Raw genomic sequence first — 55,151 nt, forward strand, 5'->3', positions numbered from 1 at the left:
CTCGCGCGAAAGGGGGGACCTATCTCTCGCGCTTCACAGGGTGACCGTGAAAGTGTTCCAGACACTGTCTCTGAGGTGTCTCACCAGCGTCTCTGAAACCGTCTCAGAGACAGTCACACGTGGGCATGTGCGCCCGCGCGTGTAGAGAGGGACAGTCGGTCAGGCGGCCCGGGGAGAGGCGTCGCGTACGTCACCGAGAGCAACCGCCGACGATCGTTCCAGGGAATCGTTCCAACCCCTCTCAGGAGCCGCATATACGGGCCCGGGGAGGGGCTGTGAAACGAATCCCCAGAAGGGGCTGCGAAACGAATACGCCCTCGCTCAGCGTGACGAGATCGGCTCAGCCGTCAGGCCGCGGACGGCCCGTTCTGCCGGCGGCCCTTCACGAAGCTCGCGGCCACGAACCCCACCAGTCCAACCCCAACAAGCGCGTAGGCGGGAAGGCGAAGCAGGCCGCGAGCGTCGTCGCAGGAGGAGGCCACGCGAGTCCCTTCGGTCAGATCCGACACCAACGCGTCGCCGCTCGCAGCGAAGGCTGAGCCGCAATTGACGCCCTGGTAGGAGACAGGCATGAAGCCGACGACAAGGCCGACAGCCAGCAGCACCAGGGCGATGATGCCGAAAGTCCTCGCGGACATGGGAGATCCCTTCGTCTAGTGACCCCCGAGCCGCTCGCATGATGGCACGTTCCGACGCTCTCCATCCCGGAGACGACAAAAGGGGCGTCGCAGAACGCGACGCCCCTTTCAAACCTTGGTCAGACCTTGGACAGCGTGCCCAGGAACGCGCGCACCTGCTGCGCCCGCTGCTGCCCAATGCCGAGCTCTGCCTTGATCCTGCGCACTCCTGGCAGGTCGCCGGACATCAGCTCGCCGAGGAACTTGCCCGCCGCCGCGGCCCGCAACTCCTCGGGCAGCAGGTCAGGGGCGTACTCGTCGTCGTCGCTGGGCTCGTCGCCTTTGGGTACGTGTACCTGGCCCGTCTCGGGTACGCCCGGGGTACGCGCTGACCGCGTACCCGGCGCCGGGAAGACGCCCTCGGCTTCCCAGTCGTACAAGGGGGTGACGTTGCGGGACACGCCCAGGCGCCGGCCGAACGCGACCCGGTCCCGCTCGACCAGCGAGGCCGCCGCGGCGAACACCTCCGGCGCCATGCCCGCGATGTACGTCGCCAGCATCCGACCCTCATCAGCAGTGAGGGTTTCGATGAAGTCCGCCCTACTCATCGCGCGTCGCCTTCACTTTCTTGATCGCCTTCTGCAGCTTGTTCCGGGTGTCGTCGTCAAGCAGGTAGACCAGGACGGCGAAGTCGTCGTCCGTGAAGCCCATGAGGTCGAACAGCACGTCGTACTGCTCGCCGCTGAGCTCGACCAGCTCGACCTCTTCGGCGTGCGCGGTCACGCAGCCTCCCGGGCAGGCCGGGCGAGCGTGGAATCCACGCGAGATAGAGCAGCCACACCAGCGGCCACGGCAGCAGATCGGCCTTCGCCTGATTGCAGCCAGAGCAGGCCAGAACGAGATTGGCCGGGTGGCTGCAGGGCCAGAGCGCCACGGGCACGTAGTGGTCAAAGGTGGCTTCCCAGCCGGGATCCCCGAACGGCGTCCGGCAGTAGAAGCAGCAGGCTCCGTCTCGTACAGCGAGGTATCGGCGGAGGGCCCGCCCCTCCCGACCTCGTAGCCAGGAAGGGCGGTGCCGCCGGGGCTTCGCGTCGCTCACGCGATCCGCGCCCGCGTGCGGAGGTCGATTACAGGGCAGGGCTCCCGCTCCGGCAGCGGCGCGTACTGGTGGGAGCGGCGCAGCAGCCGATCGACCTGCCGCCGCAGACTGTCGACGGACTCCATCAGGACTGTGACGGAGTCGTTCTTCTCGTTCAAGACCTTCAGCAGCTCGACCATGAGCTGCGCTTCGCGGTCCGTCATCGCCCACCGCCGAGCATGTTCGCGCCGCGGGTGAGCAGGACACCGAGGTAAGGCAGGTCCCGGAACTCGAGCCCCGCGAGGATCTGCCCGAACGCCGCGGCCGCGGCCGGCGTCATGTCGACGTACCGGGACGGGTCGTTGTTCTCCGTGACGAACACGCGGATACGCGGCTCGCCGCCGTTGGGCTGCTGCACGTTGACCTCAACCGTGAGGCCGCTGGAGGAGACCGTGTCGAGGTTCAGGGAGTGGGTGTGCTCGGCAGGGTTCCCGCCGTTCGTGCACCAGAACGGGCACGGCTTGTAAATCGGGGGGGTAAGGTCGCCCATTGAGGGCCTCCAACCGGGTTAGTCGGTTCGGGGGTCTAGGGCCTGCCGAGGTGCTCGCAACACCTGGCAGGCCCGCTGTGTTGTTGGGGTGGGTCAGCCGATGACCTGGGCCGTCCACCTGTTGAAGTCGGCGCGCTCCTGGTCGGTCATGAGGTCGAGGACCTCGCCGAGGATGCCCTTCTCCGCGAGCCGCTGGACGATCGTTGCGGCGAGGGCGGACCAGGTCGCCTCGCTGACGGTGTCGGCGGCGGTCACATTCGCTCCCGTGTTGCGGTTGTCTGTTGCGGTAGACACTAGCGGTCGCTACTAGTCAGCGCAAGAGGGTTGCGGTACTGTCTTGCGCATGACGGAAGCGATGAAGCCGCTAGATGCCCTCGACCAGAGCACGCGTCGATATCGGGAGACGGAAGCCGAGCATGAGAAGTCGCGCCAAGCCGTAATCGCTGATGTGCTGGCGGCGCTACGGGCCGGCGAACGTCCAACCGACGTCGTCGCGCACTCGCCTTTCACAGACGCGTACGTGCGGAAGATCGCGCGAGACAATGGCATCGAGGCCAGGCCGCGCGGCAAGGGGTGAGCGGCGGGACGGCCCGGGCCGTCCCTGGGCCGTCAGAGGGCCGAATGCGGCCAACATCAACCAACGCTGACCAACGCCAAAACGGCAGGTAGGAATGGGGTCAGATAGATCGCCGCAGGTCAGCGGCGGCGTCTCATGAGAACCAGCACTTCTCCGTCAACGGCCGGTAGAACCGGAGCTGCGGCCCGATCACGAGCAGCCGGAAGCCGGGCCCCTCACCCTTCCGGCGACGCGGAGGCGGGGGCTGCCGGAGACCGCCTACCGGCCCGAAGTGGCCGAGCGGGAATCGCAGCGGACCAGAGACGACCGCCGACGGGCAGGTGGCGGAAGAGCAGGGACAAGAGGGAGGACAACGCCCGCTCCTCCGGCCGCAGGAAGCGGGCGTCTCTCCAGATATGACATCTCCTGATTCTCCAGACAAAGGGGGAATCACGAGTGAGGGCTCAAACGCTAACGGGCTACGGACTCCGGGTCGGAAAGGATCGCTTACCGGTTAATAACGATCGGCCTACGACCCCGTCACGCACTGGCGATCAATCAGGTTCCACAGGTCAACTGCTTTGAAGACGGCATGACGGGAGAGACATGTCCGGTTGGCAGCACTCCGTTCCCCTTCCCCCGGTATGGCCGCCGGACCGGTTCGAGGTCCGCTCGACCCGGCCCATCCCGGACGGCGGCGCGGCCGATCGCTACCACTTCCCGCGAACCGCCCACGAGGCCGCCACGCGTCTTCGGGACGTACGCTTCGCGACACAGATCCAGGTCGTCCGCATCGAGGACGGAGTGACCCTCTTCGACCTGGTCGCCGGGGTGGAGGTCCCCCTCGAACGCTGGTGACCATTAGAGCGCGCCGGCAGGCTGCGGCAAGATGGGTGCATGACGGCGAAGGACGGCGACGGCTGGGCCCTGTGCGCGCTGGGTCACCAGCACTGGGGACTGTACGGCGCCGCCGGCCTGCTCACCGTGCACCACACGCTCGACGGCATGCCGTACGTGCTGATGCAGAAGCGTGCCTGGTGGAGCCATCACGGCGGGACCTGGGGGTTGCCGGGCGGCGCGTGCGACAGCCATGAGGACGCCATCACCGGCGCGCTGCGCGAGGCCCGGGAGGAGGCGGCGCTGGACTCCGACCTCGTCCGGGTGCGCGGGCTCTACGTCGACGACCACGGCGGCTGGTCGTTCCAGACGGTGATCGCGGAGGCCGAAGGGCTGCTCGACGCCGTGCCCGCCAACGGCGAGAGCGCGGACATGCGCTGGGTGGCGGCCGACGAGGTCGTGTCGAAGGAACTGCACCCCGGCTTCGCCGGCTCGTGGCCGAGGATCCGGCCCGCGCTGAGCCCGGTGGTCGTCGTCCTCGACATGGCCAACATCATCGGCGCGCGGGCCGAGCACGGCTGGTGGAAGGACCGCGCGGGCGCCGCGAACCGCCTGCTCAACGAGCTGATCCCGCTCTGCGGGCAGGGCCTTGGCGAGATGCCGGAAGGAGTGCCCGCCCTGACCCGATGGTTCCCGCGCATGGTCGTGGTGCTCGAAGGGGCGGCGGCCGGGGCGGCCGACCCGGGGCCGGTGACCGGGGACCTGACGGTCGTGGTGGCCGCAGGCAGCGGGGACGACGCGATCGTGGAAGCGGTGCGCGACGTGCGGCCCTGGGAGACCGCCCTCGTCGTCACCGCCGACCGAGGGCTGCGTGAGCGGGTGACGGCCCTCGGCGCCCTGGTCACCGGCCCCCGCTGGTTGCTCAAGCAGCTCTGAATACTTTTTCTACCATTCGTCCTATTTGGGCAGGATGAAGCACATGATCCTGCTCTACCGCCGACTGGCCACCACCTGGACCGTGACCGTGCCGATCCTCGCCGTGGCAGTGCTCGCGCTGGCGTGGGGGCGGACCATTCCTCCCGTCGTCGTGCTGATCGCGGCGGTCTTCCTCGCGGCCTCCGTGCTGGCGGCCGTGCACCACGCCGAGGTCATCGCCCATCGCGTGGGCGAGCCGTTCGGATCGCTCGTGCTCGCCGTGGCGGTCACGGTGATCGAGGTGGCGTTGATCATCAGCCTCACCGCGTCAGGCGGACCGGCCGCGTCGTCGCTCGCCCGCGACACGGTGTTCGCCGCCGTGATGATCACCTGCAACGGGATCGTCGGCCTGTCGCTGCTGGTCGCGGCGCTGCGGCGGCGGGTGGCGGTGTTCAACGCGGAGGGGACGGGAGGCGCGCTGGCCACCGTCGCCACGCTGTCCACGTTGAGCCTCGTCCTGCCGACGTTCACCACGAGCAGGCCGGGGCCCGCCTTCGCCCCAGCCCAGCTCGCGTTCGCCGCGGTCGCCTCGATCGCGTTGTACGGCCTGTTCGTGCTCACCCAGGCCGTGCGGCACCGCGACTACTTCCTCCCGGTGGAGTCCGGCGGCCAGGGCGGGGACGCCGCCGAGCACGCCGACCCGCCGACCACGGGCGCCGCCGCGGCCAGCCTGGCGCTGCTGCTGAGCGCGCTCGTCGCGGTGGTCGGCCTGGCGAAGGTCGAGTCTCCCGCCATCGAGTCGGCCGTACGCGCGGCGAGCCTTCCCCAGTCCGCGGTGGGCGTCGTGATCGCGCTGCTGGTGCTGCTGCCGGAGACCCTCGCCGCCGTACGCGCGGCCCGGCGGGCCCGGGTCCAGGTCAGCCTGAACCTCGCCTTCGGCTCGGCCATGGCCAGCATCGGGCTCACCATCCCGACGATCGCCGGGGCGTCGCTGTGGCTGGAGGGGCCGCTGCTGCTCGGGCTCGGCCCGACGCACATCGTGCTGCTCGCCCTGACGGTCGTCGTGGCGACGCTGACCGTGGTGCCCGGCCGGGCCACCGTCCTGCAGGCGGGCGTCCATCTCACGCTGTGCGCCGCCTTCCTGCTCCTGGCGGTCAGTCCATGAGCGAGGGTGATGCGTGAGAGGCACCGGCCGGACGGCGCCGAGCCTCTCACGCCGGTCACGCGGTCAGCCGCGGGTCCACTTCTGGTTGGCACCGCCGGTGCAGTCCCACAGCTGGAGGCGCGCCCCGTTGTTGGGGTTCACGTCCACGATGTCCACACATCGGTTGGCGGCGGTGTTGACAAGGTCGCCTGCCGGGGTGAGCGTGAAGCGCTGGGCGCCGGTGCCGTTGCACGTGTAGAGCTGGATCGGCGTGCCGTTGGCGGTGCCGGCCGACGCGGCGTCCATGCACTTGCCCATCGCACGGACCGTGCCGTCACCGTTGATCGTCCACTGCTGGGCGGCGGTGCCGTTGCAGTCGTACATCTGCAGCCGGGCGCCGTCGACGGGGTTCGCACCCGGGATGTCGATGCAGCGGCCGTTCAGGTTGGACTTCAGCGCGCCGCCGGTCCCGCCTCCCCCGTCGTTGGTCCACGCGGAGACGCGGACCCAGTCGATCAGCATCGTCTGCGGGAACGACGTGGTGGAGTCGGGGTTGCCCGGCCAGTAACCGCCGACCGCCACGTTCAGGATCAGGAAGAACGGGTGGTCGAAGACCCACTGGTTGCCGCGGATGTCGGCCGGCGTGACGCGGAAGTACTCCGAGCCGTCCAGGTACCAGACGATGAGGTTGGGCGACCAGTCGACGCGGTAGGTGTGGAAGGCGTCGCCGAGCGGCGCGCCGATCGTGCGGCTGCCGCCGACGCCGCTGCCGCCGGAGTAGCCGGGGCCGTGCACGGTACCGTAGACGGTGTTGGGCGTGTTGCCGACGTTCTCCATGATGTCGATCTCGCCGGTGTTCGGCCAGTTGCCGCCGCCGAGCATCCAGAACGCCGGCCAGATGCCCTGGCCCTTCGGAATCTTGATGCTCGCCTCGAAGCGGCCGTACGCCTGACTGAACTTGTCGGCGGTCAGGATGCGGCCGGAGGTGTACTGGCAGGTGCCGTAGTGGCACTGGTAGTTGGACGGGTTCTCCTTGCGGGCGGTGATCGCGAGGTGTCCCTGTCCGTCGTGGTACACGTTGCGGGTCGAGTTGGTGTAGTACTCCAACTCGTTGTTGCCCCAGCCGCCGCCGCCGATGTCGAACTTCCACTTGGAGCCGTCGACGGGCGTTCCCGCCGCGGCGTTGAACTCGTCGGACCAGGTGACGGGGCCGATGGCGGCGTCGGCCCGGTCGGCGCCCGGGCCGGCGACCAGGCCGCCGCCGAGGGTGACGACCATGGCCGCGGCCATGATGAGGAGCCGGGGTTTGCGCATGGAGATCTCCGGTTGGTGGGGGGATGCCAGCAGGATCTCCGGCCCGCGCCGTCGCGGTGTGCGGGGGGCGCGCGCCGGCGTGTCCAGCGCTTCAGGCAAGCTTTAGAGCTTGAATTAAGATGCAACACCCTCATCGCGCGGGCTGTCAATAGGCCCTGACTTGTCCTTGTCAGCCGGGCCCGATGACCGGGCGGTGCGGGCGTACGCCGGCCTGCCGTACGGGAAGGCGGTAGGTCTCCCCGCGCATGATGTAGTGGACCAGGTGGGACAGCCCCGCGCGCCGGACGTGCTGCTGGAAGTCCTTGAGCGGGGAGGCGAACGCCTCGTAGTCGTCGTAGTGGACGGGCAGGGCCGACTCCGGCTGCATCAGCCTGAGCCACTCCACCCCCTGAGCGCCGTCCATCGTCACCGTGACGCCGAGGATCCGCGTGCCGCCGAGGTGCACGATGCCGACGTCGATGTCGGGGAAGCGGCGCGGGATCTCCGACAGGCATTCGTCCATGATCGTGTCGCCACTGATGTGCAGGCGCAGGTCCACCTCGCCGGCGTGGGCGAAGTCGAGCACGCTCCCCACCACCGGCGGCATCAGCGCGTTGGCCGGGCCCGGTGCGTGCCGGGCGGGCGTGGTCGTCACCGTCAGCGTGCCGTCGCCGTGTCGCTCGTGGTGGTACTCCCAGGGCTCCAGGCCGATGGCGTGGCCGAATCCCTGACGGCGCAGCCGGGCCGCCGCGTGCCGGGTGGTGACGATCGGCAGATCCTTGTCGAGTCCGTTCCTGGCGATCCTGTCCCAGTGGTCGCCGTGCATGTGCGACAGCACGACGAGGTCCAGCGGCGGAAGCTGCCCGATCTCCATCGCCGGCTCGGTGCGGCGACGGGTGCTCACCCCCCAGCCGAGATGGGCTCGCTGCCCCTGGTGCAGGAAGTTCGGATCCGTCAGCACGGTGAATCCGTGAGAACGGATGATCATGGTGGCGTTTCCCACGAAGAACACGGTCGCGTCCGCTGGATCGGGCATGACGCCTCCCCTCTCCCAGACTTTCAGGCTACGTAAACCGCCACAAATCACCCGAAAGTGGGGGGTAGTTACCTAGTCAGGGACGAGGGAGAACCCGATCTGGGAGTACAGCTCCAGCAGGTCGAAATAGTCCCGGTGGGCGACCACGAGGCCGTTCTTCGCGTGACACGCCCCGCAGCCGCGCACGGTGATCCGCCGGCCGGTCGCGCCCGCGACACCGTCGTCCGGCAGCGCGAAGGACCCGGTGTGCGTGCCCGTCATCGTCCACTCGCTGAAGCCGGGGTTGGCGCACTCCACCCTGTTCCAGACCGTCATGGCGATGTCGGCGAAGCCCTTGAACAGGCTCTCCCAGTATCGGGCGATCTGCTCGCGCCCCTCGCACACGCCAAACGGGGTGGCCAGGACGGCGTGCCGGTCGTAGCACGCCGACAGCCGGTCCAGGTCGTGAGCGTTCACCGCGTCCAGCACGCGGTCCGCGAGCTGTCGGCCGTCAGGCATGGCGGATCACTCCCCAGGGCGTACACCCACGGTAACGCCGCCATGGCAAAGGCCGTCCGCAGGAGACGCAACACCGCCGGATGCAACGTGCGAAGCGCCTGCGACGTCCGGACCTCCCGGCCACGTGGGACCCCGGTGGGCCCGGGGTCCGCTTGGCGTGGCACGTCGAGGGTCACACGGGCCGGGGCCGTGCGGCGCGGGCCAGGGCGACCGCGCCCGCCGCGCCGGCGCCGCGGCCAGCGCCAGCCACCACGCGGTCGTGCTCATGGCCTCCGGCCGCGGCGGGTCGGCCAGGGCGAGGAACACCGCACCGAACACCGCCACCCCGCTGAGCTGGCCGAACTGCATGGTCGTCGTGAGCAGGCCGCTCGCGTCGGCGGCGCGGGCGGGCGGCACGTGCACCAGGGCGTGGGTGAGCAGGCTGGTCGAGACGCCCAGTCCCGCGCCGTACACGACCAGCGCGGCCCACAGCAATGGGCCGCCGGTCACCGATACGGCCAGGCCCGCCGTGCCGAGGACGCTGAGCGCCAGCCCTGCCGGTGGCAGCAGGTGGTGGATACGCCCCGGCAGCCTGCGCCAGTAGAAGCTGCCCAGCCCGAACGCGGCCGCCATGGGCAGGAACGTGAGCCCGGCCCGCAGCGGGCTCTCCCCGAGGACGCCCTGCAGGTGCACCGCGAAGGTGAACAGGAACCCGCCGTAGGCGACCATCAGCGCGAGCAGCGTCGTCAGGCCCGACGGCATGCCGGTCGCGCGCAGCACGTCCAGGTTCAGCAGCGGGTCGCCGCCCCGGGCCGCCGTACGGCGCTGCGTCACGGCGAACACGGCGGCGAGCGCGACCCCCGCGGCGATCGACGCGTACGTCCAGGCGGGCCAGCCGGCCTCCCGGCCCAGCACGAGCGGCAGCACGACCAGCAGCGTGGCGGGCAGCGCGAGCGCGAGGCCCCGCAGGTCGAGCCGGCGCGTGCCGCGCGGCCGGTCCGACGGCGCGTCCGGCGGCACCAGCCGGGGCACCGCGAGTGTCAGCAGGACGCCCACGGGGACGTTCACGAGGAACACCGGCCGCCAGCCGGTGCCGGCCAGGTCGGCGCCGACCAGCACCCCGCCCAGCGCCAGCCCGACGACCGAACCGGCCGAGAGCACCGCGGTGTACGCGCTGAGCGCCGTCGCCCTGGCCCTGCCGGTGAACCTGGTCTGGATCACGCTCATGATCTGCGGGACCATCACCGCCGCCGCGGCCCCCTGGACGAACCTGAAGGCGATCAGTGTCCCGGCGTCCGGCGCGAGCCCGCACAGCAGCGAGCCCGCGGTGAAGCCGGCGACCCCGATCATGTACATGCGCCGCCTGCCGTACAGCTCGCCGAGCCGGGCGCCGGTGACCAGCAGGGTCGCGTACGCGATGATGTAGCCGCCGACGACCAGTTGCAGGGCGGCCCCGGACGCCCCCAGGTCGGCGCCGATCCTGGGGATCGCCACGTTGACGATGTAGAGGTCGAGCAGCCCCATGAACTGGCCGGCGAGCAGCACCGCCAGCATCGGCCAGGGCCGTACGGCACGGGCCGGGGCAGGGCGGACGGTATGGCTGATTGTCACTCTTTGTCCTTCCGCAGTGGGTCCGCCGGTACCTACCGGCGCCGGGCGGAGAACTCATCGATGAGTTCCGCCGAGCGCGGCGGTAGATACCGGTGACGGCGACGCGACGCGGGAGAGCACATGTGGAGTGACGAGGAGTTCGAGCGGTTCACCGGGCCCTACCGGCGTGAGCTGATGACGCACTGCTACCGGATGCTGGGCTCGGTGCACGACGCCGAGGACCTGCTGCAGGAGGTCATGCTGCGGGCGTGGCGGGCGTCCGGCGACTACGACGAGCGGCGGGCCTCGCCGCGCACCTGGCTCTACCGCATCGCGACGAACGCCTGCCTCACGGCGCTCGAACAGCGCGGGCGCAGGGCCCTGCCGTCCGGCCTCACCGGCCCCGGCGACGACCCCGAGGCGGGACCGCAACGGCGGCTGCCGGAGGTGACCTGGCTGGAGCCCATCCCCGACGCACTGGTGGACCCCGCCGCGGTCGTCGCGTCGCGGGGCGGGATCCGGCTGGCGTTCGTCGCGGCCCTGCAGCATCTGCCGCCGCGGCAGCGGGCGGTGCTCATCCTGCGCGAGGTGCTGGCCTGGCGGGCGAGCGAGGTCGCCGACCTGCTGGACACCTCGGTCGCCGCGGTCAACAGCGCCCTGCAGCGCGCCCGCGCCCAGCTCGCCCGGGTGGCCCCCGCCGAGGACGACCTGGCCGAGCCGGACGACCCGGCCTGCCGCGACCTGCTCGACCGGTACGTCGCGGCGTTCGAGAAGGCCGACGTCGAGGCCCTGGAGCGGCTGCTGCGTGAGGACGCCGTCCTGGAGATGCCGCCGTTCCTGTCGTGGTTCGCCGGGCGGGAGGCGTTCGGCCGCTTCATCCACTGGGTCTGCGCCACGCGGGGCCCATGGCGGATGGTCCCCACGCGCGCCAACGGGCAGCCGGCGCTCGCCGCCTACCTGGACGGCGGCGACGGCGTCTTCCGGGCCCACTCGCTTCAGGTGCTCGCGATCGCCGCGGACGGCATCGCGCGGAACGTCGTGTTCGGCGATCCCGCCCTGTTCGCCGTTTTCTCGCTGCCGCCCGAGCTCTAGCCGTGCTCTAGGAAAGGAAGGCCGCGACCTCGCGGACGAAGGCGTCGGGCGCGTTCTCGTGCACCAGGTGCCCGGCCGGGATCGTGACGTGCGCGGCGCCGGGAATGCGGCGGGCCATCTCGGCGACCCGGTCCTGGGGAATGTGGCTGTCCGGTCCACCGCCGATCACGAGCGTGCGTGCGGTGATCCGGCCGAGCCGCCCCAGCCAGGCCGGGTCGGGGTGGTCGATCTGCGGCCTGATCGCCTCCACCATGGCCCAGTCGAACGACAGGGGCTCCTCCGGCCGTACGAGCGGGGGCGGCTCGCGCGGCACCGGGAGCGGCACGTCCTCCAGGACCAGCGTCCGCACCCGGCCCGGCCGCTCGGCGGCGAGCAGGTAGGCCACGACGCCGCCCATCGAGTGCCCGATCACGTCCACCGTGCCGAGCGACAGCGCGTCGAGGAAGGCGAGGACGTCGTCGCGCATGAGTTCCAGGCCGTAGTCTCCCGGCCAGTCGCTGGCTCCGTGGCCGCGCAGGTCCGGCGCGTACACGTGCCGGCCGGCGGCCAGCGCGCCGGCCACGCCGTCCCAGTCGGCCATGCCCTCGCCCAGGCCGTGCAGCAGGATCAGCGGCGGGGCGTCGTCCTGGCCGTACGTCCGGTACGCGATCCCGATGCCGTTGGCCCGAACCTTCGCATGATCCGTCACATGGCGACGATAACCCCGATCAACCCCTATTGGAGCAATAGGCACACCAAGTACCATGACGCCGAAAAACGGGATCACCGTTGATCACGGATACGGCCGATCCCGCATGCCGGGTGGCCAGAGGCTGCTCGTACCGCGGGAGGTCAGGTGTCCGCACTGCGGCGTGGACTGTGGGCGCCGGTCGCCCTCTCCTACGTCACGTTCATCCTCGTCGGCCTGAGCGCCGGTGTGGGCGGGGTGCTGCTGCCGGCGCAGATCGACGACTACGGCCTCGACAAGGCCACGGTCGGCACGCAGTTCTTCACCTTCTCCGCCGGGTTCATGCTGGCCGGGTCGACCGCCGGCCTGCTGATCCACCGCTTCGGGATCCGGGCCTCGCTCATCCTCGGCGGCGGCACGTTCGTGCTGGCCGGCCTCTACTCGTCCGTACGCCCGCCGTTCCTGGCCTTCGTGGCGGTCCAGATCCTGGCGGGGTATGGCACCGGCATCCTCGAATCGGTGCTGAACGCCTACCTCACGGACCTGCCCGGGGCGACGACGCTGCTCAACCGCCTGCACGCGTTCTTCGGCGTCGGCGCGCTGCTCGGGCCGCTGCTGGCCACCTGGATCCTGACCTTCCTGCCATGGACGGCCGTGTGGCTGGTCCTGGCCCTGGTGTGCCTGCCGCTGCTGGTCGGCTTCCACCTGACCCTGCCCGCACGCGAGGCCCCGCCGCCCGCGTCGGCCGAGGAGCAGGCGGAGCGTCCGGGCCTGCTGGCCACCGCGTCGCGGCAGCCCGCCGTCCTGCTGGGCGCGGTGTTCCTGGCCGTGTACGTCGGCTTGGAGATCAGCGTGGGGAACTGGGGGTTCACCTTCCTGGTCGACGAGCACGGGCAGGGGAGCCTGCTGGCCGGATACACCGTGTCCGGCTACTGGCTCGGGCTCGCCCTCGGGCGCTTCCTGATCAGCCCGGCGGCCACCAGACTCGGCATGACCGCGACCGGGATGACCTTCGTCTGCCTGGCCGGCATCACCGTCAGCTCGGTTCTGGCGTGGATCGCGCCGGGCGGCGTGGTGGCCAGCGTGAGCTTCGTGCTGCTCGGCTTCTGGCTCGGGCCGATCTTCCCCACGACGATGGCCGTCGCGCCGCGGCTCACCGTGACCCGGCTGGTGCCCACGGCGATCGGGCTGCTGAACGGGGTGTCGGTGGTCGGCGGCGCGGTGTTCCCGTGGCTGGCCGGGGCGATCGCCCAGGGCGTCGGGGTCTGGACGCTGCCGCCCTTCGCCGTGGCGCTCGCCCTGCTGCAACTGCTCTTCTGGTGGCTGGTGGTGGGCCGCATGAACCCGGTCCCCCGCGCCGCCTCTTAACGGCGGCGGGACGACCTGGTCAGTTCGAACGCGGCGACCGTGGCGAGGCCGTACCCGAGGTGGGGGACCAGGTCGGCCATCCAGCCGCTGACGCCCCACTCACGCGGGTCGGTCAGCCCGAGCGCGGTCATCGGCGCGCTGCCCGCGACCGCCGCGGCCATGCCCACCCCGGTCACCGCGGCCGGGAGGCTGACCCTCCGCCGTACGGCGTGGCGGAACAGGCCGTAGGCCAGGCCCACGCCGACGCCGGTGAGGATGCCGAGCATCGGCCCGAGCCCCTGCTCCCGGTTGCGGGCGTCCTCCTCCTCGCCGAGGTCGACGTGGAGCCGCTCGCTGACGGCGCCGGCCGCCTGCTCCGGCAGTGAGCTCGCCGGCCGCGCGCGCACCGCCATGTCCAGATAGGTGATCGCGTTGAGCACGGTCGTGCCGGCCGCTCCCGCGACCACTCCCGCCGCCATGTCCCGATAAATCCCCATAGCGGTCGCCTAACCGGGCCGGGCCGCCTCAAACGACGCACGCCCGCGCGAGGATCAACGGGCGATATAGGGTCGTCCGGGTGACGGTAAACGACACCCCGGGGGACGGAATGGACCGAGAGCTCACCCTGATGGCCGTGCACGCGCACCCCGACGACGAGGTGATCGGCACCGGCGGCATCCTCGCGAAGTACACCGCAGAAGGGATCCGTACGGTCCTGGTGACGTGCACCAACGGCGAGCAGGGGGACGGCCCCGGCGGGGTGAAGCCGGGCGAGCCCGGCCACGACGACGCCGCGGTCGCGGAACGGCGGCTGGCCGAGTTGCGCGAGTCGGTCGCCCACCTCGGCATCGATCACCTGGAACTGCTCGGCTACCGCGACTCCGGCATGGACGGCTGGGACGGCAACGGCCACCCCGACGCGTTCGCGAACGTCCCGGTCGAGACGGCCGCCGCCCGGCTCGCCGCGCTGATGGAGCGCTACCGCCCGCAGGTGATCGTCACGTACGACGAGAACGGCAACTACGGGCACCCCGACCACATCCAGGCCCACCGCATCGCGGTCGCGGCGGCCGAGATGACCGGCATTCCGGACAAGTTCTATTACACGGCCGTGCCTCGTGAGGGCATCCGGCAGATGTTCGAGTTCATGCGGGCGAACGGCATGGCCCCGGACGACTTCGAGCTCCCCGACGACTTCGGCACGCCCGACGAGCTCATCACCAGCGTCGTGGACGTCTCCCCGTACGTGGAGAACAAGCTGAAGGCCCTGGAGGCCCACGCGAGCCAGGGCGAGAACATCCCCTTCCTGAGGATGCCGCCGGAGGCCCAGCACCAGGCATTCTCACGCGAGTACTTCATCCGGACGACGTCCCGGGTGGCCGCCCCCGACAAGGAAGACGACCTGTTCGCCGGCCTCCGCTGAGCTCGCGCTCATTCGGCCGGTTCCAATCGGTCTCTAGGAGAGGCGCTGGAGGGAGAGGGCCTGCCGCCAGTGCTCGGCGGCCTGCGCCATGTCGCGGCTGAGGAGCTCGAAGAACCGGCTGGTCGTGTGCAGCCGCATGCCCACCGGCGTGCCGGTGCCGAAGACGCCCGCCCCACGCCGTGCGGTGTCCGCCCACAGTGCCATCGACCTGGCACTCTCCGACCAGGTGCGATACCACACGTCGACGTCTACGGCGTAACGCTCGCGCCGAACCTCACGTTCGCGGCCGACCAGGCCGCGCTGCTCGAGCCATCGGATGGCCTTGGAGATCGACGCCGGGCTCACGTGGAGGCGTTGGACCAGCTCCGCGGCGGTCAGGCTGGCTCCGTCGCTGACGAACAGCGCGGCGAACACCCTGGCCGTCAGCGGTGACATCCCCGTCTGGATCATCATTGCGGTGAAGTCCTCGGTGAACTCCTGGACCGTGCGGGCGTCCCGGTCGCCGTACGTGTCCGGGGGTTCGGGCTGCGAGACCGGCCGGCGACGGCGAGCCCGCCAGTTCGTCGCCTGCTGGGCGTGGTGGGCCCGATAGCCGTGCGGGCCGCCGTTGCGAGAGATCTCGCGGCTGACGGTGGACCTGGGCCGCCCCAACCGCCGGGCGATCTCCGCGTAGGTCAGCCCGTCCCCCAGCCCTTCGGCGATGCGGCGGCGGTCCTCGAAGCTCAGGCGGCTTCGTGCGGGCATCCGATCCCTCCTCGTCGTTCGTCAGATCGTCCTGGTCTGCGGCGGCCGAATGCAACAGGAGAGAACGTCCGGTGCATTCTGCGACAGCTCTTTGCACCAATAAAACGCCGTCCACCTGCGCATATACGAAGAGCTTGTTGCCGCGGAGCAAAAGGCGTCCGTAGCCTCCCCAGTCGTGAACGGCGTGACGCCCGTGCCGGCACGCCGCCCCACGGAGTCCCCGTCCGGGAGGTTTCATCATGAAGGTCGTACTCGTCACCGGAGCCTCGTCCGGCATCGGCAAGGCCACCGCGCTGGAACTCCTGCGGGCGGGTCACATCGTGTACGGTGCGGCCAGGCGGGTGCGGAACATGGACGTCGTCGCCGACGCCGGTGGGCACGTGCACTCGATGGACGCGCGCGAGCCCGCCGACCTGGAACGGGTCGTCCGCACCGTCATCGAGGAGCAGGGCCGGATCGACGTCCTGGTCAACAACGCCGGCACCGTGGTGCACGGCGCGGCCGAAGACGTCCCCCTGGAACTGGCGCGCGACCAGTTCGAGGTGAACCTCTTCGCACCGGCCAGGCTGGTCCAGCTCGTCCTGCCGCACATGCGCGAGCGGAGGTCGGGCACGATCGTCAACGTGTCGTCGATCGGCGGCGAGATCGCGTTGCCGCTCGGCTGCTGGTACTACGCCGCGAAACACGCTCTGGAGGCGTACTCCGACTCGTTGCGCATGGAGGTCGAGCAGTTCGGCGTCGAGGTCGTCATCATTCAGCCCGGGATCATCAAGACCGGGTTCGAGGATCACACCGCGCAGGACCTGCGGGAGATCTCCGGCGCGACCGCCTATGGGGCGATGGCCGAGGCCATGGCCAGGCGGAGCGAGACCCAACTCGGCGTGGACAGCCAGGCCTCCGATCCCGGCGTCGTGGCCGCGGCCATCCGCGAGGCCGTCGAAGCCGGTAAGCCCAAGACCCGCTACGCCGTCGGCTGGATGGCCGACAAACTCCTCGAACTCAACAGGACGCTGCCGGACCGCGAGTTCGACAAGCTCGTCACCGGGTCCATCGGGTAGCCGGACCCGGTGTGACGGCCTGAAAGGGAATCACACCGCGTCTCGCGCCGGGGACGACAGCTGTGCCGCGAGCCAGCCGGTGACGAGCTCCCTGACCTGCGCGTCGATCGGCTCGCGCGCCTCACGCCGGTACGCGCGCAGCAACGGCGGTCCGGGCTGCCTGCGCAGGATGTGGCTGAGATCGGGGATCACGTGGGTCTCGATCGGTCCCGGCACCAGCTCCGCCATGCGGGCCAGGTCCTCCGGGTTCACCTGGAGGTCCTTGTCCCCCGTGACGGCCAGCACCGGCGCCTGGATCCGGGCGAGATCTTCCGCGGGATCGTAGTCGAGGAACTCGCGGGTCCACCGGGCGTTCACCCGGACCCCGCCGATACGGGCGACATCGGTCGTCGTACGGCGGATGCGCTCGTGGTTCTTCGTCACCTTGGCGACCAGGTCGGTGCGGGTGAGGCGCAACACGGCACGGACGAAGGCCGGCATGCTCGGCGCGAGGCGCGCGGCCTGCCAGCGCAGCGTCTCCGCGCCGCTCCTGGCGGTGCCGGCCAGCAACACGACCGCCGCCACCGCGGGGTCGTGGGCGGCGAGGTACGTCGCGATGAGGGCGCCCTCGCTGTGCCCGGTCAGCGCCACGCGGCCGGGGTCGATCTCCGGACGTTCGCGCAGCGCGGCCAGCGCGGCTCCGGCGTCGTCCATGTTGTCGCGGAACCCTGCCGCCAGGAAACCGCCGGTGCTGGCCCCCACTCCCCGCTTGTCGTATCGGAGGGACGCGATCCCGGCGGCCGCGAACGCCTCCGCCAGCTGACGGGTCACCCCGAGGGGGAGGCGCCGATGGTCGGAGTCACGGTCGACCGGTCCCGAGCCGGGGACCAGCAGCACCGCGGGGAAGGGCCCGTCGCCGCCGGGCAGGGTCAGCGTGCCGGCGAGCCGTTCGCCGCCCGAGGCGAAGACGAGGTCGATGTCGCGCATCGTGTCGATCCGTTTCAGGCGCCGGCGAGGGCGCGACCACGGTGTGCGGGTCGTCCACGCCCAGCAGCAGAGAGGAGTAGCCGTGCCCGTCGAGGTGGATCCGCACCGCCGGCTGGCCGGCGCGCACGTCGACGAACTCCCTCCCGGACCGGCTGTGCCAGGTGCCGAGCTTGCGCCGGCCGGGCACGCCGAGGCCGTGCGCACGCCCCTGGCCGCGCCGAGCGCGTCGTCCACGATCTCGGCGGATCGGACCGCCGAGCGCGGGACGCGCAGGTCGGCACGCAGGGCGGCGGCCTTCTCCACGGCGGTGAGGCGGACTTCGACGGCGTCGGCGGTGACGGTCACGGTGCTCATGGCACTCCTCGCAGATTGTCGCTTCGGTGAGGCCGATTGTTCTCGATTATGAGAATGATGTCAAATGTGAGAACGTTTAGCCATGACGACGGCCGAGTTGCTGCTGCACCCGATCCGGCTGCGCATCGTCCAGGCGCTCCTGGGCGAGCGGATGCTGACGACGGCCGACCTGCGCGCCGAGCTCCCCGACGTACCGCCCGCGACCCTCTACCGGCAGGTCGCGGCGCTGGTCGAGGGCGAGGTTCTGGAGGTCGCGGCGGAGCGCAAGGTGCGGGGCACCTTCGAGCGGACCTACCGGCTGCGTACGGCCAACGCGAACGTCAGCGCCGAGGAGGCGGCCGGGCTGGGGACGGAGGAGCACCGTCAGGCGTTCATGACGTTCGTCGCGTCGCTGCTGGCCGACTTCGACCGCTACCTCACGCGGGAGGACATCGACCTCGGCCGCGACGGCGTGGGCTTCCGGCAGGCGGCCATGTACCTCGACGACGAGGAGTTCCAGGACTTCCTGCGGGACCTGAGAGCGGTGCTCGTCCCGAGGCTCGCCAACCAGCCCGCGCCGGGCCGCACCCGGCGCATCCTGTCCACCATCGTCATGCCGTCCTGAAACGCCCGCGTCAAGCGCCCGCCTGAAGGAGACGGCGTCCGAGGGCTTCGGCGGCCTCCCGCAGTTCGCGTGACCCGACGATGCGGAAGGGCGCCCGGATCGCCGTGAGCTGCCGGACGTACCAATCCGGTTCGTCGGTGCTGCCCACCAGTCGCGTGCTGGTCGCGTCGATCGGCTCAAGGCGGCCCAGACTGCGCGGAATCCACTCGGCCGCGGCCTCGGCAGGCGCGTCGACGACGACCTCCACCTCGTGCCGCCACCCTGCCGACAAGTGGTCCTCCAGCATCTCCGCGGGGTCGAGATCGGCCGGAGGGACGGCCGGGACGTCGAGGACCTCGACGTCCGCCACCTTGTCCACCCGCAGCACCCGGCGGGCGTTCTTCGTGTGCGACCAGCACAGCAGATACCACCGGCCGCGGCGTACGACGACGGCCCACGGGTCGACCTCCATGACCCGCTCGTCACCGGGGCGGATGCGATATCCGAGCCGCAGCCGGCGGTTCGCGGCGCAGGCCTGGGCGAGGACGGCGGTGGTCTCCGGGTCGGGAGTCCTTGCCCCGGGCTCGGGGTGTCTCGTGCTCAGGCTCCGCACCGCCGCGGCCGGCCCGGCGACCGCCTCGGGAAGCACTCGCATGATCTTGCCGAGTGCGCCGCCCACGGGATCGGCCGGGTCCCCCGTGTTGTGGTGGCCGTCCAGCACGGCCATCACCAGCCCGAGCGCCTCGGCCGGCGTGAACATCAGGGGAGGCAGCCGTAGCCCCCGGCCCATGCGGTATCCCCCGTAGGGGCCGCGTTCGGACTCGATCGGGATACCGGCCTCGCGCAGGATGCCGACGTAACGCCGGGCCGCCCGCTCGGAGACGCCGAGCCGGCCGGCCAGCCGTTGCGCCGTGATGCCGGGGCTGCTTTGGACCATTTCCAGGAGCAGGAGCGCCCGGGCGGTCGGGCTCTCGTCGTGCGTCACGCGGCAACCCCGTCACATTCCGGAAGCAGATCGTCCGGAATGCACCGTAGCCTGTCCGCCATGACCGAAAACGTCCTTTATGAGCCGCCGGTGGCGGGCGACGAGATCGACACCTTGCTGGGCTCCCTGGACCGTCAGCGCCGGATATTCGCGTGGAAGTGCGGCGGGCTCGACGCGGCAGGCCTGCGGGCGACCACCGCCGCGTCGTCCATGACCCTGGGAGGGCTGCTCAAGCACCTGGCCCTGGTGGAGGACGACATGTTCTCCCAGAAGCTGTTCGGGCGGCCGCCGTCGCCGCCGTGGGACACGGTGGACTTCGACGCCGACCCCGACTGGGAGTGGCGCACGGCCGCCGACGACACTCCCGAGCAGTTGACGGCCTTGTGGCAGGAGGCGGTGGCCCGCTCCCGCACCAACGTACGGCAGGCGCTGGCCGAGGGCGGCCTCGGACGGCTCGCGGCATACACCGGCTCACGCGGACAGTCGCCCAGCCTCCGCCGCCTGCTGATCGACATGATCGAGGAGTACTCCCGCCACGTCGGGCACGCCGACCTCATCCGCGAGTCCGTCGACGGCCTGGTCGGAGAGGACCAACCGGCGGAATGAGGCAGGACATCACTGAGCCGATTCCCCCCGATCGGCTCGTCATCGTCCCCGCCAACCGGGCGTCGTGGGACGACCTGCAGGCGATCTTCGGTACGACCGACTGCCATTGCCAGCGCTACAAGATCTTCACCTACCAGTGGGGCTCGGTCTCGGACGCCGAGCGTGCCGCGCGCCTGCGCGAGCAGACCGGCTGCGGAACCCCCGGAGCCCGGTCGACCAGCGGTCTCGTGGCCTATCTGGACGGCGAGCCGGTCGGGTGGTGCGCGGTCGAGCCCCGGACGGCCTACCCTCAGCTGACCCGCACCCGCGTCCCCTGGACCGGGCGGCAGGAGGACGAAACCGACGACAGCGTCTGGGCCGTGACCTGCTTCGTCACCCGCAGGGGCTTCCGCCGGCGCGGGGTGACGTACGCGCTCGCACGCGCCACGATCGACTTCGCCCGGAGGCGGGGAGCCCGGGCCCTGGAGGCATACCCGATGATCACCCGTCCGGGCGTCGAGATCACCTGGGGCGAACTGCACGTCGGCAGCCGCGACGTCTTCCTCGACGCGGGGTTCACCGAGGTGAGCAGGCCGACCCTCAGGCGAGCCGTCGTGCGGATCGACTTCTGACCGTCCCGCGGCGTACGGCGTGGTCGGGCCGTCAGTCGGAGATCGCGATGCGGAGGCGGCGGAAGCCGCGACCCTTGCTCTCGATCTTGGCGACCTTGATCCTGCCGATCTGCTTGGTCGAGGCGACGTGCGTGCCCCCGTCGGCCTGGGTGTCGAGGCCCACGATGTCGATGATCCGCACCTCGGGGATGTCCTCCGGCACGAGGTTCGTCGCGGTGCGGATGATGTCGGGGATCGCGAAGGCCTCCGCGCGCGGCAGCACGCGTACGTCGATCCGCCGGTCGGCGGCGATCTCGGCGTTGCACGCGTCCTCGACCGCCTCCTTGAAGCCGGGCGGCACCTCGGGGAGGTTGAAGTCCATCCGCGCGGTCATCGGCTCCATGTTCCCGCCGGTGACCAGGGCCCCGTAGTCGCGGAACACGACGCCGCACAGCACGTGCAGGCCCGAGTGGGTGCGCATGAGCGCGGAGCGCCGCTCGTCGGCGACCGCCGCCCGTACGATCGTGCCGGCGGGCGGGATCGGATCGTCCGCCGCCGGGATGAGGTAGAGGTCGTCCCCCTTGCGCACGCCCTCGATGCGGGTCTCGACGCCCTGCCACAGCAGCACGCCGTGGTCCGGCGGCTGGCCTCCGCCGCCCGGGTAGAAGGCCGATCGGTCCAGGACGATCCCGTCCGGCGTGGCCTCCAGCACGACGGCCTCGAAGGACCGCAGATCCTGGTCGGTCAGCTCCAGCCGCCTCGTCCGCCCGTGAAGATCGAACGTCACCTCACCGAGTCTATCCACGGCCCACGGGCCGGGGCCCGTCCGGCGCGGGCCGTGCGGTCCGCGCCCGGGTGGTGTCATCGATCAGGACCGGAATCGCCAGCCGGGCAGGCCGGGGATGGGTCCGGACGGCACGGGCCACGGGGCCCGGCGCAGCGTGGCCTCAGCGGGCGGCACCGCCGGGCAGCGGGTGCCCCGGGCCGGGAGCGTACGCGAGACCAGGTAGCGGTCGAACGCCCCCGTCGTGCAGTCCCCGCGCCCGTAGATGCCGTGTCCCCAGCCCTCGTAGGTGAGCAACACGCCCGCGCGGCCGATCTGCCCGGCGGTGCTCGCCGCCCAGGAGTAGGGAGTTGCCGGGTCGTGGACCGCGTTGCCCAGCAGCACCTGCGCGTTCGGGGCGACCCGAAGCCGATGCTGGGGATTGGGAATCGGCGTGGGCTGGCCGAGGCAGGCGGCGATCATCGAGATCGCCAGCGGGCTGATCCGCATGTCCGGCGCGATCCTCGCCGCCCGGCTCAGGTGGGCGGCGTAGTCACGGAAGTCGCGCACCGGCAGGGAGTAGTCCTCGCAGAACACCTGCGCCGGATTCTCGATGACCTCGTTCTCCTGGCCGCGCGGCTCGACAGGCGGCGACACGGAGGGCCGGACGCCGGTGTCCAGGGCGACCAGCAACTCCGCGAGCTGCGACCAGGACGGTCCGTAGAAGGCGCCGAAGACCAGGGACAGCAGGGAGGCCCGGTTCAGGGAGATCGACGGGTCCCCGGGGAACGGCAGCTCACCCCGGTCGGCGCGGGCGATCAGGCCGGCCCACAGCGCCCGTACGTCCTTCCCGTGCAGCGCGCACGACTCGGTCCGGTCGCACCAGGAGACGAACTCGTCGAACGAGTCCTGCACCGTCGCGGTCTCGGTGTCGAGGAACGCCCCGGTGCCCAGGCTGTGGTCCATGTTGCTGTCGAGCGCCAGGGCCCGTACGCGGCCGGGGAAGCGCTCCGCGTAGAGCTGCCCGATGAGCGTGCCGTACGAGACCCCGTAGTAGGTCAGCTTCTCGTCACCGAGGGCGGCGCGGACGGCGTCGAGGTCGCGTACGACGCTGAGCGTGTCCACGTGGTCGAACAGCGGCCCGGTGCGTGCCCGGCAGTCCTCGCGCAACCGCTGGTTGTAGGCGACGAGAGCGGTGAAGTCGGCCTGGCTGCGCAGCGAGAGCGGGTCGGGCGCCTGGTAGGCGAGAGCGGTCGAGCAGATGACGGGGTGGCTGCGCGCGACGCCGCGCGGGTCGAAGCCGACGAGGTCGAAACGGCGGGTGATTTCCGCGCTGAAGGGAAGCCGGTTTCCGAGGACCGCGTCCACGCCCGATCCGCCGGGTCCGCCCGGATTGATGACCAGCGAACCCACCCTGGCCGCCGGGTCGGTCGCCTTGCGCTGGACGAGCGCGAGGTCGATGGTCGCGCCGCGGGGCCGGGCCCAGTCGATCGGCACGGCCAGCGTGCCGCAGTCCGCGGTGGGGTCGTCCGCGCAGGGTGTCCAGGTGACGGATGGGGTGGGCCCGCCTCTGCCCTGCTCGGCGGTGCCCGCGGCGACCGGCGAGAGGGGAAGCAGGGCGGCGATGAGGGAAGAGACGACGACGGTTAATCGCGCTCGTGCTCGCACACGGCCCTCCATTCGGGGGATGACGAAATGGAGCACCAATTGTGAGCAATTTATGTCAAACGGGAATCCGACCAGAGACGGAAAAACGTTTCATCAGTTCGGCGTATTCACGACCGATTCACCCGTTGTACGGCGAGCGTGATTCCTGGTCAGGCGACAGGACGGGAACGCACCGCGGCGAAGTTCCTGTTCCTCCGGTTGTCCCGCAGATCGGTGAGCGCGGCGAAGTCGGGCTCGAAGGCGGCCAGGCGTCTGTTGCCGAGCCCGCGGAACAGCCCTCGGGAGGTCGCAGGGTTGGGATCGGCGAAGCCCGCCACCCCGCACCCCGTCCGCCCCCGGTACGCCGAGGGGTGCGCCCAATCGCTGATCGCCACGAACGCGGTCACCTCGTACGCCCGCGACACGGCCATGTGCCGCCAGAGGGAGCGCGCGATGGCGGGCGACGGCCGCTGGGTGACCGAGAACGCAGGGACGATCACGAGGTCGGGCCCGGACTCGGCGGCGAGCGAGTCGAAATACCAGAAGTCTGCGCACAACAGGACGAGCAACCGATGGCCGCCGACCTCGACGGCACGCGGACGGCTGCCGCCGAGGACTCCGGCGGCCCGCTCGTCGCCGTACGGATTGAGCTTCTCGTAGTCCGCGACCACCGATCCGCCGGGGTCGGCGACGGCTCCGCGGTTGACCGTGCCGGAGCCGGACGCGCAGTGGTGCGATCCGCCGACGACCCAGCTGCCCAGCGACCGGGCGAGCCCTTCGACCCGCCGCCGATACCGCCGGTCGCCGAGCTCCGCGCCGGCCAGTTCGGGCAGCACCACCACGTCATCCGGACCGAACCGGATGCGCGACCGCTCGGCGTCGCGCAGCACCGCGTCGAAGTTCCGGTCGCCGTCAGAGTGCCATTCCGCAGGCTGTGTCACCACGACTCGCACGAACACCTCCACGTCGGCCCGTAGATCTCGAAACTACGCCGAAACGGCAGGCGCGGCCCTCTTCAGGTAGTGGACCCGGGAGCGATGCCGGCCCTCAGCCGGCTGGTGTTCCGTACCGTGCTGCGAAACCGCGCTGCGAAACCGCGCTGCGAAACCGCGCTGCGAAACCGTGCTGCGAACCCACACCGGCCCAGGCCGAGGCGACGGCAGCGTGAACGCCCAGGCTGTGACCGGGACGGAGACGGGCAGCCGTCGCGCCGCTTCACCGGGCGGGTTCCTCGACCTCGGCGGTGCTGTCCGCGCGGGCCGGGAGGATCACGGCGGTGACGACCACGGCCAAAGACAGCACCGCGCCGATGATGAAGGCCAGTCGCATGCCCTCGAGGTTGGCGAGCACCTCCGCGGTTCCCGCGGATTTCAGTGCCTCGGCTCGCGCGCTCATCACGGTGATCACGAGCGCGGTGCCGAAGGCCGCGGCGACCTGCTGCAGCGTGCTCAGGATCGAGCTGCCGTGGGAGTAGAGCCGTGGAGGAACCGCTCCGAGCCCGAGGGTGAACACCGGGGTGAAGGCCGCGGCCAGACTCACCATCAGCAACGCGTGCAGACCCAGGAGCTGCCAGTAGGGCATGGTCATCGTGACCTGTGTGAAGCCGGCGAGCGCGAGGGTGATCCCGACCGCGCCGGGAATGACCAGGACCCGGCCGCCGAAACGGTCGAACAGGCGGCCGACGGCCGGGCCGAGCAGCCCCATCGCGAGGCCGCCCGGCATCACGAGGAGTCCGGTCTCCAGGGGGCTGAGCTCACGGACGTTCTGCAGGTACAGCGGCAGCAGGATCATCGAACCGAGCATCGCCATGAAGGCAACCGACATCAGGATCAGCGCGACCGTGTAGGTGCGGTGGCGCAGGGTGCGCAGGTCCATCAGCGGCACGCCGCGCTTCTGCAACGACAACTGGCGGACGACGAAGACGACGATGGCGACCAGGCCCGCTGCGACGACTGCGGCGGCAACGCGGACGTCACCGCCCTCGAACCGGCTGAGCCCGTAGACCAGGCCGCCGAAGCCGCCGGCAGCGGTCACCACGCTCAACCAGTCGATGGTGCTGACCTGCGGCTCTCCCACATTCTTGAGCTGCTTCAGGCCACGCCAGGTGATCAGCGCGGCGATGGGGAGCACCACGGCGAACAGCAGCCGCCAGGACCCGAGCTGGAGGATCAACCCCGAGACCGCCGGGCCCATCGCGGGCGCGACCGAGATGGCCAGGCTGACGTTGCCCATCACGCGGCCCCGATCCGCCTCGGGCACTACCTGCATCAATGTGGTCATCAGCAGCGGCATCATCACGGCGGTCCCGGACGCCTGGATGATCCGGGCGCCGAGCAACACCTCGAACGACGGCGCGACGGCGGCCAACGCCGTGCCGAGCAGGAACAGACCCATCGCGGTGGCGTACGCGCGACGGGTGGACACCCGCTGCAGGAACCATCCGGTGATCGGGATGACGGCGGCCATGGTCAGCATGAAGGCGGTCGAGAGCCACTGCGCGGTCTGCTCGGTGATGTGCAGAGCGCCCATCAGCCGGGGGATCGCATTGATCATGATCGTCTCGTTGAGGACGACCACGAACGTGGCGAGCACCAGCAGCCGGATCACGGGCGGGGTGCCGGGGGTGCTCTTCGAAACGGCCGTCACGGCTTTGACAGGGGAATCGGATTGGGTGATGGTCACGGCACCTCGATCAGCGTTGTCGGGACATGACGAGGCCCTTTGCCGGCCCCAGCCTTGGGTCTCCCAAGAAGTTGTGGTCGTAGAAAGCCTGACAGGCGCCACCGACAAAACTCGTCGTCCTCAGCCAGCATTCCGGCAAGCGACCCGAAATGTCACTTGGTTTTCACCGGCGGAGGATTCGCCGCATACGGCCACACATGGCGGTGAGCCCGAGGCTCAGCCGCAGGTGGAGGCGTGGCACAAGAGGATCACCGTCCCGCACCCTCACCGGCGCCCCCTCTACAAGATCTCCGCCTCCCGAGGCTCTTCCACGTACTCGGCCAAGACGCTGCAGTGGTCCCGCCGACAACGCCACCTCGCACGACCGACCTCCCTACACGGAGCCGCCGAAAAGTTTCGGAACACGCATCCCTTGCTTCACAGCATGATGGAGGCCGAGTCTCGCCTCTCGCCCCATGAAACCCGCGCCGCCCGCGAACTCGCTGGTGGTTGTGACTCTTGACGTACAACAGACAGGTTCCTATGGTCGGCATTGCTTTCGCAACACTGCCGAAACTTTCGGGCAGTCTTGTCGTCCGAAGAGGAGTCGTCGTGGTCAATCGAAGCCGACGCCCACGCCGGCCACGTCTTCTCTCAGTCCCACTGGCCGCCATAGGGCTGGTGCTGGGTATGGCGCATCCAGTCCTGGCGGACAACCCGATCCCCACGGTCGTCGACTCGACCCGCAGCGGCGGGCTGTCGGTCGGCTTCACCTTCGACGACGGCCCGAACCCGCCCGACACGCTGCGCCTGCTCGACGTGCTGCGCGAGCACCACGTGAAAGCGGTCTTCTGCCTCTGGGGCGATCACGTACGGCGGCACCCGGAGATCGTCCGGCAGATCGTCGCCGACGGGCACACGTTGTGCAACCACAGCATGCACCACGACGACATGGCGACCTGGTCGGCGGAGCAGATCCGCGCCGATCTCCTGGAGACGAGCGCCGCCATCCGCGCAGCGGTGCCGGGGGCGCACATCCCGTACTTCCGAGCCCCGTACGGCAGTTGGGGGCTGACGCCGACCGTCGCGGCCGATCTCGGCATGCAGGCGCTGGGCTGGCGCCTGGCGATCGGCGACTGGGATCCGCCGGGCACCGCCGAGCTGATCCGCCGCCTGCGAGAAGGAATCACGCCGGGCGCGGTGGTCCTGATGCACGACGGCGGCGGGGACCGGAGCCAGACCGTCGACGCCGTCGACGCCGTCATCCCAGCGCTGCGGTCGGAGGGATGGCACCTGTCGCTGCCCGCCCGCCGGGGCTGACCTGAACGCACCACCCATCACCTGAACGCACCACCCATCACCCCCGTTTCCCCCCAACCCGAGGAGTTCCTTTGCTTCGTCCCGCACTGTCCATCGGCCTCGTGAGCGCCACGGTCCTGCTGGGCGGGATGGCTCTCACCGGCTCGGCCTCGGCCGAACCCGGCGCCGCCCCTGCACAGTCCCAGGCCACCAGGTACCCCGCGGACTCGCTGCGTGCCCTCGGCGACCGGGTCGGTCTGCGTATCGGCACCGCCGTGAACACGGACGAACTCGGCAGCAACGCCGACTACACCCGGATCACGGCCGAGCAGTTCTCCAGCGTCACTCCCGAGAACGTGATGAAGTGGCAACTGGTGGAGCCCACCCGCGGCACGTACGACTGGGCTGCCGCCGACCGGCTGGTCGCCTTCGCGAAGAAGAACAAGCAACTGGTCCGCGGCCACACGCTGGTGTGGCACAGCCAGCTGCCCACCTGGCTCTCCTCCGACGGCTACACCACCACGCTGTCCAACGACGAGCTGAAGGCCCTGCTGAAGAAGCACATCCAAGATCAGGTGAAGCACTTCAAGGGCGACATCTGGCAGTGGGACGTGGTCAACGAGGCGTTCGACGACGACGGGCAGCCCCGCCAGACCATCTGGTACAAGGCGTGGGGCGGTCTCGGCTACATCGCCGACGCCTTCCGCTGGGCCCACGAGGCCGACCCCAAGGCCCTGCTGTTCTACAACGACTACAACCTCGAGTTCACCGGGGTGAAGAGCAACGCCGTCTACGACCTCGTCCGGTCCCTGAAGGCGCAGCGTGTGCCCATCGACGGCGTCGGCTTCCAGGGCCACCTGGACACCCAGTACGGCTTCCCGGACCTGCAGAACAACCTGCAGCGCTTCGCGGACCTCGGCCTGAAGGTGGCCGAGACCGAGGTGGACGTCCGCACGTTCACGCAGGCCCCGCCGAACGAGAACACCCCGACCAACCCGCTGGCCGGGTACGCCCAGGAGAGCTACTGGTCCCGCGCGCTGAAGGCGTGTCTCGCCGTGCGCGAGTGCATCTCGTTCACCCCCTGGGGATTCGGCGACACGTATTCCTGGATCCCCGGCTGGTTCGACAACCCACAGGAGGGCGCCGCCCTGCTGTATGACGGGAACCTGCAGCCCAAGTCGCAGTACTACGTGCTCCAGCAGGACCTGGCACTCGCCGCGGGCGCGCCGCACCGCTCCGGCCCGGGCGCCGGCCGCAACTGACCGTACCGACAGGCACGGGGCCGCACTCCATGAGTGCGGCCCCATTGCCGGTCTCTGCCGTTATAACGTGCGGCGGCGTTTTTCCTCGTCCACGATGTGCCCCTGCGCCGCCGTCGCCTATACAGGGCTATCGGGAAGAGCACAAGATCTATAGCTCTGATCGGGTGGCCACTTCCCCTCTGCGGCTCCGCGTAGGCCCGTCCGTCCTGGCGAAGACCACTGTCCCGGTGGCCACTCTCCTCGTCATCCTCTACCTGGCCATATTCACGGTCACGCTCGTGCGGTCATCGGCATTTCAGGAATCCTTACATGGGCCGGTCCTCTGCGAGTTTATTCCGGAAGATGCTCCGCCGAGCCAGCAGGAGGAAATAAGGGACTATCTGGGCTGCGGGCCTTCGCCCGCGCTAGTCCTGTTCGCAGGTACCGCGTTGATCGCGCTCATTCCCGTGTTCGCGATGACCTACGTGAGTGTGCGGGTATTGCGCTTTCGTGCCGACCTTTTCGGCACGGCGCTCGTCATCCAAGGGGCCCTGAAGGCCAAGCAAAGCGATTGGGAGGCCTGGTTTCTCGCGCCTTGGTTGCCGGGCGCCCATCGTCACAGGTCCTTCTGGGACCCGATGAAGGACGAATAGCGTTGACGACGCTGACGTGCGGGTGTCGCCGGTCGGCGGACAGAAACGGCTGGTCGGCCTTATCCCGTCGCCGCTCTCACGGCATGCACCTTGTCGCTGCTGGTGGAGATATACACGACACCGTCGGCTACCACCGGCCTGTAGATCCCGCTGCCGATTGCATAGGTCCAGCGTTGCTCGCCGGTCACTGCGTCCAGGGCGTGCACCGTGTTCTCGCCGTCATCGTCGAGATACACCACACCGTCGGCCACCACCGAATCATCGGGGTAGTAGTCGCCATCGGAAACCTCGTAGGTCCAGCGTTGCTCGCCGGTCGCCGCGTCCAAGGCGTACATATCGCCCCCGATGTTGCGGACGTACACGACACCGCCGGCCAGCGTCACACTGACGTAGGGGCCGCTGGTTTCGGAGATCCAGCGTTGCTCGCCGGTCGCCGCGTCCAGGGCGTACACCCTGCCGTCATCGGTGGTGTATACGACACCCTCGGCCACCACAGGATCCGAATAGCCGACTGCTGAAGGAACTCTGGGAAGTTTGTGGGTCCAGCGTTGCTTGCCGGTCGCCGCGTCCAGGGCGTACAGCCTGTCCTCGCCGAGCTCGCCGCCGAGGACGTACACCACACCGTCGGCCACCGCCGGCGCGGAGGTCCCGTAGCCGATGTCGTAGGTCCAGGAGGGGGTTATGGTCACGGTCGCCGTCACTGCCCGCCACACGAACCCTGAGACGACAACCAAAACGCCGATTGCCAGCCCTGTGACCGCCCGCTGCCATCTGCTCCACTGACGCCCGCCTACACTCTTCATCTCCCGGACTTCACCGCTATCTCTCCTCGGGGGTGCTCGCATGCCTGGAGTCGGCTTTGGCGTCGCGCCCGGCGCGAAAGGCTCCGAATGACGCTATGGGCGGGCGCTGGAGAACGGCTTGTCGATCACTGGGACGGTCGTGTTCGTCAACGGACGCCGAATACTGGATCAGGTGGCGCAGACAAGAGCGCATCGATGCGGGTCTGGAGCCCGGCATCACCTCCAGCGACCAGGCCGAGCTGGTGGCCGTCCGGCGCCGGATCGCCGAGCTGGAGACCGAGCTGGCGGTGACGCGGCGGGCCAGTGAGCTGCTGCGAGAGGTGGTGTCCGCAAAAGGCGGTTTGAGGCCATCGCGGTGATGGCCGGGAAGGGCTGCCGGTGCAGGTGTGCTGCTGGGTGATGGGTGTGTCGGAGTCGGGCTACTACGCCTGGCGCTCTCGCCCGCCGTCGCCGCGATCGGTGCGGCACGCCTGGTTGACCGAGGTGATCTGGCAGGGCCGCGCCGCCTCCCGCGGCGTCTACGGCGCCCGCCGCGTGCACGCCGAGCTCACCCTCGGCCGCGGCATGGTCGGGCACGAGCAGGTGACGATGCTGACGCATCGCGCGGGCATCAAGGGGCTGCCCGGTAACCGCCGCCGGCGCCCGGTTCCGCAGGTGCCGACCCACCGACATGGTCGACCGGCTGTTCGCCCGCTCCGGCCCCGACCAGCTGCGGGTCACCGACATCACCGAGCACCCGACCCGGGAGGGCAAGGTCTACTGCTGCGTCGTGCTGGACGCCTATTCGCGGCGGGTGGTGGGCTGGTCCATCGACTCCACGCAGACCGCCACCCTGGTCACCAACGCCCTCGGCATGGCCATCCACAACCAGAACCCGCAGGCCGGGACGGTGATCGTCACAGCGCCCCGGGGATGCGCACCCCGGTCGAATACAAGATGCTCTAGGCAAACACCCAGCTTGGAACGAGCAACGGCGTCCGACCGGGGCGAATCCGCGGGTCAGACGCCGTTTTGGCTGGTTGAGCGGAGAGCGTGGGATTCGAACCCACGAGACCGGTCACCCGGCCTAGCGGTTTTCAAGACCGCCGCCATCGTCCACTAGGCGAGCTCTCCCCGGGCGCCCCACGCTGGAGTGCCACGCAGCAGCCTAGTCTCTCACTCCTCGCCGCGTGACCGCGACCGCGAAAGAGATCATCCCGCCTCCGCGACAACTCACAGGTGGTCCGGGATCTCCGAGAACCTGGGCTCGGCCAGCGCCTGCGGCCCGGCGAAGCCGTCGCCCACCGAAGCGGCCAGGCGGAGGTAGGCGTCCCGGGTGGCCTGCTGGAGGCGGTCCAGGTCGATCTCCGCGCCCTCCTCCAGGTGGGCGTCGTACGGCACGCGGACCACGGTGCGGCAGCGGGCGGCGAAGTGGGCCTCCAGCTTGTCGAGGTCCACCGTGGACTTCGACCGGGGCCGTACGCTGCACAGCACCACGGTGGCGGCCCGGACGAGGTCGCCGTAGTGGTGCGCCTCCAGCCAGTCCAGCGTGGCCGAGGCCGCCCGGGCGCGTCCACGGACGGCGAGCTGACCAGCACGATCTGGTCGGCCATGCCGAGCACACCCGACATGGCGGAGTGCAGGAGGCCGGTGCCGCAGTCGGTGATGCAGATGGAGTAGAAGTTCTCCAGCACGTTCGCCACCGCGTGGTAGTCCTTGGCGCTGAACGCCTCCGACACCGACGGGTCGCGGTCCGACGCCAGGATCTCCAGCCGCGAGGGCGTCTGCGAGGTGAAGGCCCGGATGTCCACGTACCGCTTGATCTGCGCGCGCTCGTTCAGCAGGTCGCGTACGGTGGCCGAGGTCTCCAGCTCGACCTTGTCGGAAAGCGTTCCGCGGTCGGGGTTGGCGTCGACCGCGATGACACGGTCGCCGCGCACCTGTGCGAGCGTGGCGCCGAGTCCGACGGTCGTCGTGGTCTTGCCCACCCCGCCCTTGAGGCTGAGGACGGCGACCCGGTGGTGGCCGGTGGCGACGGGCGTGCGGGCGCGCTGCACGAGTTCACGACGCCGCCGCACCTCCGGGGCCTCACCCGGCTTGATCAGCCCGGCGGACGCCTTGTAGACCAGCCGCCGCCAGCCCGTCGCGGGAGCGTTCCTCCGTCCCCGCAGCAGGGTGACCGGGTCGAGGCTGTCGGCGGTCGGCTTCGACCCCGCCGACCTCCCGGTCGTACGCGCGGGCGAACTGAAGGCCGAGACGGGGGGAGCCGGTCGGCGCGGGGGCTGGTAGGCCTCCCGCTCCGCCACCGCGTCCCGTTCCACAGCGGACGTCTGGTCCGGTGCGGGGCTCGGCGCCGACGCGCGCTCGGGCACGGGTTGAGGTGCGGCGGGTGCGGGCGCTGGCGCGGGTTGAGGTGCGGGTGCGGCCGCCGGCGGGGGCGTCGGCGCGCGATCGGACCCGGCTCGTACGGCTTGCGCTCCTCGGCGGCCAGGTCCTCCCGCAGGGAGCCGGTGAAGCGGTCGTCCGTGAAGTCCGGCGCGGTCTCGGCCCGTGGGGTGGCGAACGGAGACGGGATCTCCGGCGGCGCGGGCGGCTCCTCCGGCGTCGGCGGGGGCGGCGGGGGCGGCGGGTTCCTGCTGGGCGGCCGGCACCGGCACGGCCGGCTCCAGCCAGCCACGCAGCGGCTCCCTCGTCGAGCCGGACGCCGGGGAGGCGAAGGGCTTGACCGACTCGCTGCTGGAGAACGCGCCGATGTTCTTGTAGGCGTCGGTGTCCGCCGGGGAGCCGGGGAAGGCGCCGCCGGAGGCCCGTTCGCCGAACAGAGGGGTGGTGAAGGACGAGGGACCGCTCAGGCCGCCCGCCGGCGTGGTGGGGCGTCCCTCGTCCTCCGGCGACTCCTGGTCGTCGCCCGAGGCCCCCTCGGGGGACTCCGCTCCCGCACCGGACGAGGCACCGAAAGACCCCGGGAAGGACGACTCCACAGAACGATCCGACGGCGCGCCGAAAGAACCGAGAGACGAATCGAACGGCGGGGCGCTCACCGGCCCGGTCGACGTGGCGGATTCCTCGCCCTTCGTCTCCGGCGGTGTGCCGAACGCGCTGGGCGACTCGGCCGGCGACGGGTCCTCACGCTCCTCAGAGGGCGAGGACTCGGGCCTGGTCACGAAGGCCGTCGTATCGCCGAAGGCCGCCGTGTCACTCACGTTCCTCGTGTCGCCGAAGTTCGTGTCGCCGAAGTTGTTCTCGCCGTACGCCGAGTCCGCGCCATACCCGGACCCAAATCCGGACTTTTCGCTACTTTCGTACCCAAAACTATCGGAATAGCCTGCGCCGAAGAGGGGCTCGCGGACGGGGCCTGTGGACGACCCCTCCGAAGCGTCCTCCTGTGCCGGAGCGCCGTACGCGGAGCCGGTCGCGCTGTCGGCCGCGCCGCGGAGCAGACCGCCGGACGCGGGCTCGGCCGGGACGGAGGCGTCCAGGGGTCGGCGGGGTACGGCGAGGCGGGCTCGGGGTCGGCGGGCGGCGGCGGTGGAGAGGCGAGCGTGGCGGAGGTGACCGCGCTGACCGCTATCTCCACCTCGTCGGGCATTTCCTTGATCGCGTCAAGCCATGCCAGCTGGTCCTCGAGAGAATGGGGATCCTCACGATCATGTCTCGCCACCGTGTACCCCCTCGGGCTGGGCTAATGGGGTAGCAAACACATTGCAGATTAGCGCCACGTAATACGGTGAATGCGGGCAACCGCCGAGTTCTCCGTCACGCTACTTTAGGTCACATGCGTGCGATCGTGATTTCCGAACCCGGCGGACCTGAGGTTTTGGCCTGGCAGGAAGTGCCCGACCCGCGTCCCGGCGCAGGTGAGGTGGTCATCGAGGTCGCCGCCTCGGCCGTCAACCGGGCGGACCTGCTCCAGCGTCGCGGCTTCTATCCGCCGCCGCCCGGAGCCTCCGAGATTCCCGGACTCGAATGCTCGGGAACGATCATCGAAGTCGGCGAGAACGTCCCGCATCTCGCCCCCGGCGACCGGGTCTGCGCCCTGCTGGCCGGCGGCGGATACGCCGAACGGGTGGCGGTCCCCTGGCAGCAGGTGATGCCGGTGCCGGAGGGCGTCACGCTGGACGAGGCCGCCGGCCTGCCCGAGGTCGCCTGCACGGTGTGGTCGAACGTCTTCATGACCGCCCGCCTGCGCAAGGGCGAGACCCTGCTCGTCCACGGCGGCGCGAGCGGCATCGGCACCATGGCCGTCCAGCTCGCCAAGGCGTACGGCTCCCACGTGCTCGTGACGGCCGGATCGGCGGACAAGCTCGCGCGCTGCCGCGAACTCGGCGCGGACGAGGGCGTGAACTACCGCGAGGAGGACTTCGCCGAGCGGTTCGAGGGCCGGGCCGACGTCATCCTCGACATCGTCGGCGCGAAGTATCTGCCCGGGAACCTCCGTGCCCTCGCCACCGGCGGCCGCCTGGTCGTCATCGGCATGCAGGGCGGCGCGAAGGGCGAGCTCGACCTCGGCACGCTGCTCGCCAAGCGGGCCGCGATCCACGCGACCGGGCTGCGCAACCGCCCGGTGGACGACAAGGGCGTGATCTGCCGCGGCGTTGTGGACAACGTGTGGCCGCTCGTCGCCGCCGGGGCCGTACGGCCCGTGGTGCACGAGCGGATCCCCCTCGACCAGGCCGCCCGCGCTCACCGGATGCTCGAAGAGGGCGAACACATCGGAAAGCTCCTGCTGGTCAGGTGAGTTAGGTTGGATCGGGTGAGCACGGTGTGGCCCAGCGGAGCGAATCAGGAGTTGTAAGCGATCGATGAACGCAGACGAGAGCACGCCGCAGATCGTGGTCGTGGGGCCGCAGGGCCTTTCGGTCTCCGGCGGCAACGGTAAGGGCGAGCACGAGGAGCGGTCCGTCGCCGACCTGGTGGAGCAGCCCGCCAAGGTGATGCGGATCGGCAGCATGATCCGCCAGCTGTTGGAGGAGGTGCGGGCGGCTCCCCTCGACGAAGCCAGCCGCAAGCGGCTCAAGGACATCCACCAGAGCTCCATCAAGGAGCTCGAGGAGGGCCTGGCCCCCGAACTGGTGGAGGAGCTGGAACGGCTGTCCCTGCCATTCAGCGACGAGAGCGAGACCCCGCCGAGCGACGCGGAGCTGAGAGTCGCGCACGCCCAGCTCGTCGGCTGGCTGGAGGGCCTGTTCCACGGCATCCAGACCACGCTGTTCGCCCAGCAGATGGCCGCGCGGGCGCAGTTGGAGCAGATGCGCCGCGCACTCCCCGGCGGCATGGGCCAGGCCGCGCAGGACGACCAGGGCCACCGCGCGGGCGGCCCCTACCTGTAGAACCCCACCTACCCGCTGACTCGGAACAGGGTCTCGAGCACGACCGCCACACCGTCGTCGTTGTTGGCCGCCGTCACGTGATCGACGGCGGCCAGCACGTCGGGGTGGGCGTTCGCCACCGCGTACGACGTGCCGGCCCAGGTCAGCATCGGCAGGTCGTTCGGCATGTCGCCGAAGGCGACCACCTCCGCGGGCTTGATCCCCCGCTCCTCGGCCAGCGTGGCCAGCGCCGTGGCCTTCGTCACGCCGTACGCGCTCATCTCGATCAGCGCCCGCCCGCTGGAGTGGGTCGGGGTCACGATGTCGCCGACGATCTCCAGCACGCCGCGGTGCAACTCGTCGGGGTCCATCGAGGGGTGCTGCGCGAGCAGCTTGGCGCACGGCCGGGAGGTCAGCGCCGCGATGGCGACCATCCGGCCATAGGACAGCTCCCGGGCGTCCCAGCGCCCGAGCGCGTAGTCGGACTCGTGCGCGAAGCCACCCTCGTACTCGACCGAGAACGTGAGATCGGGCACATTCCGCCGCAGCCGGGTGACGCACTCTTCGAGGACGTCGGGGTCGATCAGGTGCGACTCGACGATCTCCTCGGTGTGGAGGTCGTACACGAGCGCGCCGTTCGCACAGATGGCCAGCCCGCGGTGCCGTACGGCTCCCGCGACGGTGTGCATCCATCGGGGCGGCCGCCCGGTCACGAAGACGAGGGTGCCGCCGGCATCCTCCACCCGGGCGAAGGCGGCGGCGGTACGTGGAGAGACTGTTCCGTCGGTGCGCAGAGCGGTGCCGTCGAGGTCCGTGGCGACGAGGCGGGGGCAGGTCATGACAGGTTCCAGTGTGCACCGAGATAGGCCATGCCATGCCCTCGGCCACACCCGGGGCGAGAAATCTCCTCCGGACGTGGAACACCAACGGGCTACATAGTGTTAGATGTGAAGGCGTTGTATTAGCTGTTCCCGTAGCGAAAACCAGTTTGACTGTATGAGCCACCCGGGGAGCTGTGCGACACACCCGGGGTCCACGAGGTGTGGTCCCCAAGATTCACTTCCTTAGGGAGAGCAGTAATGGCTCAGGGAACCGTCAAGTGGTTCAACGCTGAGAAGGGCTTCGGCTTCATCGCACCGGACGGCGGCGAGCCCGACGTGTTCGTGCACTTCTCCGCGATCACGGGCAGCGGCTACCGCAACCTCGAGGACGGCCAGCGGGTCGAGTTCGAGGTCATCGCCGGTCCGAAGGGCCCGCAGGCGTCGAACGTCCGTGGCCTCTGACCTGACGTGACGAAGGCGGGGCTCGCGTCGGCGAGCCCCGCCTTTTGCGTACCCGGGGGCGCCCCGGCCGTCAGCGCCGCGGCGGCCCCTTGGAAGGCCTCCGCGCATGAAAGTTTCACGCGCGGGGGTCTTCTTCGCACTCGGCTCGCCTCCAAACCGAGAGATTTACATCACATCTGACGGCCCCTGCCGCCAAAGGTGCAGATCCCACTTTTCAGGGACATCCGAGGCTTTCGACCGCACGCCCCCGCGCCAGGGAACCCGGCCGCCGCAGGAACCGCCCGGACACACACGAAGACCTCCGTACGCGGTGGGCGGCACCACGCCGGAGGTCCTCGATGGAGGCCGGTAGGTCTACCGGGACAGCGGCTCCAGGACGTCGAGCCCCACGTACGGCCGCAGCGCCTTGGGGACGACCACCGAGCCGTCGGCCTGCTGGTGGTTCTCCAGGATCGCCACGATCCAGCGGGTGGTCGCGAGCGTGCCGTTGAGCGTCGCCACGTGGTGCGGCTTGCCGTCCTCGTCCTTGTAGCGCACCTTCAGGCGGCGCGCCTGGAAGTCGGTGCAGTTGGATGTCGAGGTGAGCTCGCGGTAGCGGCCCTGCGAGGGGATCCACGCCTCGCAGTCGTACTTGCGGGCCGCCGAGGTGCCGAGGTCGCCCGCCGCCGTGTCGATGACGCGGTACGGCAGCTCCACCTTCTCGAGCATCTCCTTCTCCCAGGCGAGCAGCCGCAGGTGCTCCTCGTGGGAGTCCTCCGGCCGGCAGTAGGAGAACATCTCGACCTTGTCGAACTGGTGGACCCGGATGATGCCCCGGGTGTCCTTGCCGTACGACCCGGCCTCGCGGCGGAAGCAGGACGACCAGCCGGCGTAGCGCAGTGGCAGCGCGCGGGGGTCGAGGATCTCGTCGGAGTGGTAGGCCGCCAGCGGCACCTCGGAGGTGCCCACCAGGTAGAGGTCGTCCTCGGGCAGGCGGTAGATCTCCTTGTCGTGGGCGACGTGGAAGCCGGTGCCCTGCATCGACTCCGGCTTCACGAGCACAGGCGTGATCATCGGCGTGAAGCCCGCCTCGATCGCCTGCTGCATCGCCATGTTGAGCAGCCCGAGCTGAAGCCGCGCGCCGACACCCGTCAGGAAGAAGAACCGGGCGCCCGAGACCTTCGCGCCGCGCTCGATGTCGATCGCGCCGAGCAGCTCGCCCAGCTCGACGTGGTCGCGGGGCTCGAAGTCGAAGACCGGCTTCTCGCCGATCTCCTCCAGCACCACGTAGTCATCCTCGCCTCCGGGGGGCGCGCCCTCCTCGACGATGTTCGGCACGGTCATGAGCAGCTCGTCGAGCTCGCTCGCCAGCGCTGCGGCCTCGGTCTCGGCCGCCTTCACCTGCGCGGCCAGCTCCTTCGCGCGGTCGAGCAGCGACTGGCGCTCGTCTCCGGACGCGCGGGACACCGACTTGCCGATGCTCTTCTGCTCGGCGCGCAGCGACTCGAAGTTGTTGAGCGCGGCACGGCGGCGCTCGTCGAGCGACAGCAGGGTCTCCACGACCGAGTCGTCCTCGCCGCGGACGCGCTGCGACGCCCGGAGCCGGTCAGGGTCCTCACGAAGGGTTCGCAGGTCAATCACGGCTCAAAGGCTACCGGAGCCGGTGCGGCTCCCGCCCGTCAAGCGAGACCGGCGCGGATCTTTCCGAGCCATTCGGCGGCCTCGGCGAAGTCCGTGTCGGTCGTACCCTCCTTGATCTGCGTCGGAACCCGGTCGGCCCGCGGATAGCTGCCGAGGAAACGCAGGTCGTCGCAGAGCCGGTGGAGGCCGGCGACGGCCTCTCCGACCCGGGCGTCGGCGATGTGACCCTCGAAGTCGAAGTGGAAGAAGTAGCGGCCGATGCCGTCCCCGGTGGGACGCGACTCGATGCGGGTCAGGTTGACCCCGCGCACCGCGAACTCGCTCAGCATCTCCAGCAGTGCGCCCGGGTGGTCGTCGCGGAGGAAGGCCACGAGCGAGGTGCGGTCGGCGCCGGTGGGCTCCGGCAGCCGCCCGGGCCGGTTCACCTTGATGAACCGGGTGACGGTGTCGGAGCGGTCGCCGATGTTCGAGGCGATCGCGTCGAGCCCGTAGTACTCCCCGGCGATGGCCGGGCTGATCGCCGCGTCGTACGGAGACTCGGGAGAGGCGACCTCCTGGGCGGCGGCGGCCGTCGACGAGGCCGCGATCACCACGGCGCCGGGCATCTCACGCTCGATGAACCCACGGCACTGGGTGTGGGCCGCCGGGTGGGTGATGACCCGCTTGATCTGGGCCAGTTCGGTGCCGGGCCGCACCAGCAGGGAGAACTCGACCGGGAGCAGCAGCTCACCGGTGATGTGGAGCGGCCTTCCCCCGGCCAGCTCGTCGAGGGTCTGGGTGATCGCCCCCTCCACCGAGTTCTCCAGCGGGACCACCGCGCCGTCCGCCGCGCCGTCGCGGGCGGCGTCGAGCGCGACTCCGACGTTGGCGCAGGGCAGGCGCTCGACATCCGGCTCCAGGAGTCGCAGGGCCGCCTCACAGAAGGTGCCCTGAGGCCCCAGGTACGCGAGCTTCGACATGTCCTCAAGGGTATCCGCAGGTAGGTGTGGCGGGCATGCGGAGACACTCCTGTGGAAAACACCTAGGTCCGGCTCGTCCTGTGGACAGGCCCGCTCATCCTGTGGACAACCGCCCGGTCACGTGGCCGCGGCGGGAACGGCGACAGCGGCCCGCCGCCGGGGCAACCAGGAGCCGAGGAGCCAGACGAGGCCGATGGCGCCGAGCCCGAACGCGTTCTGCACGATCTTCCCCGCGACCGGGCTGAGCACGGGGATCTCCAGCGCCTTGAGGGTCACTCCCCACCACGGGATGGGCAGCACGTAGTAGAGCCACACGCCCGCCGCGACCAGCAGCCGGACCCGGTCGCGGCCCGACCCGGCGAGGGCCGCGAGCACGACCACGACCCAGGCGATGTGGTGGATCCAGGCCACCGGCGACAGCAGCACCGCCATCAGCCCCGTCAGCGCCACCGCGGTCGTCACGTCGCCGTCCAGGTACGCCCGCCGGGCGCGGCGGAAGCCGTACCAGCCGATCACGGCGACGGCGGCGAGCCAGAGCACCGTGGTCAGCCAGCCGGGCAGGTAGAGCCTGAGCAGCATGCCGCGCAGCGACTGGTTGGTGGTGGCGGCGTTCGCGCCCAGCCGCTCGGAGTCGAGCAGCGCCCCGAACCAGAAGTCCCGGGCGTCGTCGAAGATCACCAGGAACGGCAGCAGTGTGAGCAGGGCCGCCGTGAACACCGCCATGAAGAAGGCCCGGCGTTGTCCTGAGGCCCCGTGGCGCTGCCTTGCATCCCCCTCCCCGGCGGGGAAGGCGGTGATCGCCAGGTAGACGAGGAACACGCCGGGGGTGAGCTTCACCGCCGTGGCGAGGCCGATCAGCATCCCGCGCGGCCACCACGGCCTGCGCGCCACGCAGTCGAGCAGGCACAACGCCAGGAGGAACAGGTCCACCTGGCCGAACCTGAACTGGTCCCTGATCGGCATGAGATAGGTGCACGCGGCGCACAGCACGGCGAACAGCAGCGGCGCGGCCAGGGCGCCGCGCACGCCGTCCAGGAAGGCCCGGAAGGCGTGCCGCACCGTCACCGCGAGGACGGCGACGATGGCGACCGTCCACACCCACTGCGCGGCCGGCCATGACATGACGGCGAGCGGCACCGCCAGCATCGCGGCCACCGGCGGATAGGTGAACGGCAGCAGCTGGGGAGCCGGCGTGATCACGTCGTAGACGGGCAGACCCCGCAGCAGCGCCCAGCCGCCCGTACGGTAGACGTCCAGGTCCACCAGACGCTGGTCCTCGGGGTTGGTCAGCCAGTAGGCGATCAGCGGCGACGCCGCGGCGGCCAGCGCCACGAGGGCGAGCGCCCACGCCCAGGCGGGCCGGGGGGCCCCGGCGATCCGGCCAGTCGTCATGACCAGGCAGGCTACCGTGGACCGTGTCCGCACCGTTATCGATCATGAGGGAGCGCGGAACAGTGCGTCGCAGGCTGGCGGGGCTCTTCGCGTCGATCCTGGTGCTCGTCGTGGCGGCCCTCGTCCTGCCGGCCGCTCCCGCGTCGGCTTCACCACAGGCCGCCGCGGTGACGGGCCGGGTCGTGGTGATCGGGGTGCCCGGCCTCCGCTGGGACGACCTCGACCCGCGGCGCACCCCCGCGCTGTGGGGGCTGGCCGCCCGCGGCTCCAGCGCGTCGCTGTCCACGAGGGCGGTCCCTCCCGAGGGGCTGCCGGTGACCTGTCCGACCGCCGGCTGGCTGACGGTCTCCGCGGGCCAGCGGGCGGGAGCGCCCGGCGCGGGCTGCGGGCCCCTTCCCGAGCCCGTCACCGCCGTCGGCGGCACGGCGACGATCCCGAACTGGTCCGAACTGGTCGCCGTGCAGCAGGCCGGTCCCTTCAAGGCCCGGCTCGGCCTCCTCGCCGACGCCGTGACCGCCGCCGGAGGGAAGATCGCGGCCATCGGACCGGGGGCCGCCCTGGCCGCCGCCGACGGCTCCGGCAGGGTCGCGACGTACGCCGCGACACCCGCCGCGCTGCCCGACCTCACGCCGTACGCCCTCGTCGTCGCCGAGGCGGGGGAGATCACGCAAGCCCGGGTGGATGACGGGCGCGGGCAGGCGCGGCGGGCGGCCGTGAGCGCGGCCGACCGGACCGTGGCCGAGGTGCTCGCCAAGGTGCCCGCCGGTTCGACCGTACTCGTGGCGGGGCTGTCCGACTCCCCTGGCCGCGGCGAGGGCTCCATCGCCCACCTGCACGTCGCGATCGCCTCGGGCGGGCCGTACGGGCACGGGTGGCTGACCGCCGCCTCGACCCGGCAGCGGGCGCTGGTCACGATCACCGACGTCACGGCGACGGTCACGCACCTGCTCGGCCTGCCCACGCCCGAGGGCGCGGTCGGCCGGGCGTGGTCGGGCGGCGGCGCGGCGCCACCCGTGAGCGAGGCGGCTCCCAGGCTGGCCGACGCCGACCTCGCGAGCCAGGTGCTCAGGGAGGTCAGGGAGCCGTTCTTCATCACACTGGTCGCCGCGCAACTGCTCTTCTACGGCCTGGCCGCGCTCGTGATCAGGCGCCACCGGCGGATGCTGACGACCACGCGGGTCGTGGCGACGGTCAGCGGCGCGCTCCCGGTGTCGATCTTCCTGGCGCAGCTCGTGCCCTGGTGGGGCTTCGCGCATCCGATGCCCGCCCTGCTCGGCACGATCCTGGGCTTCGCCGTCCTGGTGGCCGGGCTCGCGTACGCCGGGCCGTGGCGCCGCCACGTGCTGGGGCCGCCCGCCGTGGTCGCCGGGATCAGCTCGCTCGCGCTCCTCGCCGACGTGGTGACGGGCTCGCGGCTGCAGGTGAACGCGGTGGCCGGCTACGAGCCCGTGACCGGCGGCCGGTTCTACGGCTTCGGCAACATGGCCTTCGCCGTCTACTCGACGGGCACGATCCTGCTCCTGGCGGCCGTCGCCCACGCGCTGCGCCGCCGGCCGAGCTCGCCGTGGCCGTCTGCGTGGCGTACGGCCTGCTCGCGATCGCCGGGGACGGCTGGCCGACGTGGGGCGCGGACTTCGGCGGGGTGCCGTCGTTCGTCCTGGGCGTGGCGGTGTGCGTGCTGATGGTCGCGGGCAGGCGGGTGTCGGTCCTCCGGCTCGGGCTGATCGCCGTGGCGGGGGTCGTGCTCATCTCGCTGATCGCGGTGGCCGACTGGCTGCGTCCCGCCGACCGGCGCACCCACCTCGGCGCGTTCGTCCAGCAGATCATCGGCGGCGAGGGCGGCTCTGTCGTCGGACGCAAGCTCGGGGCGATGCTCCACACGCTGGGCAATCTCCCGCTGACGCTGCTGTCGCTGGTCGCGCTGGCGTTCCTGTTCCTCGTGCTGGCCCGGCCGTCCCGGTGGGGCGCGCCCGCGCTGAGCCTGGCCTACGAGCGGGCGCCCGAGCTGCGGGCCGGGCTGTTCGGCGCGCTCACCGCGGCGTTCGCCGGGTTCCTGATCAACGACTCGGGGATCGCGATTCCGGCGATGGCCCTGACGGTCGCGGTGCCGCTGGCGCTTGCGGCGTCCGTACGCGCGCTCCAGACCGCGCCGCCCACCACAGCAGCGCGATCGTCAGCGCCAGCAGGAGCGACGGCGCCACCCAGCCCCTGACCACGTCGACGAGCCACCTCAGGTCGTCCGGCTGATCCGTCTGACGCGCGGGCAGGTAGGCGAGCGAGAGCACGGCGAGCCGGGCGACCAGGAACGCCTCCAGGCCCGGCCAGGCGACCAGGGCCAGCAGCGCGAACCCCAGCCCGTCATACCAGGGCAGCGCGTACGGCGTGGAGAACAGCCAGGCCACGGCGACGGCCAGGGCGACCACCGGCCCCTCGCGCTCGGCCGCCGGACGGCCGCGCAGCAGGAGGGCGGCGAGCGCGGCCAGCAGGAGCAGCGACCCGGCCTGGATCCACGCCCGGTAGGCCCCGGACCCGAACACCCCCTGCAGCGCCCTTTGGGCCGGCTTCCACGGCGTAGCGAGCGAGACCGACTTGCTGGCGTTGAGCAACTGGTCGAGCGAGTGGGGCCCGGCGAGCAGATATGCCACGAGCACGGTCAGCGCCGCCAGCCCGGCGACCAGCGCGAGCCGCCGGGGGCTCCGGCGCAGCTCCCACGCCGTGCCCAGCGCCACCAGGCCCACGGTGGCCTTGACCGCGACGCCGAGGCCGAGCGGCACACCCCGGCGGGCGACCAGCCCGGCCACGACGAACGCGATCGCCACGGTGTCGAGGTGCATCCCGGCCACGAGCTCGTAGACGATCAGCGGGTTGGCCGTCCACAGCAGGGCCGCGCGGCGCTGCCGTACGGGATCGCCGGAGGTGGCGCGGTGGAGCAGCAGGCCGGTGGCGACGAAGGCGGCGGCGTTGACCAGGGCCATCACGAAGACCGTCAGGCGGACGGAATCGCCCCCCACGTGGCTCGCCAGCGCCTGTACGGCCGTCGCGACCGGGCCGTACACGCTGGGCGTCCCCTTCCACTCCTCCACCCGGCCGACGACCGGATCGGCGGGAAGGTCGGCGGGCACGGTCGCGTACGGGTCGTGGCCGAGGACCGCGATCCGGCCGTACGCGGCGTAGTTGAGGTGGTCGGCCGGACCCGGAGGGCGGGAGGAACGGCGAGGACCGCGGCGGCGGCGCACCCGGCGACGACGAGCGTGCGCGCCCGCGGCATACGGTCGGCGTACGCGAGACCGGCGGCCAGGCCGGCAGTGCCGAGGACGAGCGCCGCGGCGGCCAGCGCGACGACGAGGTGGCCGTCGGGCGCGAGATCGAGCGAGTAGGGGGGCTGCCACGACGGCCCGGGCAGCCCGGGCACCATCGCGGACGGCCCGAGGACCCCGATCGCGATCGTGAGGACGATCGACAGGCCGCCGGCGGCCGGGGCCAGCCGGGCGGCGAACCGTGCGCGCCCCCTCGAATCCACCCGAGAATTCCACCACACCGGCCCGCCGACGTGGGCGAAGCCACCAGGTGGCCCGGCTCGACAGCGCGGCTCAGCGGCGCGGCGGGCGGAGGGCGGCGCGCGCCTGGTCCACGGCGGGCTCGCGGGCGGCGAGGGCCAGGCCGACGTCTCGGAGCTGCTTGGCCCTGTGCAACTGGGAGCGCCAGTCGGTGCCGGTCGCCCGGTGCGACATCTCGACCTCGACCTCGGTCACCCGGAAGCCCTTCCTGAGCAGGTCGACGGTCATGCCGGTCTCGACGCCGAAGCCGTGCGCGAGCGGCCGGGCCGCCTCGAACGCCGCCCGGGTGAGGCACCGCTGCCCGTTGAGCGGCTGGGTCGCCTCCCAGCCGGTGAGCCGCTTGATGCCGTCACGGGCCAGCCGTACGACGATGCCATGGCCGCCGAGCTTGACCCTGGTCGCGAACTTCGCGATGGTCAGGTCGGCCTCGCCCCCGCGTACCGGCGCGATCAGCGGGAGGGCGGCCGCCGCCGTCTCGCCCAGGTCGGCGTCGAGGAACAGCAGGTGCCGGGGATGGTCCTCGTCGAGGAGGCGCACGGCCTCGGCGCCGCTCTCCATCGCCGCCGCCTTGCCCCGGTTGCGGCTGTGCCGTACGACCCGGGCGCCCGCCGCCCTGGCCACCCGGCCGGTCTCGTCGGACGAGCCGTCGTCGACCACGACCACGAGATCCACGCCGGGCAGCTTCAGGGCGGCGGTCACGGTGGCGCCGATCCGGTCGGCCTCGTCCTTCGCCGGGATCACCACCGCGGTGTCCGGCTCGGGCACTGCCATCTCCCCCATGCGCCTAGCCCTGATGCTCGGCCGTGAGCAGGTCGGCGGGCACCGTGTCGTGCACGGTGAACACCGAGTCCAAGCCGGTGACCTGGAGAATCTTGCGTACCGCCGGTCTCGGGGCCGCCACCTCCAGCGTGCCGCCCCGCTCGCGCAGCCGCTTGAGCGCCGACAGCAGCACGTTCATGCCCGTGGAGTCGCAGAACTCCACTCCGGACATGTCGATGACCACCCGGTCCGGCCCGGTCTCCAGCAGACGGGTGAACTCCGCCTGCAGCCGGGGCGCGGTATATAGATCGATTTCGCCGAAGACGGCCATGACGGCCTGACCGGCGTGGGATTGCGTCGCGACTTTGAGCTCCACGAGGCGCACACTAGCGTCGTCCCGGCCCCGGGTCACGCTCCATCGGATTCATCGAAGAGTCGTCCGCCCTTTGTCCCCGATTCCGGCCCCATGTAAACGCCGAGTGCGCGAAGCTTGACGCTATGCGACACCGGCGTCGCCGGATGGAGGGCCCGGAACCTCCGCGTCTTGGTCGTCACTTCGCAAAGGAGGGCGGGCGCCGAGCACAGCGGGCCCGAGAGCAGATGAACAGTGAGATACCCGAGGATCCACAGCGGCGCGTCCTGCGCGAGCATCTGGAGACCATCCAGGTGCGCACCGAGAAGGCCTCGTCGTGGCGCGACGCGGCCGAGCCGCTGCGCGGCCTGGTCAACCGCGAGGGGTACGTCCCGGTCAGCGCCCGGCTGGCGGCCGAGGACCTCGATTTCCTCGCCGAGGCGCGCGAGGAGCTGCTGAGCTTCTCCGAGCTCGGCATCCGGCTGCTCGATCTGCACCAGCCCAGGGACGCGGGCGGCATCTCGAGCGACCCCGCCAACCCGATCCTGCGGTGCCGCAGCTGCATGTGGCGCTGGCCGTGCCCCACGTTCCGGGCAATGGCGGAGGCGTTCACCCCGCGTCAGCGGGACGCCGCCCCGGACGTCCCCTCCTGGCGCGGCCAGCTGGAGCACCAGCTCGACCCGTGACCCCGGCGGCCGGCGCCGCCCCGACCTGCGCTTTCGTGCCGGGTTCTGCGACGCCAAGAGGCGCAGAAGTCGTCATTAAGTGTTCGCCAGGGAGGCGTTCCTAACTTCCCCTGTGTAAGGGCCGGCGTGCCGAGAGGGGCGCGGCCGGCACAGGAGAGGACCGCGGGGCCCGGACGTCGAAGGGCTTGCCAGGTCCCGGATGGGAAGAGCGTCATGAAACTGGTCTACAAGGTCCTGGCCTCACTCGTCGCGGCCGAGGTCGCCGTACAGGCGATGATGGTCGTCCTCGGCGACGCCGGGCTGTTCAAGTACGTCGAGCAGGGCGGCGTGGTCGACAAGGCGGCCGCGGAGAGCGGGGGGATCGAGTTCCCCGAGTTCTTCGCCTTCGTGGTCCACGGCATGAACGGGATGATGGTCATCCCCTTGATCGCGCTGCTCCTGCTCGTCTCCTCGTTCTTCGCGAAGATCCCCGGAGCGGTCAAGGGGGCCGCCCTCGTGGTCCTGCTCGTCGCGGTCCAGGTCTCCCTGGGCCTTCTCGGCCACCAGATCCCCGCCCTGGGCGCCCTGCACGGCCTGAACGCGCTGCTGCTGTTCAGCGCCGCCGTCCACGCCGCGCGTCGCGGCCGCGGTGCCGTGGTGAGCGCGCCCGCCCAGTCGCACGCCCGTGTCGAGACCGTCGCCTGACGACATCTCGCATGAACGGGACTCGCCGTCGCGGCGCCCGCCTCCGGCTCGCTCTGGCGGGCGCCGCGACCATCGCCCTGCTCGGCCCTCTGGCCTGGATGTGGCAGGACAGTCTCATGCCCGATGCGTACTCCGTCATGGACATGGGGTACGCGGACTACGGCGGCGCTGTCACACACGTGGCGGGCACCTCCGGACACTCCGAGCACTCCGAACACAGCGGGCACTCCGAGCACACGGCGTCGGCGCGGAGCCTGACGTCGTTGACGGCCGACCCGGACCGCGCGGCCGACGTCGCGATCACCCTGGTCGCGCGCAAGCAGCGGTTCCGGCTGCCCACCGGCCGCTCGGTTGACGGATACACGCTGAACGGCGCCTCCCCCGGCCCGGTGATCCACGCCACCGTCGGGCAGCTCGTGGAGGTCCGCCTGGTCAACGAGTCGGTGCCGGACGGCATCACGCTGCACTGGCACGGCGTCGACGTGCCCAACGCCGCGGACGGGGTCGCCGGTGTGACCCAGGACGCGGTCGGCGTGGGCCGGTCGTTCACCTACCGCTTCGTCGCCGGCCAGGCCGGCACCTTCTGGTACCACTCGCATCAGGTGTCCCACGAGCAGGTACGCCGCGGTCTGCTGGGCGCCCTGGTGGTGACCCCGGCGGCGCGACCGCCGGCAGGCACGGCCGACGTCGTGGCGCTGCTGCACCTCTACGACGGGGCCCGCACGATCAACGGGCGGGAGGGAGACGTCCGCGCCGAGGCACGTCCCGGCGAACGGGTGCGCGTACAGGTGATCAACACGGAGAACGGCCAGACGCCCGTATGGGTCGGCGGCGCCCCGTTCCGGCTCGCCGCCGTCGACGGCACCGATTTGCACGAGCCCGCTTCCGTACGGGACACCGCCGTGACGGTCACCGCGGGAGGCCGCGCCGACATCGAGGTGACCATGCCCGAGGACGGCTCACCGGTGCGGGTCCACATCGGCGGCCCGGCCGGCGTCGTGCTCGGCTCGCGGTCGTACGACGCGCCCACCGTCCCCCGGCCCTCGACCACGCTGGACCTGCTCTCGTACGGCACTCCGGCATCACTCGGGTTCGACCCGGACCGGCCCGATCGGCGGTTCGACTACGAGATCGGGCGCCGCCCGGGCTTCCTTGACGGGCGTCCCGGGGTCTGGTGGACGATCAACGGCCACATGTTCCCCGACGTGCCGATGTTCGTCGTCGCGGAGGGCGACGTGGTGCGGATGCGCATCGTCAACGACAGCGGCGAGCCACACCCGATGCACCTGCACGGCCACCACGCCGTGGTGCTGAGCCGCGACGGCGTGCGGGCGACGGGCGGCCCCTGGTGGGTGGACTCGCTCGAAGTCGGCACCGGCGAGTCGTACGACATCGCCTTCGTCGCCGACAACCCCGGCATCTGGATGGACCACTGCCACAACCTGCCGCACGCCACGGAGGGACTCGTCGCCCACCTCATGTACGAGGGAGTCACCACGCCCTTCACCGTGGGCGGGACGGGCGGGAACAAGCCGGAATGACCTCCGGTGGCCACCGGCGCCGCGACGGTCTCGTGACCCTGGAACGCTCCGGCCCCCGGCCTGAACCTTTCATGACAGGCGATGTCACCCGCGCCGGATCGGGCTCCGGTCCGCGCGGCGACCCCGCATGTCACCGCGCCGGGACCCCTGACTGCGAGGGCCACCGGACCGCATCGCGTCGTCTCATCGGTTGATCTCCGTGGCCCCGATGAGAACGTGATGACGGCTGCTCGCATGATCAGCCCGCGAAGGGAGGAGTCTCGCATGGTTCGCACCTTCCAGTCCTGGGGCGACCGCCTGCTGGCCCGTCTGGTGCCGAGGACCGAGGCGTCGGCCGCCGTACCGTGCTGGTGCCCGGGCTACAGCCAGGCCGGCCCGAACTGCCCCTGCAACAACGGCGTACGACAGGTGTGCTGCTACGGCGGCAACTACGGCTACTACTGCTACAGCCAGGCCTGCTGAGGTCCCGGCGCGGCGGGGCACGCGCGGGCGACGGCCCGCGCGTGGCCTCGGCCGGCCCGGCCCCGGGGATGTGCCGCGGATGCGCTGGGGCGTCCGCCCGGTCCCTGCCGCCGGGTCACCTCTCGGCGATCACGTGTCGCGGCGGGGTCCAAGCCGAAGGGGGAAGTCGTGAACTACCTGCTCCTCGCCTGCCGGATGGCCATCGGGCTGACGTTCCTGGTCTCACTCGCGTCGAAGCTGCGCGGGCGGGAGTCCTGGCTGCGGTTCGCCGACGCCACGGCACGGTTGCTTCCCGCCCGTATGGGGGCCGTGGGAGCCGAGCGGCGCCACGCGCTCGCGGCCGTGGCCGCCGTCGCGGAGGGGGCCGTCGTCGTGCTGTTGACCGTCCCGGCCACGGCGTCGGCCGGGTTCGCGGTGGCGCTGGCCGCGCTGGCGGCGTTCTCCTTCGTCATCCACGCCGCGATCCGCAGAGGGCTCGCGGTCCCGTGCCACTGTTTCGGCGGCCGGAAGCTGCCGGTCGGGCCCGCCGACCTCGCCAGGAACGCCCTCCTCGGGCTGATCGCCCTCACCGGCCTGGCGCTGACGATCCTCGTCCCCGTACGCGGGCCGGCCGAGCTCGCGGGAGCGGCGGTCGCGGCCCTGGCCGCGCTCCTGGTCACGGTCCTGGTCGTGCTGACGGGGGAGATCGCCGACCTGTTCGGGCTCACCCGGGAGAGCAGGTAGCGGTGGCCCATCCGGTGCGGAGGCGGCTGGTCCTCCTTCCCGTCGTGGCCGTGGCGCTCTCCGGCCTGGCCGTGGTCGCCTGGCTGCGCCGGCGGTTCGTCCTGGTCGAGGTGTCCGGCACGAGCATGCGGCCGAGCTTCCGCACGGGAGATCGCGTCCTGGTGCGGCGTGTCCCGTCGCACGGCGTACAGGTGGGCGAGGTCGTCGTGGTCGAGGCGCCGCGGCCCCGGGGTCACCAGCCGGGGCCGGAACGGAAGTGGCACATCAAGCGGGTGGCGGCGGTCGGGGGCGATCCGGTGCCCGCGCGGGTGGCGGACGCGCCCGCGCTCCGGAACGCCGACCGGGTGCCGACCGGTCATCTGGTCGTGCTGGGGGACGACCCACGCTCGAGCCTGGACTCGCGCCAGCGCGGCTTCGTGCCCGCCGACCGGGTCCTGGGAGTGGTCCTGCGGCGGTTGCCGCCGGACGGCAGTCGCTGAAAATCACGGCCCAAGCAGGGAGATCTCATGCCGTTCCTCATCGCCTTCGTCGCGGTCGTCGGTGTCCTGTGCGCCGTGGACCTCGTCCTGTCCGTGGGCATCATCAGAAGGCTCCGTGAACACTCGGAGGCGTTGGCGGCGTTGCGCCGCGGACCCGAGGTCATGGCCCCCGCGGGGTCGGCCCTCGGCCCGTTCACCGCCGTGACCACGGACGGGGAGACGGTGTCCGACGACACCCTCCCCGGGAGGCCCACGCTCGTGGGCGTCTTCTCGCCGGGCTGCCCCGCCTGCGCCGAGCGCATGCCGTCGTTCGTCGACGCCGCCAAGAACCGCGCGGGCGGGAGGTCGTCGGTCCTCGCCGTACTGGCCGGTCGCGAGGAGGACGTCGCGGCGGAGCGGGCCGCGCTCGAACCGGTCGCCCGTGTGGTGATCGAAAGCTCCGGCGGCGGCCTCACGAGGGCGCTGTCGGTGTCCGGGTTCCCCGCCTTCGCGCTGGTCGACGCCTCCCGCACGATTCTCGCGAGCGGCACCAGCATGGAGGGCCTGGGCGCGTGAAGGCCGTCTGGGCGGCCGTACGGCTGGCATGGGAGGCGGGCAGAGCGAGGCTGGCGGCCTACGGCGCGCTGATCGCGGCAGGCGCGGTGATCCCACCGGCCATCGCCTGGCTGACCAAGGCCGTGCTCGACCTGGTCGCCCACGGGACGGCGACCCCGGCGTCGATCGCCTGGCTCGGCGCCGCACTCGCCGCCTGCGGGACCATGGCGGCCGTCGTCCCCCAGGTCACTCTGTATCTGCGGGAGGAGATCGGCAGGAGGATCGGCGTCGTCGCGCAGGACCGCCTGTTCGCCGCCACCGAGCGGTTCGTCGGCCTGGCGAGGTTCGAGGATCCCGCCTTCCTCGACACGCTCAGGCTCGCGCTGCAGTACGGCGGCGCCACTCCCGGCATGGTGGTCATGGCCGCCTTCGGGATCGTCAGGTCGGTGCTGGCCGGTGTGGGCTTCCTCGGCGCGCTCGCCCTGATCAGCCCGTGGATGGCCGTCCTGGTGGCGGCCACCGCCGTGCCGGGCCTCGCGGCCGAGGTCTGGCTGTCCCGGCGCCGTGCCGCGATGCTGGTCGGGATAGGCCCGAACGAGCGCAGGGAGTTCTTCTTCCAGGACCTCCTCCTGAGCGCCCAGGCCGCCAAGGAGATCAGGCTGTTCGGCCTCGCGGGCCACCTTCGCGGCCTGATGCGCGAGCAGCGCACGGCCGCCGACGCCGAGCGCCGCCGCTCGGACCGCCGGGAGACGGCCGTCCAGAGCGTCATGGGGGGCGCGAGCGCGCTGCTGGCGGGGGCGGGTCTGGTCTGGGCCCTGCTGGAGACGCTCGGCGGGGGCCGGAGCGTGGGGGACATCTCGCTGTTCGTCGCCGCCGTCGCCGGAGTCCAGGCGGCGATCACCGGCCTGGTCGGTGAGATCGCGACGATCCACCAGCAGGCGCTGCTCTTCGGCCACTACCTGTCGGTGCTGACGGCCCCGCCGGACCTCCCCGTACGGCCCGAGCCGGGGCAGGTGCCCGGGCTGCGGCGGGGGATCGAGTTCCGCGACGTCTGGTTCCGATACTCCGCCGAGCACGAGTGGGCACTGCGCGGCGTCTCGTTCACCATCCCGTACGGGCACTCGGTCGGCCTGGTCGGCCGCAACGGCGCGGGCAAGAGCACGGTGGTCAAGCTGCTGTGCCGGATGTACGACCCGGAGCGGGGCGCGATCCTCTGGGACGGCGTCGACCTCAGGGATGTCGATCCCGCGCGGTTGCGGCGGCGGATCGGCTCGGTGTTCCAGGACTACATGACCTACGACATGAGCGCGGCGGAGAACATCGGCCTCGGCGATCTCGACGCGATGGGGGACCGGGAGCGGATCATCGAGGCGGCCGGCCGGGCGGGGGCCGACGGCTTCGTCGGCGCGCTGCCCCGCGGCTACGACACGCTGCTGTCGCGGATCTTCCTCGACGGCGGCGAGGCGGGCGTCCACCTGTCCGGCGGTCAGTGGCAGCGTCTCGCGCTGGCACGCGCCTACCTCAGAGGCGGACGTGACCTGCTGATCCTGGACGAACCCAGCTCGGGCCTGGACGCCGAGGCCGAACACGAGATCCACAGCGGGCTGCGGCGGCACCGGGCAGGGCGGACCAACCTGCTCATCTCCCATCGTCTCGGCTCGATCCGGGAGGCCGATTTGATCGTGGTCCTGGACGAGGGGCGGGTGGCCGAGCGCGGCTCGCACGCCGACCTGCTGCGTCTCGGCGGCCTGTACGCGAGCCTGTTCGCGATCCAGGCGGAGGGCTACCAGGTCGGCTGAGGGCCCCGTCAGGCCAGCGGCAGCGTGATCGTGAACAGGCAGCCGGGGCCCTCGTTGACCACGTCGATCTCGCCGTCGTGGGCCTCCACGATGCCCCGCGCGATGGCGAGGCCGAGCCCGGCGCCGCCGTCGGGGCCGGGGGTCCGCGCCGCCTCGCCGCGGAACGCGACGTCGAAGACCCGGGGAAGGTCCTCCTCCGGGATGCCGCCGCAGCCGTCCAGCACGGACAGGCGGGCGGTCGTCTCCTCCGCCGACGCCCGCACGACGACCGTGCCCCCGGTGGGCGTGTGGCGGATGGCGTTCACCACCAGGTTGCGTACGGCCCGGCCGAGTTGCCCGGCGTCCGCGTGCACCGGGACCCGCGGGTCCGCCTCGCCGGTCAGGTGCACGCCCTCGGCGCGGGCCAGCGGCTCGACGGCGGCGAGGGTGTCCGCGACGAGGTCGCCGAGCCCCGTGCGGGTGAGCGTGGGCCGCAGCGTGCCCGCGTGGATGCGCGACAGCTCGAACAGGTCCTCCACCATCCCGGCGAGCCGGTCGACCTCCACCCTGATCTGGACGTGGTAGCGCTTGACGGTCTCGGGGTCGTCGGCCACCCCGTCCTCCAGGGCCTCCACCATCGCCCGCATGCCCGCGAGGGGAGTGCGCAGGTCGTGGCTGACCCACGCGACCAGTTCGCGCCGCGCGCTCTCCAGCGCCCGCTCGCGCTCGTGGCCCAGCCGCAGCCGCTCGTACGCCTGCTCCAGCGCGGTGCTGATGGTCTGCAGTTCGGCCGGGAGCGGCGCGGGCGGCGGGGTGAACCGGCCGGAGGGCGGCACGCTCTCCAGCGCGCCCACGAGGCTCCTGCTGGCACGCACCACCGTGCGGGCGTTCACCAGCGCGACGCCGAGGCCCACCAGGCCGCCGATGCCGACGACGGTGAGCACGATGTTCTTCGGCCGCCCGTCGATGATCATGGCGAGGGTGATGGCGACCACCCCGGCCAGCGTCGCGGAGACCGTCACGGCCGCGACGACCGCGAGCATCACGCCGATCGACCGGCGGCGCAGCACCCGCAGCAGCGCGAGGCCGAGGGCCGCGATGACGAGGCCGAGCCCGGCGGCGACCGCGACGATCTGGACGATCACGACAGCGGCTCGTAGCGGTAGCCGACGCCCCAGACCGTGACGATCCTGCGCGGGTCGGTGGGGTCGTCCTCGATCTTCTCCCGCAGCCTGCGCACGTGGACCGTCACGGTGGAGGAGTCGCCGAACGACCAGCCCCAGACCTGGTCGAGCAGGGCCGTGCGGCTGAACGCCTGGCGGGGATTGCGCAGCAGGTAGGCGAGCAGGTCGAACTCCCGGGCGGTCAGCGTGATCTCCTTGCCGCCCAGGTGCACCTCGTGGGCGCCGACGTCCACCACCAGGTCGCCGTCGCGCAGCACGCCGGTGCCCGTCGGCACCAGCGCGCCGCGGGCCCGCCGCAGCACGGACTGCACGCGCAGGGCCAGCTCGCGCGGGCTGAACGGCTTCGTCACGTAGTCGTCGGCGCCGGTCTCCAGGCCGACCACCCGGTCCATCTCCTCGCCGAGGGCGGTCAGCATGATCACCGGCACGGGCCAGCGCTCCCGCAGCTTCCGGCAGACCTGCAGGCCGTCGAGCTTGGGCAGCATCAGGTCGAGCACCATCAGGTCGGGCGGGTCGGCCAGGGCCCGCCGCAGCGCCTCGGCCCCGTCGCCCACGCACTCGACCTCGTGGCCGTCCCGCTCCAGGTAGCGGGCCACCACCTCGGCGACGGTGGGGTCGTCGTCCACCACGAGGACACGGGCGGGGTTCTGGGGAGACTTCGAGGCCGGCACGCCCTCAACGGTAAGTCCGCCGGGCCACCCGGCCGAGTCCCGTCACCGTCTCGTAAGATCGGCCACGCGCGGCGCCGTCATGACCGTCTGTTGGCGAACCGCCGCCCAACGCGATGATTCACGTGAAACTTCCTGAATCCCGGGTATGGGAACCGATTCTGGATCAAGCTCGCGGTTGTCGGTGCCACCGCGTACCTTGGGGCCATGGCCGTACCGTACTGACCGTACTGGGGATCCTCCTGGCCCTGTGGCTGGTGTTCGGATTCGTGATCCCCGCCCTGTTCGCGACGCTGAAGTTCCTGCTCATCATCGGGATCATCGCCCTCGTCGTCGTCGTCGCGGTCACCGTCGTCGGGAAGCTGTCCCGCTGACGTGAACGCTCTCCAGGCCGCCATCGGATCGCTCGTCTGGCTGCTGGCCGAGTTGGCCGCCGGGTCCTCCGGGCCCGGCGCGCTGACCGCGGTCGGCCTGGCCGGCGTGGCCGTCCTGGTGTTCGCCTGGATGCTCTGCCGGCTGACCGGCGTCCCTGTCGTGGGTCAGGGGCCGGGCAGGCCGTCGTACAACGGTGAGACGGCGATGGTCAGGCTGCGCGATCCCGGCACGCCTGGCCGTCCCCGTCCCCGCGCACCATCCGGAAGCCCCGCGCTCGTCTGACCGGTCATCCGGTCACGAGCGCTTTCGTCATGCCCTCATTCCACCGGCAGAAGGTCACAGACGAAAGGCTTCCCATGTTCGACTTCGTACTCGATCCCGCATACCGGCTCATCGACGCCCTCAGCCACGTCACCGGCGGCGGGCTCGCGATCGTCCTGGTCACCCTCGCCGTACGGCTGTCGCTGCTGCCGCTGAGCGTACGCGTCGCCCGTGCCCAGCGGATCCGGACGCGGCTCGCTCCCCAGGTGGACAGGCTGCGCACGCGGTGGAAGAACGACCCCCAGCGACTCCTGCGCGAGGTGAACGCGTTGTACGCCAAGGAGGGCGTAGGACAGTTCACCGGCTACCTCCCGGCGTTCGCGCAGTCGCCGTTCTTCATGGTGACCTACCGGCTGTTCACGGCCGCCGTGATCGCGGGACACCCGAACCTGCTGCTGGCGCAGAGCGTGCTCGGCGTGCCGCTGGGGGAGCACCTCGCGGCCGCGGTCGCCGGGGCGGGCCTGGTCAGCCCCGCGGCCGGAGTGTTCGCCGCGCTGCTCGCGCTGCTCGTCGTCGTGGCCGTGATCGCCGCCCGCAGGGTCGAGCCCACGGCGCCGATGCGGCGCCTCCAGGTCCTCGCGCCGTTCTGGACCGTGGCGGTGGCGGCCTTCCTCCCGCTCGCGGCGGGCGTCTACCTGCTCGTGAGCAGCGCCTGGACGACGGCCGAGCGGGCCGTCCTCTACCCGCGCACGGCGTGACGCCGGGGCGGGCTGGAATGCTGAGGGCATGACCCGTGACCACGTGATCGTGACCTGGGCGGCCGGGGACACCGACGGGGACGGCCTGAGGGCGCTTCTGGCCGCCTACCACCTGCGGACCGAGGCCGAGAAGGGCGTCCCGGTGGTCGGCCCGGAGCGGCTGCCCGAGCGCTACCGGGTGGAGGTCGAGGACCCGGGCACGGCGTTCGCGGACGACGTCGTGCTGGTCGCGC

General features: G+C 71.1%; 59 protein-coding genes, 1 tRNA gene and 2 pseudogenes (1 of these 62 running past the window's edge). 31 read left to right on the forward strand and 31 right to left on the reverse strand.

The features are described from left to right. Positions 1-347 precede the first annotated feature (347 nt). The 6 genes from B1L11_RS04945 to B1L11_RS46480 form a co-directional block, all read right to left on the reverse strand. Positions 348-638, reverse strand: coding sequence for a hypothetical protein (locus tag B1L11_RS04945; RefSeq protein ID WP_079313381.1), 291 nt, complete (start codon positions 636-638; stop codon positions 348-350). Between the two features lie 119 nt (positions 639-757). Continuing rightward, positions 758-1,177 carry a hypothetical protein gene (locus tag B1L11_RS04950; RefSeq protein WP_079313382.1) on the reverse strand — a complete coding sequence of 140 codons (420 nt, stop codon included), beginning with the start codon at positions 1,175-1,177 and terminating at the stop codon, positions 758-760. Between the two features lie 40 nt (positions 1,178-1,217). Beyond that, entirely contained in the window at positions 1,218-1,400 is a 183-nt protein-coding gene (locus B1L11_RS44810; protein ID WP_143736968.1) for a hypothetical protein, read from the reverse strand. Positions 1,401-1,712: 312 nt separating this feature from the next. Next, entirely contained in the window at positions 1,713-1,919 is a 207-nt protein-coding gene (locus B1L11_RS04960; protein WP_079313383.1) for a hypothetical protein, read from the reverse strand. Continuing rightward, positions 1,916-2,245, reverse strand: coding sequence for a hypothetical protein (locus B1L11_RS04965; protein WP_079313384.1), 330 nt, complete (start codon positions 2,243-2,245; stop codon positions 1,916-1,918). Before B1L11_RS04965 ends, B1L11_RS04960 begins: the two co-directional genes overlap by 4 nt. Positions 2,246-2,338: 93 nt before the next feature. Then, the gene (locus tag B1L11_RS46480) at positions 2,339-2,500 is read right to left on the reverse strand and encodes a hypothetical protein (RefSeq protein ID WP_179154980.1); all 162 of its coding nucleotides are present in this window, start codon (positions 2,498-2,500) and stop codon (positions 2,339-2,341) included. Positions 2,501-2,588: 88 nt separating this feature from the next. On the opposite strand from B1L11_RS46480, the gene B1L11_RS44815 reads away from it, so the two are divergent. From B1L11_RS44815 to B1L11_RS04980, 4 genes are all read left to right on the forward strand, one after another. Next, positions 2,589-2,822, forward strand: a complete 234-nt coding sequence (locus B1L11_RS44815; protein WP_143736970.1) for a hypothetical protein — start codon at positions 2,589-2,591, stop codon at positions 2,820-2,822. Positions 2,823-3,407: 585 nt separating this feature from the next. Further along, positions 3,408-3,659, forward strand: coding sequence for a hypothetical protein (locus tag B1L11_RS04970; protein ID WP_079313385.1), 252 nt, complete (start codon positions 3,408-3,410; stop codon positions 3,657-3,659). Between the two features lie 39 nt (positions 3,660-3,698). Further along, positions 3,699-4,574: an NUDIX domain-containing protein gene (locus tag B1L11_RS04975; RefSeq protein WP_079313386.1), complete on the forward strand. Its 876-nt coding sequence runs from the start codon at positions 3,699-3,701 to the stop codon at positions 4,572-4,574. A gap of 43 nt (positions 4,575-4,617) precedes the next feature. After that, a complete protein-coding gene (locus B1L11_RS04980; protein ID WP_079313387.1) occupies positions 4,618-5,718 on the forward strand; it encodes a calcium:proton antiporter in 1,101 nt (366 codons plus the stop codon). A gap of 63 nt (positions 5,719-5,781) precedes the next feature. On the opposite strand, the gene B1L11_RS04985 is transcribed toward B1L11_RS04980, so the two are convergent. From B1L11_RS04985 to B1L11_RS05000, 4 genes are all read right to left on the reverse strand, one after another. After that, complete coding sequence (locus tag B1L11_RS04985; RefSeq protein WP_256862237.1) at positions 5,782-7,110, reverse strand: family 16 glycosylhydrolase; 1,329 nt, start codon at positions 7,108-7,110, stop codon at positions 5,782-5,784. Positions 7,111-7,180: 70 nt separating this feature from the next. After that, positions 7,181-8,026, reverse strand: coding sequence for an MBL fold metallo-hydrolase (locus B1L11_RS04990; RefSeq protein WP_079313389.1), 846 nt, complete (start codon positions 8,024-8,026; stop codon positions 7,181-7,183). Between the two features lie 72 nt (positions 8,027-8,098). After that, complete coding sequence (locus B1L11_RS04995) at positions 8,099-8,524, reverse strand: nuclear transport factor 2 family protein (protein WP_079313390.1); 426 nt, start codon at positions 8,522-8,524, stop codon at positions 8,099-8,101. 6 nt (positions 8,525-8,530) lie between these two features. Next, the gene (locus tag B1L11_RS05000; RefSeq protein ID WP_218670907.1) at positions 8,531-10,114 is read right to left on the reverse strand and encodes an MFS transporter; all 1,584 of its coding nucleotides are present in this window, start codon (positions 10,112-10,114) and stop codon (positions 8,531-8,533) included. 120 nt (positions 10,115-10,234) lie between these two features. Between B1L11_RS05000 and B1L11_RS05005 the strand changes: the two genes are divergently transcribed. Further along, positions 10,235-11,185, forward strand: coding sequence for a sigma-70 family RNA polymerase sigma factor (locus tag B1L11_RS05005; protein WP_079313391.1), 951 nt, complete (start codon positions 10,235-10,237; stop codon positions 11,183-11,185). Between the two features lie 7 nt (positions 11,186-11,192). Here B1L11_RS05005 and B1L11_RS05010 read toward each other — a convergent pair whose 3' ends face one another. Then, positions 11,193-11,873, reverse strand: a complete 681-nt coding sequence (locus B1L11_RS05010) for an alpha/beta fold hydrolase (RefSeq protein WP_218670908.1) — start codon at positions 11,871-11,873, stop codon at positions 11,193-11,195. 147 nt (positions 11,874-12,020) lie between these two features. Between B1L11_RS05010 and B1L11_RS05015 the strand changes: the two genes are divergently transcribed. Beyond that, entirely contained in the window at positions 12,021-13,220 is a 1,200-nt protein-coding gene (locus B1L11_RS05015) for a sugar MFS transporter (protein ID WP_218670909.1), read from the forward strand. Here the strand turns inward: B1L11_RS05015 and B1L11_RS05020 are convergent. Next, the gene (locus B1L11_RS05020; protein WP_256862238.1) at positions 13,217-13,696 is read right to left on the reverse strand and encodes a hypothetical protein; all 480 of its coding nucleotides are present in this window, start codon (positions 13,694-13,696) and stop codon (positions 13,217-13,219) included. The genes B1L11_RS05015 and B1L11_RS05020 overlap by 4 nt on opposite strands. 80 nt (positions 13,697-13,776) lie before the next feature. Here B1L11_RS05020 and B1L11_RS05025 point away from each other — a divergent pair, with 80 nt between their 5' ends. After that, a complete protein-coding gene (locus tag B1L11_RS05025) occupies positions 13,777-14,622 on the forward strand; it encodes a PIG-L family deacetylase (RefSeq protein WP_256862239.1) in 846 nt (281 codons plus the stop codon). A 33-nt stretch (positions 14,623-14,655) separates the two neighbouring features. Here B1L11_RS05025 and B1L11_RS05030 read toward each other — a convergent pair whose 3' ends face one another. Continuing rightward, positions 14,656-15,366: a helix-turn-helix domain-containing protein gene (locus B1L11_RS05030; RefSeq protein ID WP_079313394.1), complete on the reverse strand. Its 711-nt coding sequence runs from the start codon at positions 15,364-15,366 to the stop codon at positions 14,656-14,658. A gap of 239 nt (positions 15,367-15,605) precedes the next feature. On the opposite strand from B1L11_RS05030, the gene B1L11_RS05035 reads away from it, so the two are divergent. Next, on the forward strand, positions 15,606-16,424 hold the full coding sequence (locus tag B1L11_RS05035) for an oxidoreductase (protein WP_079313395.1): 819 nt from the start codon (positions 15,606-15,608) through the stop codon (positions 16,422-16,424). 30 nt (positions 16,425-16,454) lie between these two features. On the opposite strand, the gene B1L11_RS05040 is transcribed toward B1L11_RS05035, so the two are convergent. Then, entirely contained in the window at positions 16,455-17,744 is a 1,290-nt protein-coding gene (locus tag B1L11_RS05040) for a S9 family peptidase (RefSeq protein ID WP_218670910.1), read from the reverse strand. An 82-nt stretch (positions 17,745-17,826) separates the two neighbouring features. Here B1L11_RS05040 and B1L11_RS05050 point away from each other — a divergent pair, with 82 nt between their 5' ends. Further along, positions 17,827-18,348, forward strand: coding sequence for a helix-turn-helix domain-containing protein (locus B1L11_RS05050; RefSeq protein ID WP_079313397.1), 522 nt, complete (start codon positions 17,827-17,829; stop codon positions 18,346-18,348). A gap of 10 nt (positions 18,349-18,358) precedes the next feature. On the opposite strand, the gene B1L11_RS05055 is transcribed toward B1L11_RS05050, so the two are convergent. After that, a complete protein-coding gene (locus B1L11_RS05055) occupies positions 18,359-19,312 on the reverse strand; it encodes a YafY family protein (protein ID WP_079313398.1) in 954 nt (317 codons plus the stop codon). A gap of 60 nt (positions 19,313-19,372) precedes the next feature. Between B1L11_RS05055 and B1L11_RS05060 the strand changes: the two genes are divergently transcribed. After that, positions 19,373-19,918: a DinB family protein gene (locus B1L11_RS05060; RefSeq protein ID WP_079313399.1), complete on the forward strand. Its 546-nt coding sequence runs from the start codon at positions 19,373-19,375 to the stop codon at positions 19,916-19,918. Beyond that, complete coding sequence (locus B1L11_RS05065) at positions 19,915-20,529, forward strand: GNAT family N-acetyltransferase (protein WP_079313400.1); 615 nt, start codon at positions 19,915-19,917, stop codon at positions 20,527-20,529. Before B1L11_RS05060 ends, B1L11_RS05065 begins: the two co-directional genes overlap by 4 nt. A 31-nt stretch (positions 20,530-20,560) precedes the next feature. Here the strand turns inward: B1L11_RS05065 and B1L11_RS05070 are convergent, their stop codons facing one another. From B1L11_RS05070 to B1L11_RS05085, 4 genes are all read right to left on the reverse strand, one after another. Beyond that, positions 20,561-21,295, reverse strand: a complete 735-nt coding sequence (locus B1L11_RS05070; protein ID WP_218670911.1) for an alanyl-tRNA editing protein — start codon at positions 21,293-21,295, stop codon at positions 20,561-20,563. A gap of 81 nt (positions 21,296-21,376) precedes the next feature. Continuing rightward, positions 21,377-22,939 (reverse strand): alpha/beta hydrolase, encoded by a 1,563-nt coding sequence (locus B1L11_RS05075; RefSeq protein WP_218670912.1) that lies wholly within the window; start codon positions 22,937-22,939, stop codon positions 21,377-21,379. 149 nt (positions 22,940-23,088) lie between these two features. Then, entirely contained in the window at positions 23,089-23,871 is a 783-nt protein-coding gene (locus tag B1L11_RS05080; RefSeq protein ID WP_179154981.1) for a carbon-nitrogen hydrolase family protein, read from the reverse strand. Positions 23,872-24,133: 262 nt separating this feature from the next. Next, on the reverse strand, positions 24,134-25,564 hold the full coding sequence (locus B1L11_RS05085) for an MDR family MFS transporter (RefSeq protein WP_256862240.1): 1,431 nt from the start codon (positions 25,562-25,564) through the stop codon (positions 24,134-24,136). A gap of 705 nt (positions 25,565-26,269) precedes the next feature. Here B1L11_RS05085 and B1L11_RS05090 point away from each other — a divergent pair. From B1L11_RS05090 to B1L11_RS46485, 3 genes are all read left to right on the forward strand, one after another. Beyond that, complete coding sequence (locus B1L11_RS05090; RefSeq protein WP_079313404.1) at positions 26,270-26,899, forward strand: polysaccharide deacetylase family protein; 630 nt, start codon at positions 26,270-26,272, stop codon at positions 26,897-26,899. A gap of 71 nt (positions 26,900-26,970) precedes the next feature. After that, a complete protein-coding gene (locus B1L11_RS05095) occupies positions 26,971-28,140 on the forward strand; it encodes an endo-1,4-beta-xylanase (RefSeq protein WP_079313405.1) in 1,170 nt (389 codons plus the stop codon). Between the two features lie 227 nt (positions 28,141-28,367). After that, complete coding sequence (locus B1L11_RS46485; RefSeq protein WP_179154982.1) at positions 28,368-28,772, forward strand: hypothetical protein; 405 nt, start codon at positions 28,368-28,370, stop codon at positions 28,770-28,772. A 59-nt stretch (positions 28,773-28,831) separates the two neighbouring features. Here B1L11_RS46485 and B1L11_RS05105 read toward each other — a convergent pair whose 3' ends face one another. Then, entirely contained in the window at positions 28,832-29,575 is a 744-nt protein-coding gene (locus B1L11_RS05105) for a PQQ-binding-like beta-propeller repeat protein (protein ID WP_179154983.1), read from the reverse strand. A gap of 399 nt (positions 29,576-29,974) precedes the next feature. Here B1L11_RS05105 and B1L11_RS54525 point away from each other — a divergent pair. Then, positions 29,975-30,190: pseudogene (locus B1L11_RS54525) on the forward strand (IS3 family transposase); the annotation flags it as partial. Positions 30,191-30,245: 55 nt separating this feature from the next. Next, positions 30,246-30,416, forward strand: a pseudogene (locus tag B1L11_RS54530) (DDE-type integrase/transposase/recombinase); the annotation flags it as partial. Positions 30,417-30,599: 183 nt separating this feature from the next. On the opposite strand, the gene B1L11_RS05120 reads toward B1L11_RS54530, so the two are convergent. Continuing rightward, a tRNA-Ser gene (locus B1L11_RS05120) sits at positions 30,600-30,688 on the reverse strand. Continuing rightward, a complete protein-coding gene (locus B1L11_RS54535; protein WP_372974647.1) occupies positions 30,652-32,757 on the reverse strand; it encodes an AAA family ATPase in 2,106 nt (701 codons plus the stop codon). The genes B1L11_RS05120 and B1L11_RS54535 overlap by 37 nt, the downstream gene beginning before the upstream one ends. A 572-nt stretch (positions 32,758-33,329) precedes the next feature. Between B1L11_RS54535 and B1L11_RS05135 the strand changes: the two genes are divergently transcribed. Both B1L11_RS05135 and B1L11_RS05140 read left to right on the forward strand, forming a co-directional pair. After that, positions 33,330-34,292, forward strand: a complete 963-nt coding sequence (locus B1L11_RS05135) for an NAD(P)H-quinone oxidoreductase (protein WP_079313409.1) — start codon at positions 33,330-33,332, stop codon at positions 34,290-34,292. Between the two features lie 64 nt (positions 34,293-34,356). Continuing rightward, positions 34,357-34,884 carry a bacterial proteasome activator family protein gene (locus tag B1L11_RS05140; protein ID WP_079313410.1) on the forward strand — a complete coding sequence of 176 codons (528 nt, stop codon included), beginning with the start codon at positions 34,357-34,359 and terminating at the stop codon, positions 34,882-34,884. Positions 34,885-34,892: 8 nt separating this feature from the next. On the opposite strand, the gene B1L11_RS05145 is transcribed toward B1L11_RS05140, so the two are convergent. Then, a complete protein-coding gene (locus B1L11_RS05145; RefSeq protein WP_079313411.1) occupies positions 34,893-35,702 on the reverse strand; it encodes a Cof-type HAD-IIB family hydrolase in 810 nt (269 codons plus the stop codon). Between the two features lie 240 nt (positions 35,703-35,942). Between B1L11_RS05145 and B1L11_RS05150 the strand changes: the two genes are divergently transcribed. Continuing rightward, positions 35,943-36,146 carry a cold-shock protein gene (locus B1L11_RS05150; protein WP_041952879.1) on the forward strand — a complete coding sequence of 68 codons (204 nt, stop codon included), beginning with the start codon at positions 35,943-35,945 and terminating at the stop codon, positions 36,144-36,146. Between the two features lie 354 nt (positions 36,147-36,500). Here B1L11_RS05150 and serS read toward each other — a convergent pair whose 3' ends face one another. The 3 genes from serS to B1L11_RS05165 form a co-directional block, all read right to left on the reverse strand. Continuing rightward, the gene (gene serS / locus B1L11_RS05155; RefSeq protein WP_079313412.1) at positions 36,501-37,766 is read right to left on the reverse strand and encodes a serine--tRNA ligase; all 1,266 of its coding nucleotides are present in this window, start codon (positions 37,764-37,766) and stop codon (positions 36,501-36,503) included. A gap of 38 nt (positions 37,767-37,804) precedes the next feature. After that, positions 37,805-38,725 (reverse strand): prephenate dehydratase, encoded by a 921-nt coding sequence (gene pheA, locus B1L11_RS05160; RefSeq protein ID WP_079313413.1) that lies wholly within the window; start codon positions 38,723-38,725, stop codon positions 37,805-37,807. A gap of 117 nt (positions 38,726-38,842) precedes the next feature. Then, positions 38,843-40,117, reverse strand: a complete 1,275-nt coding sequence (locus B1L11_RS05165; protein WP_079313414.1) for a glycosyltransferase 87 family protein — start codon at positions 40,115-40,117, stop codon at positions 38,843-38,845. Between the two features lie 62 nt (positions 40,118-40,179). Between B1L11_RS05165 and B1L11_RS05170 the strand changes: the two genes are divergently transcribed. After that, positions 40,180-41,799 (forward strand): hypothetical protein, encoded by a 1,620-nt coding sequence (locus tag B1L11_RS05170; RefSeq protein WP_079313415.1) that lies wholly within the window; start codon positions 40,180-40,182, stop codon positions 41,797-41,799. Positions 41,800-42,174: 375 nt separating this feature from the next. Here the strand turns inward: B1L11_RS05170 and mptB are convergent, their stop codons facing one another. The 3 genes from mptB to B1L11_RS05185 all read right to left on the reverse strand — a co-directional run bounded on the left by mptB (position 42,175) and on the right by B1L11_RS05185 (position 44,809). After that, positions 42,175-43,353: a polyprenol phosphomannose-dependent alpha 1,6 mannosyltransferase MptB gene (gene mptB / locus B1L11_RS05175; RefSeq protein WP_256862241.1), complete on the reverse strand. Its 1,179-nt coding sequence runs from the start codon at positions 43,351-43,353 to the stop codon at positions 42,175-42,177. A gap of 354 nt (positions 43,354-43,707) precedes the next feature. After that, positions 43,708-44,454, reverse strand: coding sequence for a glycosyltransferase (locus tag B1L11_RS05180; RefSeq protein WP_079313416.1), 747 nt, complete (start codon positions 44,452-44,454; stop codon positions 43,708-43,710). Positions 44,455-44,458: 4 nt separating this feature from the next. Then, positions 44,459-44,809, reverse strand: a complete 351-nt coding sequence (locus B1L11_RS05185) for an STAS domain-containing protein (protein WP_030511009.1) — start codon at positions 44,807-44,809, stop codon at positions 44,459-44,461. 224 nt (positions 44,810-45,033) lie between these two features. Here B1L11_RS05185 and B1L11_RS05190 point away from each other — a divergent pair, with 224 nt between their 5' ends. The 8 genes from B1L11_RS05190 (at position 45,034) to B1L11_RS05220 (ending at position 51,693) form a co-directional block, all read left to right on the forward strand. Further along, positions 45,034-45,471 (forward strand): hypothetical protein, encoded by a 438-nt coding sequence (locus B1L11_RS05190; RefSeq protein ID WP_256862242.1) that lies wholly within the window; start codon positions 45,034-45,036, stop codon positions 45,469-45,471. A 213-nt stretch (positions 45,472-45,684) separates the two neighbouring features. After that, positions 45,685-46,155 (forward strand): hypothetical protein, encoded by a 471-nt coding sequence (locus B1L11_RS05195; RefSeq protein ID WP_079313417.1) that lies wholly within the window; start codon positions 45,685-45,687, stop codon positions 46,153-46,155. A gap of 11 nt (positions 46,156-46,166) precedes the next feature. Then, positions 46,167-47,696, forward strand: a complete 1,530-nt coding sequence (locus B1L11_RS05200) for a multicopper oxidase family protein (RefSeq protein ID WP_079313418.1) — start codon at positions 46,167-46,169, stop codon at positions 47,694-47,696. A gap of 264 nt (positions 47,697-47,960) precedes the next feature. Further along, positions 47,961-48,158, forward strand: coding sequence for a hypothetical protein (locus B1L11_RS05205; RefSeq protein WP_041952886.1), 198 nt, complete (start codon positions 47,961-47,963; stop codon positions 48,156-48,158). 168 nt (positions 48,159-48,326) lie between these two features. Next, a complete protein-coding gene (locus tag B1L11_RS44825; RefSeq protein ID WP_143736972.1) occupies positions 48,327-48,881 on the forward strand; it encodes a MauE/DoxX family redox-associated membrane protein in 555 nt (184 codons plus the stop codon). Positions 48,882-48,883: 2 nt separating this feature from the next. Next, the gene (locus tag B1L11_RS44830) at positions 48,884-49,360 is read left to right on the forward strand and encodes a S26 family signal peptidase (protein WP_218670913.1); all 477 of its coding nucleotides are present in this window, start codon (positions 48,884-48,886) and stop codon (positions 49,358-49,360) included. A 27-nt stretch (positions 49,361-49,387) separates the two neighbouring features. Continuing rightward, a complete protein-coding gene (locus tag B1L11_RS05215; RefSeq protein ID WP_079313419.1) occupies positions 49,388-49,915 on the forward strand; it encodes a TlpA disulfide reductase family protein in 528 nt (175 codons plus the stop codon). Next, on the forward strand, positions 49,912-51,693 hold the full coding sequence (locus B1L11_RS05220) for an ABC transporter ATP-binding protein (protein WP_079313420.1): 1,782 nt from the start codon (positions 49,912-49,914) through the stop codon (positions 51,691-51,693). Before B1L11_RS05215 ends, B1L11_RS05220 begins: the two co-directional genes overlap by 4 nt. An 8-nt stretch (positions 51,694-51,701) precedes the next feature. Here the strand turns inward: B1L11_RS05220 and B1L11_RS05225 are convergent, their stop codons facing one another. Further along, a complete protein-coding gene (locus tag B1L11_RS05225) occupies positions 51,702-52,817 on the reverse strand; it encodes a sensor histidine kinase KdpD (RefSeq protein WP_218670914.1) in 1,116 nt (371 codons plus the stop codon). Further along, positions 52,814-53,527, reverse strand: coding sequence for a response regulator transcription factor (locus B1L11_RS05230; RefSeq protein WP_079313421.1), 714 nt, complete (start codon positions 53,525-53,527; stop codon positions 52,814-52,816). The genes B1L11_RS05225 and B1L11_RS05230 overlap by 4 nt, the downstream gene beginning before the upstream one ends. A 372-nt stretch (positions 53,528-53,899) precedes the next feature. Between B1L11_RS05230 and B1L11_RS05240 the strand changes: the two genes are divergently transcribed. The 3 genes from B1L11_RS05240 to B1L11_RS05250 form a co-directional block, all read left to right on the forward strand. Beyond that, positions 53,900-54,181: a DUF6412 domain-containing protein gene (locus B1L11_RS05240; protein ID WP_079313423.1), complete on the forward strand. Its 282-nt coding sequence runs from the start codon at positions 53,900-53,902 to the stop codon at positions 54,179-54,181. Between the two features lie 74 nt (positions 54,182-54,255). Next, a complete protein-coding gene (locus B1L11_RS05245; protein ID WP_204051262.1) occupies positions 54,256-54,918 on the forward strand; it encodes a membrane protein insertase YidC in 663 nt (220 codons plus the stop codon). A 28-nt stretch (positions 54,919-54,946) separates the two neighbouring features. Then, positions 54,947-55,151: the start of a GNAT family N-acetyltransferase gene (locus tag B1L11_RS05250; protein ID WP_079313425.1), read on the forward strand. Its footprint extends 305 nt past the window's final position; only the first 205 of its 510 coding nucleotides appear in the window; it begins with the start codon at positions 54,947-54,949; its stop codon lies beyond the right edge, outside the window.

The organism is Microbispora sp. GKU 823, from assembly GCF_002027145.1.
Lineage (GTDB): Bacteria > Actinomycetota > Actinomycetes > Streptosporangiales > Streptosporangiaceae > Microbispora > Microbispora siamensis.

Excerpts from the sequence above, each read along its gene's own strand:
- B1L11_RS05090 (WP_079313404.1), top strand. The coding sequence starts at position 26,270 with ATGGCGCATCCAGTCCTGGCGGACAACCCGATCCCCACGGTCGTCGAC.
- B1L11_RS05245 (WP_204051262.1), top strand. The coding sequence starts at position 54,256 with ATGTTCGACTTCGTACTCGATCCCGCATACCGGCTCATCGACGCCCTC.
- B1L11_RS05200 (WP_079313418.1), top strand. The coding sequence starts at position 46,167 with ATGAACGGGACTCGCCGTCGCGGCGCCCGCCTCCGGCTCGCTCTGGCG.
- B1L11_RS05035 (WP_079313395.1), top strand. The coding sequence starts at position 15,606 with ATGAAGGTCGTACTCGTCACCGGAGCCTCGTCCGGCATCGGCAAGGCC.
- B1L11_RS05140 (WP_079313410.1), top strand. The coding sequence starts at position 34,357 with ATGAACGCAGACGAGAGCACGCCGCAGATCGTGGTCGTGGGGCCGCAG.
- B1L11_RS05030 (WP_079313394.1), bottom strand. The coding sequence starts at position 15,366 with ATGCCCGCACGAAGCCGCCTGAGCTTCGAGGACCGCCGCCGCATCGCC.
- B1L11_RS04945 (WP_079313381.1), bottom strand. The coding sequence starts at position 638 with ATGTCCGCGAGGACTTTCGGCATCATCGCCCTGGTGCTGCTGGCTGTC.
- B1L11_RS04965 (WP_079313384.1), bottom strand. The coding sequence starts at position 2,245 with ATGGGCGACCTTACCCCCCCGATTTACAAGCCGTGCCCGTTCTGGTGC.
- B1L11_RS05135 (WP_079313409.1), top strand. The coding sequence starts at position 33,330 with ATGCGTGCGATCGTGATTTCCGAACCCGGCGGACCTGAGGTTTTGGCC.
- B1L11_RS05020 (WP_256862238.1), bottom strand. The coding sequence starts at position 13,696 with ATGGGGATTTATCGGGACATGGCGGCGGGAGTGGTCGCGGGAGCGGCC.
- B1L11_RS05060 (WP_079313399.1), top strand. The coding sequence starts at position 19,373 with ATGACCGAAAACGTCCTTTATGAGCCGCCGGTGGCGGGCGACGAGATC.
- B1L11_RS05150 (WP_041952879.1), top strand. The coding sequence starts at position 35,943 with ATGGCTCAGGGAACCGTCAAGTGGTTCAACGCTGAGAAGGGCTTCGGC.
- B1L11_RS44815 (WP_143736970.1), top strand. The coding sequence starts at position 2,589 with ATGACGGAAGCGATGAAGCCGCTAGATGCCCTCGACCAGAGCACGCGT.
- B1L11_RS04970 (WP_079313385.1), top strand. The coding sequence starts at position 3,408 with ATGTCCGGTTGGCAGCACTCCGTTCCCCTTCCCCCGGTATGGCCGCCG.
- B1L11_RS05165 (WP_079313414.1), bottom strand. The coding sequence starts at position 40,117 with ATGACGACTGGCCGGATCGCCGGGGCCCCCCGGCCCGCCTGGGCGTGG.
- B1L11_RS05005 (WP_079313391.1), top strand. The coding sequence starts at position 10,235 with ATGTGGAGTGACGAGGAGTTCGAGCGGTTCACCGGGCCCTACCGGCGT.
- B1L11_RS04980 (WP_079313387.1), top strand. The coding sequence starts at position 4,618 with ATGATCCTGCTCTACCGCCGACTGGCCACCACCTGGACCGTGACCGTG.
- B1L11_RS04995 (WP_079313390.1), bottom strand. The coding sequence starts at position 8,524 with ATGCCTGACGGCCGACAGCTCGCGGACCGCGTGCTGGACGCGGTGAAC.
- B1L11_RS05215 (WP_079313419.1), top strand. The coding sequence starts at position 49,388 with ATGCCGTTCCTCATCGCCTTCGTCGCGGTCGTCGGTGTCCTGTGCGCC.
- B1L11_RS04950 (WP_079313382.1), bottom strand. The coding sequence starts at position 1,177 with ATGCTGGCGACGTACATCGCGGGCATGGCGCCGGAGGTGTTCGCCGCG.
- pheA (WP_079313413.1), bottom strand. The coding sequence starts at position 38,725 with ATGTCGAAGCTCGCGTACCTGGGGCCTCAGGGCACCTTCTGTGAGGCG.
- B1L11_RS04960 (WP_079313383.1), bottom strand. The coding sequence starts at position 1,919 with ATGACGGACCGCGAAGCGCAGCTCATGGTCGAGCTGCTGAAGGTCTTG.
- B1L11_RS05105 (WP_179154983.1), bottom strand. The coding sequence starts at position 29,575 with ATGAAGAGTGTAGGCGGGCGTCAGTGGAGCAGATGGCAGCGGGCGGTC.
- B1L11_RS05145 (WP_079313411.1), bottom strand. The coding sequence starts at position 35,702 with ATGACCTGCCCCCGCCTCGTCGCCACGGACCTCGACGGCACCGCTCTG.
- B1L11_RS05050 (WP_079313397.1), top strand. The coding sequence starts at position 17,827 with ATGACGACGGCCGAGTTGCTGCTGCACCCGATCCGGCTGCGCATCGTC.
- B1L11_RS05180 (WP_079313416.1), bottom strand. The coding sequence starts at position 44,454 with ATGGGGGAGATGGCAGTGCCCGAGCCGGACACCGCGGTGGTGATCCCG.
- B1L11_RS04975 (WP_079313386.1), top strand. The coding sequence starts at position 3,699 with ATGACGGCGAAGGACGGCGACGGCTGGGCCCTGTGCGCGCTGGGTCAC.
- B1L11_RS05190 (WP_256862242.1), top strand. The coding sequence starts at position 45,034 with ATGAACAGTGAGATACCCGAGGATCCACAGCGGCGCGTCCTGCGCGAG.
- B1L11_RS05040 (WP_218670910.1), bottom strand. The coding sequence starts at position 17,744 with ATGAGCACCGTGACCGTCACCGCCGACGCCGTCGAAGTCCGCCTCACC.
- B1L11_RS05065 (WP_079313400.1), top strand. The coding sequence starts at position 19,915 with ATGAGGCAGGACATCACTGAGCCGATTCCCCCCGATCGGCTCGTCATC.
- B1L11_RS05195 (WP_079313417.1), top strand. The coding sequence starts at position 45,685 with ATGAAACTGGTCTACAAGGTCCTGGCCTCACTCGTCGCGGCCGAGGTC.
- B1L11_RS05205 (WP_041952886.1), top strand. The coding sequence starts at position 47,961 with ATGGTTCGCACCTTCCAGTCCTGGGGCGACCGCCTGCTGGCCCGTCTG.
- B1L11_RS04990 (WP_079313389.1), bottom strand. The coding sequence starts at position 8,026 with ATGCCCGATCCAGCGGACGCGACCGTGTTCTTCGTGGGAAACGCCACC.